Origin of the sequence: Nitrobacter sp. (assembly GCF_051535235.1) — a bacterium.
GTDB lineage: Bacteria > Pseudomonadota > Alphaproteobacteria > Rhizobiales > Xanthobacteraceae > Nitrobacter.
The window spans coordinates 1-57,671 of sequence record NZ_JBPPLZ010000009.1; the positions used below are offsets into that span (position 1 = coordinate 1).

43 protein-coding genes (1 of these 43 running past the window's edge) are annotated in these 57,671 nt (G+C 63.9%); 21 read left to right on the forward strand and 22 right to left on the reverse strand.

Annotation, left to right across the window (positions count from 1 at the left end; translation table 11 throughout):
* Window positions 1–123: 123 nt before the first annotated feature.
* Window positions 124–1,212 carry an HD-GYP domain-containing protein gene (locus ACS3WA_RS12435; protein ID WP_438278828.1) on the reverse strand — a complete coding sequence of 363 codons (1,089 nt, stop codon included), beginning with the start codon at window positions 1,210–1,212 and terminating at the stop codon, window positions 124–126.
* Window positions 1,213–1,516: 304 nt separating this feature from the next.
* Here ACS3WA_RS12435 and ACS3WA_RS12440 point away from each other — a divergent pair, with 304 nt between their 5' ends.
* From ACS3WA_RS12440 to ACS3WA_RS12450, 3 genes are all read left to right on the forward strand, one after another.
* The gene (locus ACS3WA_RS12440) at window positions 1,517–1,873 is read left to right on the forward strand and encodes a hypothetical protein (RefSeq protein WP_438278829.1); all 357 of its coding nucleotides are present in this window, start codon (window positions 1,517–1,519) and stop codon (window positions 1,871–1,873) included.
* A 184-nt stretch (window positions 1,874–2,057) separates the two neighbouring features.
* Entirely contained in the window at window positions 2,058–4,505 is a 2,448-nt protein-coding gene (locus ACS3WA_RS12445) for an adenylate/guanylate cyclase domain-containing protein (protein WP_438278830.1), read from the forward strand.
* Between the two features lie 134 nt (window positions 4,506–4,639).
* Window positions 4,640–5,542: an efflux RND transporter periplasmic adaptor subunit gene (locus ACS3WA_RS12450; RefSeq protein WP_438278831.1), complete on the forward strand. Its 903-nt coding sequence runs from the start codon at window positions 4,640–4,642 to the stop codon at window positions 5,540–5,542.
* 6 nt (window positions 5,543–5,548) lie between these two features.
* Here ACS3WA_RS12450 and ACS3WA_RS12455 read toward each other — a convergent pair whose 3' ends face one another.
* Window positions 5,549–6,427, reverse strand: a complete 879-nt coding sequence (locus ACS3WA_RS12455) for a caspase family protein (protein WP_438278832.1) — start codon at window positions 6,425–6,427, stop codon at window positions 5,549–5,551.
* A 397-nt stretch (window positions 6,428–6,824) separates the two neighbouring features.
* Between ACS3WA_RS12455 and ACS3WA_RS12460 the strand changes: the two genes are divergently transcribed.
* Both ACS3WA_RS12460 and ACS3WA_RS12465 read left to right on the forward strand, forming a co-directional pair.
* Window positions 6,825–8,561 carry a hypothetical protein gene (locus ACS3WA_RS12460; RefSeq protein ID WP_438278833.1) on the forward strand — a complete coding sequence of 579 codons (1,737 nt, stop codon included), beginning with the start codon at window positions 6,825–6,827 and terminating at the stop codon, window positions 8,559–8,561.
* Window positions 8,562–8,659: 98 nt separating this feature from the next.
* Window positions 8,660–9,271 carry a pyridoxamine 5'-phosphate oxidase family protein gene (locus tag ACS3WA_RS12465; protein WP_438278924.1) on the forward strand — a complete coding sequence of 204 codons (612 nt, stop codon included), beginning with the start codon at window positions 8,660–8,662 and terminating at the stop codon, window positions 9,269–9,271.
* 123 nt (window positions 9,272–9,394) lie between these two features.
* Here the strand turns inward: ACS3WA_RS12465 and ACS3WA_RS12470 are convergent, their stop codons facing one another.
* Window positions 9,395–11,308 carry an AsmA family protein gene (locus tag ACS3WA_RS12470; protein ID WP_438278834.1) on the reverse strand — a complete coding sequence of 638 codons (1,914 nt, stop codon included), beginning with the start codon at window positions 11,306–11,308 and terminating at the stop codon, window positions 9,395–9,397.
* A gap of 269 nt (window positions 11,309–11,577) precedes the next feature.
* On the opposite strand from ACS3WA_RS12470, the gene ACS3WA_RS12475 reads away from it, so the two are divergent.
* Window positions 11,578–12,252 (forward strand): Crp/Fnr family transcriptional regulator, encoded by a 675-nt coding sequence (locus ACS3WA_RS12475; protein WP_438278835.1) that lies wholly within the window; start codon window positions 11,578–11,580, stop codon window positions 12,250–12,252.
* Window positions 12,253–12,260: 8 nt separating this feature from the next.
* On the opposite strand, the gene ACS3WA_RS12480 is transcribed toward ACS3WA_RS12475, so the two are convergent.
* From ACS3WA_RS12480 to ACS3WA_RS12495, 4 genes are all read right to left on the reverse strand, one after another.
* Window positions 12,261–15,386, reverse strand: coding sequence for an efflux RND transporter permease subunit (locus ACS3WA_RS12480; RefSeq protein WP_438278836.1), 3,126 nt, complete (start codon window positions 15,384–15,386; stop codon window positions 12,261–12,263).
* Entirely contained in the window at window positions 15,386–16,258 is an 873-nt protein-coding gene (locus tag ACS3WA_RS12485) for an efflux RND transporter periplasmic adaptor subunit (RefSeq protein WP_438278837.1), read from the reverse strand. Before ACS3WA_RS12485 ends, ACS3WA_RS12480 begins: the two co-directional genes overlap by 1 nt.
* A 106-nt stretch (window positions 16,259–16,364) precedes the next feature.
* A complete protein-coding gene (locus ACS3WA_RS12490; protein ID WP_438278838.1) occupies window positions 16,365–17,903 on the reverse strand; it encodes a caspase family protein in 1,539 nt (512 codons plus the stop codon).
* A 198-nt stretch (window positions 17,904–18,101) separates the two neighbouring features.
* The gene (locus ACS3WA_RS12495) at window positions 18,102–18,740 is read right to left on the reverse strand and encodes an OmpA family protein (RefSeq protein WP_438278839.1); all 639 of its coding nucleotides are present in this window, start codon (window positions 18,738–18,740) and stop codon (window positions 18,102–18,104) included.
* 515 nt (window positions 18,741–19,255) lie between these two features.
* On the opposite strand from ACS3WA_RS12495, the gene ACS3WA_RS12500 reads away from it, so the two are divergent.
* From ACS3WA_RS12500 to ACS3WA_RS12515, 4 genes are all read left to right on the forward strand, one after another.
* Window positions 19,256–20,632 carry an MFS transporter gene (locus ACS3WA_RS12500; protein WP_438278925.1) on the forward strand — a complete coding sequence of 459 codons (1,377 nt, stop codon included), beginning with the start codon at window positions 19,256–19,258 and terminating at the stop codon, window positions 20,630–20,632.
* On the forward strand, window positions 20,629–21,435 hold the full coding sequence (gene otsB / locus ACS3WA_RS12505) for a trehalose-phosphatase (protein ID WP_438278840.1): 807 nt from the start codon (window positions 20,629–20,631) through the stop codon (window positions 21,433–21,435). The genes ACS3WA_RS12500 and otsB overlap by 4 nt, the downstream gene beginning before the upstream one ends.
* A complete protein-coding gene (locus tag ACS3WA_RS12510) occupies window positions 21,432–23,225 on the forward strand; it encodes a glycoside hydrolase family 15 protein (RefSeq protein ID WP_438278841.1) in 1,794 nt (597 codons plus the stop codon). The genes otsB and ACS3WA_RS12510 overlap by 4 nt, the downstream gene beginning before the upstream one ends.
* A 175-nt stretch (window positions 23,226–23,400) precedes the next feature.
* Window positions 23,401–24,873, forward strand: a complete 1,473-nt coding sequence (locus ACS3WA_RS12515; protein ID WP_438278842.1) for a trehalose-6-phosphate synthase — start codon at window positions 23,401–23,403, stop codon at window positions 24,871–24,873.
* 326 nt (window positions 24,874–25,199) lie between these two features.
* Here the strand turns inward: ACS3WA_RS12515 and ACS3WA_RS12520 are convergent, their stop codons facing one another.
* The 4 genes from ACS3WA_RS12520 to ACS3WA_RS12535 form a co-directional block, all read right to left on the reverse strand.
* The gene (locus ACS3WA_RS12520; protein ID WP_438278843.1) at window positions 25,200–26,129 is read right to left on the reverse strand and encodes a hypothetical protein; all 930 of its coding nucleotides are present in this window, start codon (window positions 26,127–26,129) and stop codon (window positions 25,200–25,202) included.
* A gap of 196 nt (window positions 26,130–26,325) precedes the next feature.
* Complete coding sequence (locus ACS3WA_RS12525) at window positions 26,326–27,414, reverse strand: lipocalin-like domain-containing protein (protein WP_438278844.1); 1,089 nt, start codon at window positions 27,412–27,414, stop codon at window positions 26,326–26,328.
* Window positions 27,404–29,863, reverse strand: coding sequence for an FtsX-like permease family protein (locus tag ACS3WA_RS12530; protein ID WP_438278845.1), 2,460 nt, complete (start codon window positions 29,861–29,863; stop codon window positions 27,404–27,406). Before ACS3WA_RS12530 ends, ACS3WA_RS12525 begins: the two co-directional genes overlap by 11 nt.
* The gene (locus ACS3WA_RS12535) at window positions 29,860–30,513 is read right to left on the reverse strand and encodes an ABC transporter ATP-binding protein (RefSeq protein WP_438278846.1); all 654 of its coding nucleotides are present in this window, start codon (window positions 30,511–30,513) and stop codon (window positions 29,860–29,862) included. Before ACS3WA_RS12535 ends, ACS3WA_RS12530 begins: the two co-directional genes overlap by 4 nt.
* Window positions 30,514–30,809: 296 nt before the next feature.
* Here ACS3WA_RS12535 and ACS3WA_RS12540 point away from each other — a divergent pair, with 296 nt between their 5' ends.
* Together ACS3WA_RS12540 and ACS3WA_RS12545 are read left to right on the forward strand one after the other, a co-directional pair.
* The gene (locus ACS3WA_RS12540) at window positions 30,810–31,097 is read left to right on the forward strand and encodes a hypothetical protein (protein ID WP_438278847.1); all 288 of its coding nucleotides are present in this window, start codon (window positions 30,810–30,812) and stop codon (window positions 31,095–31,097) included.
* Window positions 31,098–31,215: 118 nt separating this feature from the next.
* Window positions 31,216–32,409 (forward strand): hypothetical protein, encoded by a 1,194-nt coding sequence (locus ACS3WA_RS12545; RefSeq protein ID WP_438278848.1) that lies wholly within the window; start codon window positions 31,216–31,218, stop codon window positions 32,407–32,409.
* A 129-nt stretch (window positions 32,410–32,538) separates the two neighbouring features.
* Here ACS3WA_RS12545 and ACS3WA_RS12550 read toward each other — a convergent pair whose 3' ends face one another.
* The 5 genes from ACS3WA_RS12550 to ACS3WA_RS12570 are packed head-to-tail and all read right to left on the reverse strand — an operon-like array spanning window position 32,539 to window position 37,191.
* On the reverse strand, window positions 32,539–33,771 hold the full coding sequence (locus ACS3WA_RS12550; RefSeq protein ID WP_438278849.1) for an ABC transporter substrate-binding protein: 1,233 nt from the start codon (window positions 33,769–33,771) through the stop codon (window positions 32,539–32,541).
* Window positions 33,750–34,802 carry a branched-chain amino acid ABC transporter permease gene (locus tag ACS3WA_RS12555; protein WP_438278850.1) on the reverse strand — a complete coding sequence of 351 codons (1,053 nt, stop codon included), beginning with the start codon at window positions 34,800–34,802 and terminating at the stop codon, window positions 33,750–33,752. The genes ACS3WA_RS12550 and ACS3WA_RS12555 overlap by 22 nt, the downstream gene beginning before the upstream one ends.
* Window positions 34,802–35,680 (reverse strand): branched-chain amino acid ABC transporter permease, encoded by an 879-nt coding sequence (locus ACS3WA_RS12560; RefSeq protein WP_438278851.1) that lies wholly within the window; start codon window positions 35,678–35,680, stop codon window positions 34,802–34,804. Before ACS3WA_RS12560 ends, ACS3WA_RS12555 begins: the two co-directional genes overlap by 1 nt.
* Before the next feature lie 3 nt (window positions 35,681–35,683).
* Window positions 35,684–36,397 carry an ABC transporter ATP-binding protein gene (locus ACS3WA_RS12565; protein WP_438278852.1) on the reverse strand — a complete coding sequence of 238 codons (714 nt, stop codon included), beginning with the start codon at window positions 36,395–36,397 and terminating at the stop codon, window positions 35,684–35,686.
* Window positions 36,394–37,191, reverse strand: coding sequence for an ABC transporter ATP-binding protein (locus ACS3WA_RS12570; protein ID WP_438278853.1), 798 nt, complete (start codon window positions 37,189–37,191; stop codon window positions 36,394–36,396). Before ACS3WA_RS12570 ends, ACS3WA_RS12565 begins: the two co-directional genes overlap by 4 nt.
* Before the next feature lie 430 nt (window positions 37,192–37,621).
* On the opposite strand from ACS3WA_RS12570, the gene ACS3WA_RS12575 reads away from it, so the two are divergent.
* A complete protein-coding gene (locus tag ACS3WA_RS12575; protein WP_438278854.1) occupies window positions 37,622–39,715 on the forward strand; it encodes a 3-hydroxyacyl-CoA dehydrogenase NAD-binding domain-containing protein in 2,094 nt (697 codons plus the stop codon).
* Window positions 39,716–39,758: 43 nt separating this feature from the next.
* On the forward strand, window positions 39,759–40,946 hold the full coding sequence (locus ACS3WA_RS12580; protein ID WP_438278855.1) for an acetyl-CoA C-acyltransferase: 1,188 nt from the start codon (window positions 39,759–39,761) through the stop codon (window positions 40,944–40,946).
* 128 nt (window positions 40,947–41,074) lie between these two features.
* Here ACS3WA_RS12580 and ACS3WA_RS12585 read toward each other — a convergent pair whose 3' ends face one another.
* The gene (locus ACS3WA_RS12585; protein WP_438278856.1) at window positions 41,075–41,497 is read right to left on the reverse strand and encodes a hypothetical protein; all 423 of its coding nucleotides are present in this window, start codon (window positions 41,495–41,497) and stop codon (window positions 41,075–41,077) included.
* A 200-nt stretch (window positions 41,498–41,697) separates the two neighbouring features.
* Between ACS3WA_RS12585 and glpK the strand changes: the two genes are divergently transcribed.
* On the forward strand, window positions 41,698–43,209 hold the full coding sequence (glpK, locus tag ACS3WA_RS12590) for a glycerol kinase GlpK (protein ID WP_438278857.1): 1,512 nt from the start codon (window positions 41,698–41,700) through the stop codon (window positions 43,207–43,209).
* Between the two features lie 191 nt (window positions 43,210–43,400).
* Window positions 43,401–44,111 carry a carbonic anhydrase family protein gene (locus ACS3WA_RS12595; protein ID WP_438278858.1) on the forward strand — a complete coding sequence of 237 codons (711 nt, stop codon included), beginning with the start codon at window positions 43,401–43,403 and terminating at the stop codon, window positions 44,109–44,111.
* A 46-nt stretch (window positions 44,112–44,157) separates the two neighbouring features.
* On the opposite strand, the gene ACS3WA_RS12600 is transcribed toward ACS3WA_RS12595, so the two are convergent.
* The 5 genes from ACS3WA_RS12600 to ACS3WA_RS12620 form a co-directional block, all read right to left on the reverse strand.
* Window positions 44,158–44,583: a PAS domain-containing protein gene (locus tag ACS3WA_RS12600; protein WP_438278859.1), complete on the reverse strand. Its 426-nt coding sequence runs from the start codon at window positions 44,581–44,583 to the stop codon at window positions 44,158–44,160.
* A 14-nt stretch (window positions 44,584–44,597) separates the two neighbouring features.
* Window positions 44,598–48,491, reverse strand: coding sequence for a methionine synthase (gene metH / locus ACS3WA_RS12605; protein WP_438278860.1), 3,894 nt, complete (start codon window positions 48,489–48,491; stop codon window positions 44,598–44,600).
* Between the two features lie 117 nt (window positions 48,492–48,608).
* Window positions 48,609–49,523 carry a methylenetetrahydrofolate reductase [NAD(P)H] gene (gene metF, locus ACS3WA_RS12610; RefSeq protein ID WP_438278861.1) on the reverse strand — a complete coding sequence of 305 codons (915 nt, stop codon included), beginning with the start codon at window positions 49,521–49,523 and terminating at the stop codon, window positions 48,609–48,611.
* Window positions 49,524–49,854: 331 nt separating this feature from the next.
* Window positions 49,855–50,715 carry a prephenate dehydratase gene (locus tag ACS3WA_RS12615; RefSeq protein ID WP_438278862.1) on the reverse strand — a complete coding sequence of 287 codons (861 nt, stop codon included), beginning with the start codon at window positions 50,713–50,715 and terminating at the stop codon, window positions 49,855–49,857.
* A 42-nt stretch (window positions 50,716–50,757) separates the two neighbouring features.
* Window positions 50,758–51,513, reverse strand: coding sequence for a 3-deoxy-manno-octulosonate cytidylyltransferase (locus tag ACS3WA_RS12620; protein WP_438278863.1), 756 nt, complete (start codon window positions 51,511–51,513; stop codon window positions 50,758–50,760).
* Between the two features lie 221 nt (window positions 51,514–51,734).
* Here ACS3WA_RS12620 and ACS3WA_RS12625 point away from each other — a divergent pair, with 221 nt between their 5' ends.
* The 5 genes from ACS3WA_RS12625 to ACS3WA_RS12645 form a co-directional block, all read left to right on the forward strand.
* Entirely contained in the window at window positions 51,735–52,304 is a 570-nt protein-coding gene (locus ACS3WA_RS12625) for a c-type cytochrome (RefSeq protein ID WP_438278864.1), read from the forward strand.
* A 313-nt stretch (window positions 52,305–52,617) separates the two neighbouring features.
* A complete protein-coding gene (locus ACS3WA_RS12630; protein ID WP_438278865.1) occupies window positions 52,618–54,519 on the forward strand; it encodes an extracellular solute-binding protein in 1,902 nt (633 codons plus the stop codon).
* Window positions 54,520–54,533: 14 nt separating this feature from the next.
* Window positions 54,534–56,408 carry an extracellular solute-binding protein gene (locus ACS3WA_RS12635; protein ID WP_438278866.1) on the forward strand — a complete coding sequence of 625 codons (1,875 nt, stop codon included), beginning with the start codon at window positions 54,534–54,536 and terminating at the stop codon, window positions 56,406–56,408.
* 2 nt (window positions 56,409–56,410) lie between these two features.
* The gene (locus ACS3WA_RS12640) at window positions 56,411–57,520 is read left to right on the forward strand and encodes a microcin C ABC transporter permease YejB (RefSeq protein ID WP_438278867.1); all 1,110 of its coding nucleotides are present in this window, start codon (window positions 56,411–56,413) and stop codon (window positions 57,518–57,520) included.
* Window positions 57,520–57,671: the start of an ABC transporter permease gene (locus ACS3WA_RS12645; protein ID WP_438278868.1), read on the forward strand. It continues 1,027 nt past the right edge of the window; only the first 152 of its 1,179 coding nucleotides appear in the window; its start codon is at window positions 57,520–57,522; the stop codon falls past the right edge of the window. Before ACS3WA_RS12640 ends, ACS3WA_RS12645 begins: the two co-directional genes overlap by 1 nt.

Sequence of the window (57,671 nt, forward strand, 5' to 3'; positions counted from 1 at the left end):
TTTGCCTTCGGAGGGCAACGCTCTATCCAGCTGAGCTACGGGTGCCGAAGCATTCCGTTTAGCCGATCGACCGGGCGTGGGCAATGTCCTGCAGCCTGCCGATCCGGAAATTGCCGTCGCCGGTCAATAGCCCAGCGCCACCGGCCGGAACGCCTGCAGCAGGTGCTGGTCGAGCTTGTCGCCCATTTCTTCCATGACCGCGAAGGACTTGGCGTGCGTGAACGGGAGGCGATAGGCCCGTTGCTCGACCAGCGCCGCATGAATGTCCACGATCGTGGTCAGGCGCACGATGTCGCTGATCTGATCGCCGCGCAGGCCATCGGGATATCCCGAGCCGTCGAGAAATTCATGATGGTGCAGAACGACATCGAGCACCTCCGGCGGAAAGCCTCCCTGATTCAGCAAGGCTTCGTAGCCAAGGTGCACATGCCGGCGGATTTCGGTCTTCTCCTCGCTGGTGAGTTTGCCGGGCTTGTCGAGGATCGCGACGGGAATGAAAGCCTTGCCCACGTCGTGCAGCAATGCGGCACGCGCCAGCCGGCGCTGATCGTCCTCGCGAAGCCCGAGCTGTAGCGCGAAGGCCACGGCGAATCCCGTGACGAACAGACAATGACGATAAGTGTGGGTGTGATGACGGCCGACGGTGGCCAGCCATTGACGCAGCGATGTGGTTTTGATGGCTTTGACAATCTGATGCTCAGCCTCCAGCACGTCGCTGAATGCAAGCGGTACTCCGGCAGGAAGCTCTGTGAATATCTTCACCAGCACGGCATGAGCCGACGCGATGCCCTGGTTCAGCGCGGTGTCGTTTGCCGTTGCATCCTTGTCGTCAGGAAATGCGAGACGAATGCGTTGCAGAATGACTTGCGCGTCGAAAGGCCGCGAAATCGTGTCTGTCGCGCCAAGCGCCCATGCCTGCATCGAGCCATGGTGAAGCGCATCCGCGAGAACGAACAGCCGTGGCACCGATCGATAGGCCTCGATGCACAGTTTGTCGCGCACCCGCAGCACGCTTTCGGCCGAGCGCAGATTGATGTCGACGACGATGCCGGAAAACCGGCCGGCGGGAGCGTCCGGAATCCCGGAGGTGGGGCTGGTATCGACCTCGCCGACGCGCTGCAGGATCGCCCCGAGGTCGCCGCTTCGATCGCTCCGGTCGGATGCCAGGAGCAGGCGGCGCCTCGCGCGTGATCCGGTTGTGAGCGTCGTCATTGGTCCTCGTCGGCTGCAGTTCAACGCTGCACGAACTTTAGCCGATAAGTAGATTCGCGAAGATTAAGCGGTATTATTAACGCCGCCATAGCGGTCCGCCGATAATTCAACGGAAAACATTCCCCTCGTTAACTTCTGGGAGATCAGACATCCGGCGGAGCCGGCAGGGCAAGTTGCGACGATGATTTGCTAATCGCTGCAAGCTCGCGCGGAAATCTCGAGTGCAAATGTGTTAGGGATCGCTCATGGAAGCTGGCAGAATTCCGGATCACGGTTTACGTGTCAGCAAGCACAAGGCGGCATCATGAAACAACGGACATTGACCCTGGCATCGGCATGTGGCGTTGCGTTTCTGGCGGCGTGTATCTCGCCGGGATATGCGCAGCAATCGGCAACGTTCCCTTATTCGCCATCCTTTACGGCGACGCTGTCGAACAACAGGCCGCTGGCTTTCGGCATGGACGAGGCGACCGCAGCGACCGCGCTCGGCGTGCCCCTGAACTACATCAGCGGACGTCCGGGCAACGAGGTTTTTCTGGCGCTCCGGAGCTACGGCGGCAGCGGCTTCTTCGATCGCAGGGACCGGCTTTATCTGCAATTCCGCGGGGGTCGTCTCGCGGGCTGGAAGGGCGATTGGGGCCACAACTGGATGTGGCGATAACAACAAGCGCCGCGGGCGGGAAAAATGCGCAACCCATGTTTCCGGTTTGAACTGCCGCCCTCTCCGGGAATGTTTCCATTCCCGTGCAGACCATCTAAAATCAACGAATGTGTTGTAGCCCAAGCTGGCCTCTGGCGAATGCAATGACAAGCCGATCGACGGCGAAAGTCGTGCGGGGACATTGATGAGCGGGGGCGGGGATAACACTCGATACCGCCGCAGGGGCCTGTTCGCCAAATACGTCATGTCGCTCGTCGGGCTGGTCGTGTTCGTTCTCGCGGTCAACGGCGCGCTCGAGATCTGGATCAGCTACAACCAGACCAGGACCGCGCTTGTACGCGAGATGACGGAGAGAGCGGATACGACGGCGCATCGCATCGAACAGTCGATCACGGATCTGGAACGCCAGGTGAGTTGGGTTACGCGCGCCAGCGTCGTCACCGTCGAACAGCGGCGCGCAGACTACGCGGAATTGCTCAATCAGGTGCCGGCCGTCAGCCGCATCTTCCAGCTTGACGGGCAGGGGCATGAGCAGCTTCGCCTGTCGCGTCTCTCGGTCTCGTTCGGCAGCGGCGCTGATTTTTCCCGCGACGTGAGATTCACGCAGGCCGTCGCCAAGGGTATCTCCTACGGGCCGGTTTTCTTCCGTGAACAACAGCCCTTCATGTCGATCGCCGTCGCTCACGCCGGGCGTGACGCCGGCGCGTCGGTCGCGGAAATCGATCTTCGCTTTCTGTCCAAATATATCGACGAAGCGCAGGCCGGAAAAATCGGTTCGGCCTATGTCGTGGACTCGAACGGCATTCTGCTCGCCGGCTCCGACAAGGATATGCAGCCCGGCAAGGATCTGTCGGCGCTGCCGCAACTCGCAGCGTCGCTGAAATCCGGCAACACGTCGTCCGTGTCGGGCACGAACGACGAAGGCAATGCAGTGCTGACCGCGTCGAGCCAGGTCCCGAAGCTCCGCTGGTTCGTGCTGTTCGAACAACCCGCAAGTCAAGCGCTCGCGCCGATCCACGATCTTTTGATTCGCATCGGACTTTTGGTCGCCTTCGGTCTTGTGCTCGCGATTCTCGCCGGAATGCTGCTGGCGCGGCGCATGCTGGTCCCGATCCAGGCGCTCAACACCGGCGCGCAACGGCTCGGCGGCGGCGACTTCGAACACCGTATCGACGTCAGGACCGGCGACGAACTGGAGCAACTCGCCGGGCGGTTCAACAGCATGGCCGGACAGCTTCGCGAGACCTATTCCGATCTCGAACTCAAGGTCAGGGACCGCACGCGCGAACTCGCGCAGTCGGTGAGCGAACTCAAGGCGCTCGAAGAGTTCGGCCGCGCCGTCGCCTCCTCGCTCGATCTCAACGCCGTTCTCCGCACGGTCGCCGGACGCGCGTTCGCGATCACCAAAGCAGATGCCGTGCTGATCTACGGCTTCGATGCGGAAGCTCGCCGCTTTGATCTCATCGAGGTCAGCGGCATGGAGAAGCCGGCAGACGGCGACCATGGCGTCATCAGCGCCGACGATGGCCTGTTGGGTCAGGCCGCCGCGACCGGCCAGCCGATCGCAATTGAAGACTTCGCAACGTCGGAGGCAAATCCGCTTAAAGATGCCGCCGCGGCTGGTTTCCGTTCCGCGCTGGCGGTGCCGCTGGTCGACCAGCAAGGCGTTCTTGGCGCGCTGATCGTGCTGCGCCGGGGCACAGGCGCATTTTCGCCGGACCTGCTCGGGTTGATGCAGACGTTCGCTCATCAGTCGGTGCTGGCGATGCGCAACGCGCGGCTTTTCCACGAGGTCGATCAGAAAGGCAAGGAACTCGCGACCGCGCACGGCATCGTGCAGCAGCAGGCCGACAAGCTGCAGCAACAGACCTATCAACTGCTCAACTGGAACAAGTCGCTTGAGGAGCAGGTCGGCAAGCAACTCGGAGAGATCGAACGGATCAGGCGGCTCGAACGCTTCCTCGCACCGCAAGTCGCGCAGCTCGTCGCCTCGTCCGATGGGCAGAACTCGCTGCTGGACAGCCATCGCGGCGAAGTCACGGTCGTGTTCTGCGACCTGCGCGGCTTCACGGCCTTCACCGAAAGCTCGGAGCCGGAAGAGGCGATGAACGTGCTGCGGGAATATCATGCCGCGCTCGGCGAACTGATCTTCAAGTACGAAGGCACGCTGGACCGTTACGCCGGCGACGGCGTGATGATTCTGTTCAACGCGCCGATCCCGGTTCCGGATCACACGCCGCGCGCGGTGAGGATGGCGGTGGAAATGCGCGACAGCATCGGGGTGCTGTCGCAGAAATGGCGCAACCGAGGTCACAGCCTCGGCTTCAGCGTCGGGATCGCCGTCGGCTATGCGACGCTCGGTCAGGTCGGCTTCGAGCGCCGGCTCGAATATGCGGCGATCGGCAGCGTGACCAACCTCGCCTCGAGGCTATGCGACGAAGCCAAGGCAGGCCAGATCGTGGTCAATCAGCGCGCTTATGGCATGGTGGAGAATTTCGTGGAGGCGACGGCCCTGGCGCCGCTGGTCCTGAAGGGCTTTCACCATCCGGTCGCGGCCGTCGAGATCCATCGCTGGCAGGATCGCGCGAGCGGGGACTTCGCACCGCGCGCGGCGGCGGGTCGGTCAGTATGAATTTATTCGATTGTGTCGTGCGTTCGAACGCCCCGGATGTTGAATCGCCATGCCGGCTTGAATAGGCTTGCGCGGAGCGACACTGGCTGGTGCTGCGACGGCGTGGTGTTTTTTTTTTCGGAAAGAATCTTTCGATGCCGACCGAATCCTTTGACTCGCATCACGTCGCGACGCGGGTGATCGCTCTCGCCATCGTGCTCGGGACGGCGGTCGTCGCCTCTCAGGGATTCGCGGCCGGCGAGCAGGAGACCCCGAGCGGCGCGGCGGTCACGGTCCTGAAAGCCACGAGGTCCTGTTTCTCCGCCACTGTCGAGGTCAGCGGAATCCTGATCCCGAAGAATGAGGCGGCCGTGCGCCCGGAGCGGCCTGGGCTGAAGGTCACCGAGATATTGGCCGAGCCGGGACAGAGCGTCACCGCCGGGCAGACGCTCGCCCGCCTCAACCGTCCCGAGGGCGGTTCGACGCAGGTTCAGGCGCCGGTCGCGGGACTGGTCAGCAGCTCCACAGCCGAGATCGGCGCGATCGCGTCGGGCAAGGGCGAGGCATTGTTCAATATCGTCACCGGCAACGAGTTCGATCTGGTCGGCCAGGTGCCGATCACTGATCTGGCGAGCCTTGCGGTCGGTCAGACCGCCAGAGTGGTGGTGGTTGGCGCCGGCGACATGGATGGCAAAGTCCGGCTGGTCGCGCCGACGGTCGACCCGAACAGCCAGCTCGGGCAGGTCTTCATATCTGTCGATCCGAACAGGCACCTGCTGGTCAATGCGTCCGGCCGCGCGATCGTCAAGACCGGCGAAAGCTGCGGCATCGCGGTGCCGCTGACGGCGGTCCTGTACGGGAGCGCGGGCACCGTAGTTCAGGTGGTCCGGCGCCAGCGGGTCGAAACCCGGCGCGTCGAGGTTGGGTTGCTGTCGGGGGGGCGGGTCGAGATCCGCGAGGGATTATCGGATGGCGACGTGGTGGTGGCGCGCGCCGGCGCCCTGCTGCGCGAAGGCGATCCGGTCAGGCCGGTCACGGCCGACGCGAGCGCGAAGTAAGCCGCTTCAACCGCCGGCCTTGCGCGAGTCGGTTGTCGTTCGGGACCCGAACGGCACGTCCTGAGCCAGCGACGACGACACGGTCGGGACCTGCGTTCCGTCGCTTGCGCGCGACACCGCGATCCGCGTCTTGCTGAACACGGCTTCGGCATCCGGATTCGGCGTGTCCAGGCTCTTGAGCAATTCCGCCATCAGCAGGCTGTATTGCCCGCCCGACTCGTCGACCACCTGTCCCGGCGTGGCCGAGGACAGGATCAACGCATTGTCCGGCACATTGATCGGCGCAAGACCGTGAGAGTAGGAGCGGAAGCGCCGCTCATAGGGGTTGCGCCGCGATGCATCGATCACCGCGAGCTTGACCCTGGCGGAGCGTTCCTTCATCCCGCCGAGAACTGCTTCGACGGACAACCCGTCGCGCCGAACGTCGGCTTCCTTCCAGATCCGCGCATCGACCGGGATCATGTAGCTCTCGCGGCCGGACTGAATGCCGAAGCCGCTGAAGAACAGGAGCGCCGTCGTATCAGGACCGATCTTTGCTTCCAGGCGGCGGACCGCGCTGCGCATGTCATCCTTGTTGGCGTCCTCGACCATGATGACGTCGAAGCCGTCCCGCCGCAGGATCGTCGTCAGCGCCCGCGCATCGTTGATGGACTGCTTTAGCGGCTCGTTCGCATCCGGATAGTGTCCGTTGCCGATGACCAGCGCGACCCGCGGCGGCTTGATCGCGATGCTGCCGGTCGTGTCGGCGACAGTGAGAGCCTTCGCGACCTCCAGGCTGCGCTTGTTGAGCGCGGCATGGGCTCCGATCGCCAGCGATACCATCCCGACCAGGACGGCGGCCAGTGTGACCGACCGGGAGGAAAGGCGAAGCGGCCCGAATTTCATAACGGTCAATTCCTGGTCAATGCGCGACGGCGCTTCCAAGGTCGCGCCAACGCCGGATCGGTTTGAGGGGGTGCCTGAACTGTCGCGGAGAAATACGCTGGTTCTGCGGCACTGCAACATAAGGTCATACCCTGCGCGTCCTCCATGAGCAACACGAAACCTTTATTTATTGAAAACACAATTGGTTAAGCACCTCGCGCACCTCCGAAAACCGGATGGCTCATCACGAATTTCCGGAGAGAGGCGGAACCTCAGGGCAATCAACCTGCCGCGGCGGGGCGGTGCAATGCCGTGAGCTGGGTCACGTTTGTATTTTTTGCCTATCCGTGTAGCTTTTCAATGGCTTGGCTGAATCAGGCCGTCGATGCCGTCCACGCATGGGAGCGCAGAGAGAAATATGACTGCTCGCCATGTCGCCGGCGCCGTCTACCGCGCGCTGACGAACCGCAAGGACGGCCCGTCGCTGTACGACATCTGCGATCCCCTCCTGCTGTGGCATAGCGGCGGCGATCCTCATCTCGCCAAGTTCTACAGAACCGCGCTGGCCAATCCGGCTCTGCGCCCGCTTTTGCGGCGGGCGGGCCTGCCGGAACTGCGGGACGAGGGCCGGTTTCGGGACCTGCAGGACGCGCTGCGGCACGCGCGGGACGATGAATGCCCGGACTGGGCGGCCATCGGCCGGCCGGTGGCCGCATTGCTGGACACCGTGACGCTGCACCATCCCCTGCCCAAACCGGTGGCCGCTGCGGGACCGCCGCCAAGCCTTGCCGAGATCGAACGCATCATCCGGACCTGCGGCGCGCATCTGCTCCGGTCGTTTGATAAGAACGGCTTCATCCCGACCTATGCCGCGTTCAACCTGATCGGCGATCCCGATCTGCGCGGCCGGGATTTTCTCGCCGCCCTTACCGGCCTCGATGCGCGCGGCTACAAGAACTCGACGCTGCTGTTCAATCTGGCGCGGGTCTTCATCGCGCGGTCGCCGGCGCGCGAGGTGATCAATCCGCCGTGGCAGGGCATCGCCGAACCGATGTGGGAGCCGGTGCAGATCCGGCATCGCTCGGCCTATTACGACGCCTTCTTCATCGAGGCGCTGTCGAGTTTCGCCGAAACCAGCCTCGCCACGCGAGTGGAAACCGATGCGATCCGCCGCGCGAACGCCGCGATGGTCGATTTCTGCCTCAAGACCAGCCGCGAGGACGTGCTCTCGCGCGACGGCGAGCGCGTCAGCGTCATCACCGCCTTGGCGCCGAATCCCCATCCGCGCTTCAGCCGCTTCTTCGCGCAGATCAAGCAGGACCTCGGCTTCGGTATCTACGTTCCCGACTGCGACACCACCGCCTGCGCGTTCTCGGCCGCGACGCAAGCCGGCTCGACCGATCCGATCCTCGATCAGCCGCTGCTCGATTTCTACGCCGGCTATCAGGCAGGCGGCGGCGCCAACGAGCGTCTTGTGACTGTGCCGCTGAACGACAACATCGACTATGACGGCGGCATCGTGACCTGGATCGACAACCTCGCGGGCGACCGCCCTTACGGCAACGATCTTGACCCCACCCTCAACCTCGATGTTCTCGAGGTCAGCTTCCGCAATTGTTCGCGGTGGCGCGTTCTGGAAACGCCGCGACGCCTGCAGACGGTGCAGCGGATCATCGGCTTCCAGAGACGGCTGGTCGAGAGCGGCGCGTTCAGCGATCCCAGGTCCCATATCTACTATCTGCCCGAACTCTACTGCGCCTACTTCGGACGCTGCCATGCGGCATTCGCGGCGCTGCCCGCCGCCGCCCGCCGGGCGATCGATCCCGATGACAGCTTCGGCTATATCCGCGGCCGGGTTCTTGCGTATGTTCAGGACACGCTGATCGCAGGCGAGATGAACGCGTTCGATGCCGCGCTGGCGCTGATCGCGTTGGGCCATCTCGGCGCCGACGCGACCGCCTTCACGCCTGCGCTCAACTGCATCGTCGGCCAGGTCGGCGAAGGCGGCCGGCGCGGACCTTTCAAGGCCTACGAATGGAACAAGATGAAAACGCCGACGCGCATTGTGGTGGGCGGGCCGGAAGTGACATCGGCCTTCGTGCTGATGGGACTGGCGCTCGCCCGCACGGCGATGTCGGCAGCGGCAAAACGGTAGGTCTCGCAGTTCCACGCATGCGCATGTATAGGGATGGCGGTCCGGGCTGGGTCGTCAACGGCGGGAAAGTCCGTTTCAACGCAGGGAGCAGCATTGTGGTGACCGCCATCGAGACGATCGAGCAACTCGAGGCCATCTACGGCCAGCCCGGCGAGGCGGCGACCATCAAGGTGGCCTACAGAATCACGCCGTCCTATCGCGCGCTGATCGAAAGTTCGCCGTTCGCCATATTGGCGACCTGCGGCGAGGAGGGACTTGACTGCTCGCCGCGCGGCGACCTGCCGGGCTTCGTTCGCGTTCAGGACGACCTCACCTTGGTCATTCCGGACCGGCGCGGCAACAACCGCATCGATTCGCTGCGCAATCTCATACGCGATCCCCGGGCGGCGTTGCTGTTCCTGATTCCGGGATCGGGCACCACTCTGCGGGTCAACGGCCGGGCGCTGGTGTCGGCCGATCCCGGGCTGCTGTCGTCATTCGGGGTCGAAGGCAAGACGCCGCGCTCGGTCATCGTCATGACGGTGAAGGAGATCTACTTTCAGTGCGCGCGCGCCATCATCCGTTCGCATCTCTGGGATCCCGCCCGTCACGTCGACCTCAAGAGCTTGCCGACGCCCGGCGAAATCCTCGCGGAGATGAGCAAGAGCCGCGTCGGCGGCGAGGAATACGACAAGGCATGGCTGGAGCGCGCGCGGAAGACGATGTGGTGATGTTGCGAGTGAAATCTTGCAGTTAGAGCATGATCCCGAAAAGTGGAAACCGGTTTTCGGAAAAGATCATGCTCAAACAAAAAGATGAGCGACGAGTCCGGTTCAACGCAGTTGAAACAGACTCTAGCGGCCGAATAGCTGCTTCATGATCTCATCGACGGGTGGCTGCTTGTCGCGGGACGGAGCCGATGGCTCTTGCGACGGCCGGGCGGGGGAAGGCTGCCCGTCGGGGGCGGTTGCTGCGCCGAGGCCCTGCCGGATCAGGCTATCCAGAGTCTCCCCGAAATTGGGACCGGATTTGTTCGGGTCTCCCGCTCCGCTTTGGCCGAACAGTCCCTGTCCCAATTCCCGAAGCTTCGCATAGGCCGCGGCGGGATCGTTCAGAATGCCGGCCACGTCCGGATAGATGAGCGGCTCGCTCCACGGCCCCTGCACGATGACCGGAATGCCGAGGCCGACCGGATCGGTGTTGCCGCTCTGACCTTCGGTTGTCATGACGAGCTTCGGCTCGACCCGGAAAGCCAGCGTCTTCGAGCCGATATCGACGGTGCCTGCGGCGGTCATCCGCACCAGCGGCCCGGCCAGGAACAGGTCGTTCGTGACGGCCTGTCCTTTCGCGATGGTCGCGGTCGCGCGGAGTTGCGACAGGTCAGTGGCCTGGTCCGGACGCTCCTGCCATCCGGACAATGTGCCCGACGTCAGCGCGCGGATCATCTTCGCGATGTTGAGATTGCGGATCGCGCCGTCGCGGACGTCGATCGAAGCCGTCCCGGTCAGGCTCGAGAGGATCGCGCGCAGACTGACGCCGGTGCCGGTCACGTCGGCCGTGGCCCGCATCCTGCCGTCGACATTGTCGAAACCGGCAAGGCCCGACAGCAACGGCAGCGCGCGCACGCCGGTCACGTCGGTCTTCAGCGCGTAGGACGGATTGCTGCCTTTCGCATCGATCGACAGGACGCCATTGGCTTGCCCGTCATAGGCTCCGAGATTCGAAAATGTCGCCTTCAGGACTCCGCCGGCGATGGCGGCCTCGACCGAGGCCGGCGCGAAGCGTGCTTCGCCGATCGTCAGTTCGGCCGCCGAAATCGTCACCTGCGCGTCGACGTAATTGAGCCCGCTGACATCGATTGCCGTATCGCTCCATGGCTGCGCGCCGGCTTTCGGGGCGAGAGGCTGGGGCGGCGGCGCGCCAAGACCGAGCCGCTGAAAATCGAGATCGACCTTGACCAGCGGCTTGCCCGCGAGATCGACTGATGCCCAGCCATTGAACTTGCCGTCGTCGAGCGATCCAGACAGGCCGTTGACGAGAAGCGTGTCGCCGTTGATCCGGACCTCGGCCTTCGCTGTCAGCCGGTGCGCGGGCGAGCCGGAAACCTCCAGCGTCAACTCGGTCGGGATATTCCGGCGCCCGAGCGGACCGGCGGACGGCGTAGCGGCGAGGGTGAATGTCAGCGGCCGGTCGCCGGGACGCGCATCGCCGGTGATGTTGATTTTCCGGTCGGCGCCAAGCGTCACGCTCGCGTTGATGTCGCCGACGGTTTCTTCCGTTCCGATTTGCGGATCAAAGAAAACGATCGTGCCATTGGACACCGTCATCCGCTCGATCGGAAATGCCGCCTCGTTGTCCGGCGTATTTTCAGGGCGCGTTGGGCCGACCGGGAGACTGCTGCCGGCGCGTTCGCGCAGCATCGGTAGCCGCAGCGTCGGATGGTCTATCGCCAGGTCCGAAATTTTCGGAGCGCCCGACAGCAGGCTCGCCAATTCGAAACCGGCGCGGATTTCTCCGACGGCAAGCCGTCCGTCGCTCGCGGAACTCCCCGGCCGGTCGAGGATGACGTTGTGCAGCGTAAGGCTCGGCGACGGCCATACCCCGATTTCGGTCCGGCCCTTGATCGCAATCCGGTAGCCGGTCTCTCGCGCGATCCTGTCCTGAACCAGCGAGGTGACGAAGCCGGAATGGGCCCCCGTCACCACGAGCACGATCAGGATCGCAACGAGGCAGGTTGCAGCGGCGCCCGCGATTTTCAATGCTCTCATCTTGCCGTCCCGGAAAATGGGGCCTTGTTCGTGAGCCGTAAACTATAGTCCTCTGGATTCCAGCATTCGCAAGAAGGCTCGCTGAAACGGGACGCGAATGCTAGAACCGGCTGCCGGAATGTTCCGTGACTTATGACACATTCCATCGAGCGCGATCCGGCATATTGAAAGTCATGACGATGTGGCAAGCAGCGGCGAGATCATTTTCAAAAATTTAGCTGACGACAACCCGTCGGCGTCACGGCGGTCGGTCTCAAGGGTGAATTGCGATGAGCAAGCAGTCGGAATTCGCGGTCATTCTCAAGATGAATCCGCTGTTTTCGGATCTCGGTGCGGACGATCTGCAGCGCATGGCGGCGCTATGCCACACCGAGCAGCTCGATGTCGGCGAGGTCCTGTTCCAGAAGGGCGATGACGGCGATGCACTGTACGGCGTGCGCCGCGGCCAGATCCGCATCGAGACCGGCGCCTCGGACGGCGGCCGTCTGACCCTGAATTTCCAGGGGCCGGGAGACCTGTTCGGCGAAATCGCCGTGCTCGACGGGCAGTCCCGCACCGCCGACGCGGTGGCGGGCGAGCGGAGCGAACTGTTCGTCCTGCGCCGCGGCGATCTGCTGGCGTTCCTGGAGCGGGAGCCGAAGATCGCAATCCGCCTGATCGAACTGTTGTGCCAGCGCATCCGCTGGATCAGCGAGCGAATGGAGGAATCGGTGCTGCAGCCGCTGGCGGTGCGGATGGCGCGCCGGCTGTGTGCGCTCGCCGACGACTACGGGTCGGAGGTCCATATTTCGCAGGAGCAGCTCGGCGTTTACGTCGGCGCGGCGCGCGAGAGCATCAATCGCCAGCTCCAGCAATGGCGCAAGGATGGTATCCTCGATCTTCAACGCGGCCGCATCCTGCTCAAGAACATGAGCCGGCTGACCGACGTGGCACGAAATTCATAACCTGCCGCTTATTCGCCGCCGGGCAAGCGGACAATATTCGGCGGCCCGTGTTTTCCGGCGGACGGCTCGGGCGCCTCGGCGCCCGATGTCAACATCCGCTTGCCGTAGCGCCAGATAAAGGCGCCGACATCGTCCATCATCAGGAACATCGCGGGCACGAACACCAGCGACAGCAGCGTTGAGAACAGCAGGCCCCCGATCACCGCGAGCGCCATCGGCGAGCGGAATTCGCCGCCCGCGCCGAACGCCAGCGCGCTCGGCATCATGCCCGCGACCATCGCGATGGTGGTCATCACAATGGGGCGGGCGCGCTTCATGCCGGCGTCGATGATCGCCTCCTCGCGCGCACGGCCCTCTCGGATCGATTCGACGGCAAACTCTACCAGCATGATGGCGTTCTTGGTGACGATGCCCATCAGCATCAGGATGCCGATCCAGACCGGCGTCGTAAGCTGCTTGCCGGTGACCAGCAACGCCATGATCGCGCCGCCGATCGACAGCGGCAGCGAGAACAGGATGGTGATCGGCTGCAGGAAGGTGCCGAACAGCAGCACCAGCACGGCGTAGACCATCATCAGCCCCGCCGTGATCGCGGTTGCGAATCCGTCCGACAGCTCGTTCAGGCTTTCGGCGTCGCCTGAAGGGTTGACCGTCACGCCCTTCGGCAGGGTTTTCATGACCGGCAGTTCGTGGATCATCCTGGTTGCGTCGCCGAGCGCGGCGGTGCCGACGAGGTCGGCCGCGACCGTGGCCTGCCGCTGCCGGTCGTAGCGGTTGATGCTGGTCGGACCCTGATCCAGCCTGATATCGGCGACGACGGAGAGCGGGACGTGGCCGCGGCCGCCGCCGATCGGCACCTGCATCTGTTCCAGCATCTTCAGGTCGGCGCGGGCGCTGTCTTCCAGTTGCACGCGGATCGGAACCTGGCGGTCGCCGGCGTCGAACTTCGCCAGCGCCGGACCGACATCGCCGATGGTGGCGACGCGGATGGTTTGCGACAGTTGCTCGGTCGAGACGCCGAGACGGGCAGCGAGGTCAGCGCGCGGCTGGATGCGCAGTTCGGGACGGTCGAGCGAGGTCTCCGGCGTAATGTTGGCGAGCAGCGGAATGCGCTTCATCTGCGTCGCCAGTTCGTTGGCGACGTTGCCGACGATGCTGATGTCGGGGCCGGTCACCACCAGCGCCACCGCGCGAAGGCCGTTCTCATCGAGGAACCAGTAGCGGATGTCAGGGATGCTTTCGAGCTCCTGCCCGATCGAGAGTTCAAGCTCGCGCTGGGTCATGCCGCGATCGTGCTTGGGCGTGTAGTTGATGATCAAGGACGCGCGGCGCACCTCCTGGATGCCGGGCGGTACGCGACCGCCATCGACGAACACGCTCCTGACTTCGGGGCGCTTGCGCAGCCGCGCCACGATATTTTCCGTCACCTTCTCGGTGTAGGCGAGTTGCGAGCCCGGTGGCAGTTCCATCGCCAGCAGAGAGCGCGCGGTGTCCTGCGCGGGCAGAAAGCCCTGCGGCAGCAGCTTGATGCTGAGAATCGAGGCGGCGAAGACCGCAAGCCCGATCAGGACCGTCACATAATAGTGCCGCACCGACCAGGTGACGAGGCCGGCATAGCCGCGCAGCACGCGGCCGGGCGGCGAAGGCTCATGCGGATGATCCTTCATGAAATAGGCGGCGAGCACCGGCGTCACGAAACGCGCGGCCAGCAGCGAGAAGAACACCTGCACCGAAACGGTGATGCCGAACTGCTTGAAGAACTGTCCGGCGATGCCGGACATGAAACTCGCCGGCGCGAAGATCGCGATGATGGTGAGGCTGATCGCGATCACGGCGAGACCGATTTCGTCGGCGGCTTCCAGTGCCGCGCGGTAGGGCGATTTGCCCATGCGCATGTGGCGCACGATGTTCTCGATCTCGACGATGGCGTCGTCGACGAGAATGCCGGTCGACAACGTGATGGCGAGGAAGCTGACCAGGTTCAGCGAGAAGCCGAGAATGTCCATCGCCCAGAAGGCCGGGAAAATCGATAGCGGCAGCGAGATCGCGGCGATGATGGTGGCGCGGATGTCGCGCAGGAACAGGAAGACGATGATGACGGCGAGGATCGCGCCTTCGAACAGGGTCGAGATCGCGGCTTCGTAGTTGCCGTGCGTGAAATCCACCGAAGTGTCGATCAGTTTCAGATCGACGTCGGGATACTGCTCCTTCAGCGCGTCGATCCGCGTCTGCACAGCCTTCGCCACCACGACGTCGCTTGCGCCCTTGGAGCGCTTGATGCCGAGCGCGACCACGGGCTCGCCGTTGAAGCGGGCGAAGGTCCGGCGGTCGGCGATGGTGTCGGTTACCGTGCCGAGATCGTCGAGCCGCAGTTCTCCGCCGGTCGGGAGCGAGATCATCGTTCCCGCCAGTTCGCTGATGGTCTTGGCGCCTGCGAGGGTCCGGATGACCTGATCGTTCTGTCCGATCTCCGCCCGTCCTCCGGCGACGTCGACATTGGTGCCGCGCAGGCGCTGGTTGACGTCGACCGCCGTCAGACCCGCAGCCCGCAGGCGATCCGGATCGAGCGAGACCAGGATTTCGCGCTCGACGCCGCCGATGCGCTCGACCTGCGCGACGCCGCGCACGCCCTGCAGCGCGCGCTTGACCACGTCGTCGACGAAATACGACAGTTGCTCGGGCGTCTTGCCCGGCGAGATCGCGGCATAGGTGACGATCGGCAGTCCGATGACGTCGACGCGCTGGATCAGCGGTTCGTTGACGTTCTGCGGGAGATTGGCGCGGACACGCGTCACGGCGTCCTTGACGTCGTTCAGCGCCCGGTCGGTATTGGTTTCCAGCGCGAACTGGATCGTGGTCAGCGACAGGCCGTCGGTGATCGACGACGAAATATGCCGGACGCCCTCGACGCCCGAAACGCCGTCCTCGATGGTCTTGGTAACCTGCGCCTCGAGTTCGGCCGGCGCCGCGCCGAATTGCGAAACTGCGACTGAGATGACGGGAATATCCGCGCTGGGCAGCCGCGTGATCGCGAGCCTGGTGAAACTGACCCAGCCCAGCAATAGCAGAATGATCGAGAAGACGACGGACGGAAGCGGATGCCGGATCGACCAGGCGGAAACATTGAGGGTCATTAACGTGCTCGCGATCGATCGAGGTCGTCGGCGAACATGGCCTTGACCCGGTCGCCGTCATGCAGCGAGGTGCCGGCATCGGCCACGACGATGTCTCCGACTTTCAGACCCTCGAGGATTTCGATGGCGGTGTCGGACGTCAATCCGGCGCGAACGCGCCGCGTCTCCACGATATCTCCGTTCACCACCTGAACCGTCAGATGATCGATCGCGGAGCGGGGAATGGCCACGCCGCAACTGCGTCTGGCGTCGATGCTGGCGCGGGCGAACATTCCGATCCGCAAATTCCGGTCGGTGTTCAGCGACAGCCGGACATGACCCATCTGTGTCTTGCGGTCGATTTCGGGCGACACCAGGCGGACGCGTCCGACCAGGTCCGGTCCGTCCTGCCGGCTGATGCGCGCGCTCGCGCCCGGATTGAGCTTGAGCACATGGATCGAAGGCACCTCGGCATCCAGTTCGATCTCGTTGTTGACCGCGATCCGAAACATCGGCGGAGCCTGTGGCGATGCCGGCGCTCCGACGGCGGTGCGAACCTCGGTTACGAGACCGGCCGCCGGGGCGCGCAGGAGAACCGATCCCGATTTGCCGGGAGGCGGCGTCAGCCGGGCGAGTTCCTGATTCATCGCGACCGTGTCGCCTTCGCGCACCAGCACGTCGGTCACGCGCGATCCTTCCTGGTCCGGAAGGACCACCGCTTCCTGACGCGGAACGGCGAAGCCGGTCACGCGCACCAGGTCGGAAAAGCAGGCATTGGCCGCGCGGGCCACGGTCACGGGAATGCCGCTGTCGTCCGCGCCGCGCGACGGACTGACGACACCGATCGTCGCTGCCAGCGCGCAGAGCAACAGGCCGGTCGCGACTTCACGCATGCATCGCAAGCCCATATCCGCAATCCGAAAGTCGCCTCACCTTGCAGTTTCTTTCATGGCAAGCCGCGGGCCGCAACGGATGATGGTTCATGACCGAACCAAAGCATCAGCGCACGCCGTAACCGGCGAATTCCTTCTCGATGTCGGGGTCCATCGCCTTGGCATTGGCGATGTCCAGCTTCCCCTCGGCAACGGCGCCGCTGCGCTGCCTGGCGAGGCCTCTTCCGTAAAGCGACGACGTCAGTCTCGGGTTGATCTTGAGCGCGGCGTCGAAATCCGCGATCGCGTTCTTGTTCGCGCCGCTCTTGAGGTTGAGCAGGCCGCGGCTGTCCAGCGCGTCGACGAAACCCGGCCGCAGCCTGAGCGCCTCGTCGCAGTCGCGCCGCGCGCCTTGCAATTCGCCGATCACGGTCCGGGTCCAGCAGCGATTGTTGTAGGCCTCGGCGTCCTTCGGATTGAGCCGGATCACCGCATCGAAATCCTTGATGGCGGGCGCGTAGGCGCCTTTGCCGGCATAGACCTGCCCGCGCCGGTACAAAGCGTTGGCGTCCTTGGGATTGGCGGAGATTGTGGAGGTGAGCGACTTGATCGTCGGATCGTCGGCCAGGGCGAGCGCGGTCTTCGCGTTATCCTGTGCTGGCGCCGGTATTGGCGCTGCGGGCTCCGTGACATGAGCGGGTGGAGCGAGTGGCGGTTCAGCGGGCGGCGTCGCGTCCGCCGGCGGCCTTGAAGCAACGGCGGGCGGCGTCGGGGGAGCGGATGCGACTGGCGGTGGTGCCGGCGAAGGCGCGGCCGGCGGCGGCGCTGCGACGGGTTCAACTTCGGGGCGTGACGGCAATGGTGGCGCTGCGGCGACGCCGGGCGCGCCATGCTGGCCGGGAATGAAATAGAAATCCTCCGCCAGAGACGATGAAATCCAGGGCACCTGCTCGGCGCGTGAGGCTCGCGTCACGCCGACGCGGGTACGGTTCAGCGTTTCCTCGGCGGTCAGGTCGGGAACGCGAATCTCCTTCAGCAACTCGCCGACGAACAGGCTGTGATCGGTGCTGGTATCGCCGATCACCGAACTCAACGCCGCCGAATACATCACCAGCGTGCCGCTCGGGGCGATGACGGGCGCCAGACCTGCCGAGAAGCTGCGGAAGCGGCGCTCGAACGGATTGCGGCGCGATGCGTCGATCAGCGCAATCTTGACGCCGGCGCCGCGGTTGTTGATCTCGCCCAGGATGGTCTCCAGGCTGAAGCCGTCGCGGCGGACGTCCGCTTCGGTCCAGATCTGCGCATTCACCGGTATGAGAAAGCTCTGGCGTCCGGACTGGATGCCATATCCGCTGAAGAAGATCAGCGCGACGCTGCCGGGCTTGATGCGGCTGTAAAGACGTTGAAGCGCGTGGCGCATGGCTTCGCCGGTCAAATTCTCGCCGGTCTCGACGTCGAAGCCATCATGCTTGAGTTCGTCGGCAACGTCGCGGACATCGTTGATCGGCTCCTTGAGCGGTGCTTCGCTATCGGGATAGCTGGCGTTGCCGATCACGAGCGCGATTCGCGCGCTGCCTTTTTCCGTCGCGGCCGATGCAGCCGCCGGCGCCATCGCAGGCAGCATCGTCAGCATCAACACCGCCACGCCAGCAGATCGAAGGTTCATACGACGCCAGTCCACCCGTCAGATGCCGTTCCAGTCCGCGCCGGGGCGACCTTATATGAGGCCATCGGCGTTTTCAAACCGGCGGCTCGGCGCTCGTTAACCTCCGGTGAATATCGCTCGTGATGCGTGGATCGACCGCATTCGCGCCGCATGGCGCAGGCAGGCATAGGGCGGCTTGCGATGATGCGCCTTATGGCGTCATTTTTTCTCGGCCTGGTCCTTCGCCGCCATGTTGACAACCTCGACGCGGCGATTTTCCGCAGCGAACGGGTCGGCGGGATTCTTGTATCCCTCCTTTCCATATCCGGCGGAGAGCAGGTTTGCCGCGGGGATGTGATACGTCTCGATGAGGAAACGCTTCACGGCTTCTGCCCGGCGTTCGGAGAGATCGTGATTGTAGGCGTCGGATCCCTTGCCGTCGGTGTGGCCGCCGAGCATGATGACGGAACCCGCGAGTTCGTTGCTCGTCAGCGCCTTGCCGAGGCTGTGCAACTGCGGTTTGGCGCGGGCGGTCAGGGCCGCGGAATCGAAATCGAAATTGATGTCCAGATCGATCTTCGGGCGGTTGGCGGCGATTGCCGCCAGATGATCGCGGTCGTCCAGGGATAGCGAGCGGGTCTTGCCGCGCACGCTCTTGACGAAGTCCAGATCGCCTTGGGTCAGCGCGGGCTGTGCGGGCGCGCTCAGGCTTCGCGTCCGTGAGACCTTCAACCCGTCGATGATCTGCTGCGCGGAGAGGTCCCCGGCCAAGGCGCCCTGCGGTACGGTGATCACAGTCAGGCCGGCCACCAGCATGGCTGCTCGCAGTCCTTTTCCGGATGTCATCCGACGAGACATGATCTTCTCCTGTCTTTTCATGGCCGCCCCGCGACGAGAGCGGCTGCCGCACTCTGGGCCGGGATATCGGGCCAATACTGTGATTTGCATCACGCCGGTCTATACATCACGCCGATCCAGATGAATTGACTCAGCCCCGACCGCCTTGATTTGACGTCACCGGGCCCGGATTCGTTCAAGATTATTCAATGCGCCCCGGCGCATCAATGCCGGCGCGCGGGCGATGCTGCCCGCGTCGGCTGCCACGGAACCGGCGGCAGGTTTGCGCGTTGCTATCCTCCAGCCAAGGCCCGCACCCGAAGACCAGCAACCGAGAAAGGATGATCGCCGGCAAGCTGCTCGCTTTCCATTCGAGCCGCTCTTCAACCCGCGCTTATGCACGGGGCGAGCTTAAGCGCCGGCCGGCGCGAGTGAGTGCAATTTTGGCGACTATCCAGGCACAACCATCACCCCGATATGCGGACGGGATCGTCGAGACGGACATTCCGGCGCGGCTCGACAGCCTGCGCTGGAGCATGTTTCATACGCGGGTCGTCACCGCGCTGGGCATCACCTGGATTCTGGACGGGCTGGAGGTGACGCTCGCCGGGGCGCTGTCCGGCGCGCTCAAGGACAGCCCGGTGCTTCGCTTCACCAACCTCGACATCGGCCTCGCCGGCAGCGCCTATCTCGCAGGGGCCGTGCTCGGCGCGCTGGGTTTCGGCTGGCTGACGGACCGCATCGGGCGCAAGAAACTTTTTTTCGTCACGTTGGCTCTTTATCTGACCGCGACGGCGGCAACCGCGCTGTCATGGGATATCGGCAGCTTCGCGCTGTTCCGGTTTTTCACCGGCGCGGGCATCGGGGGCGAATACACAGCGATCAATTCCACGATTCAGGAACTGGTGCCGGCGCGTTATCGCGGATGGACGGATCTGACCATCAACGGCAGCTTCTGGATCGGTGCCGCGCTCGGTGCGGGCGGCGCGATCGTCCTGCTCGATCCGCAGGTGATCGATCCGGAACTGGGCTGGCGGCTTGCATTTCTGACCGGCGCGGTGCTGGGACTGGTGGTTTTTGTGATGCGACTATGGATTCCGGAAAGCCCGCGCTGGCTGATGATTCACGGACGGCCCGACCAGGCAATCCAGATCGTCGCCGACATCGAACGGATGACGGCTCGCCATCCGGATGCCGCCACCGGGACGGCATGGCCGACGATCAGGCTTCGCATGCGCGACCACACGCCGCTGCGCGAGGTGGCGCGGACCCTGTTCTCCGCATACCGGCAGCGGTCGCTGGTCGGCCTTGCCTTGATGATCGCGCAGGCGTTCTTCTACAATGCGATCTTCTTCACATACGCGCTGGTGCTGTCGACCTTCTTCGACATCCCGGCGAACCATATCGGCTGGTACGTCCTGCCGTTCGCGGTGGGCAACTTTCTCGGGCCGCTGTTGCTCGGCCGGCTGTTCGATACGGTCGGACGCCGCACGATGATTGCCTTCACCTACGGAATATCGGGCGTTCTGCTGGCGGTGTCCGGCTATCTTTTCGCAGCCGGCGTTCTGACCGCGCAGACCCAGACGATCGCGTGGATGGTGATATTCTTCTTTGCCTCGCCGGCCGCGAGCGCCGCCTACCTTACCGTGAGCGAGACTTTTCCGCTTGAAGTGCGGGCGCTGGCGATCGCGATGTTCTATGCCGTGGGGACGGCGATCGGCGGCATCGCCGGTCCTGTCGTGTTCGGGGCCTTGATCGATAGCGGTTCGCGTGACAGCGTATTCGCGGGGTATTGTCTGGGATCGGCATTGATGATCGCCGCCGCGTTGATCGGCTGGCGATACGGAATTGCCGCCGAGCGGCGCCCGCTCGAATCGGTGGCGTCGCCGCTTGCCGTTGTGGAGTCGCGATGAGTCAGGATTTGATGGAAACCTTGCCGAAGAAAACCGCCTTCATGGCCGATGACCGACCTCTTATGCCGCCGCTGCGTACATCCGCGCTGTTGCTCGATATCGATGGCACGCTGCTCGACCTCGCGCCGTCGCCGAACGAGGTTCAGGTGCCGCCGGGTCTCGCCAATTCGCTGTCGCGGCTATTGGAGCGGACGGACGGCGCGCTGGCGCTGGTCAGCGGGAGATCGCTCAGCGACATCGACCGCATATTCGCTCCGATGCTGTTTCCGGCAGTCGGCGGTCATGGCGCGGAGATGCGCATCTCCTCTCAAAGCGAAGCCGTGGCCGCTGGCGCACCCCCGATGAACCAGGACCTGATCCGGCGTTTCGCGGCCATCGCGGAATTGCACGCCGGCATCCTCGTGGAGAACAAGGGCTACTCGCTGGCGCTGCACTACAGAAAGGCTCCGGATGCCGAACGCTCGATCTACGATGCGGTTTCGGCGATACGCGCCGACCTGCCCAGCGCGCCGATCGAGGTGCTGCCCGGCAAGCTCGTATGCGAGATCAAGCATTCCGGTTTCACGAAGGCGACCGGTGTAACCGAATTGATGGTTCACGAGCCGTTCAAGGGACGGCGTCCGGTGTTCATCGGCGACGACGTGACCGATGAAACCGTGTTCGCAATCATGCCCGACCTGAAGGGTCTGTCGTTTTCGGTAGGCCGGCGGGCCAAGGGCGTCGACGGCCATTTTCAGTCGCCAAGCGATGTCAGGGCCTGGCTGGGCGGGCTCCTCGACGACGAACGGGCTGTCGCGGAATGATCGACCACGGTCTCGATCTCGCCGTCATCGGCAACTGCCGCACGGCCGCGCTTGTCGATCCCACCGCGCGTCTGGTGTGGTGGTGTTTCCCGCGATTCGATTCCGATCCGGTGTTCTCGCGCCTGCTCGCGGGAAATGAAGAAAAAGGCTTCAGCGATGTCGTGCTGGACGGCATGGCTGATTTCCAGTCGGACTATGTCCGCAACACCGCGATCGTGTCCGCGGTCCTGACAGACGGCCGCGGCAATGCGGTGCGGGTCACAGACTTTGCGCCGCGCTTCCGGCAATATGGCCGCATCTTCCGTCCGCCGCAGTTGTTTCGCATCATCGAGCCCGTCGCGGGCCTGCCCCGGATCACGATTCGCATCCGTCCGACGCATGCTTACGGCAAGCCGCTCAAGCGCCATTCGATGGGAAGCAATCACATCCGCTACTTCGCGGATGACGACACGGCGATTCGCGTAACCACGGATGCGCCGCTTGCCCTGATCGAAAACGAAACGCCGTTCGTTCTGACGCGGCCGATGCATCTCGTGTTCGGCAACGACGAGCCCTTTCCCGGCGATCTGGCGTCGACCGCCCAGCGCTTCGCCGAAGAGACCAGGACCTATTGGCAGGGCTGGGTGCGGCGTCTCTACATCTCCTACGAGTGGCAGGAAGCCATCATCCGCGCCGCCATCACGCTCAAGCTGTCAAACTTCGAGGAGACCGGCGGCATCATCGCCGCGCACACCACCTCGATTCCGGAGGCGCCCGGCTCCGGCCGCACCTGGGATTATCGCTATTGCTGGCTGCGCGATGCCTATTTCGTGGTGAAGGCGCTGAACCGCGTCGGCGCGACGCGGACCATGGAGGATTTCATCGGCTTCACGCTCTCGATCGCATCGAAGATCGACGATGACCTGAAGCCGGTCTACAGCGTGGTCCCGAATCTGCCGCTGGACGAATGGACCGCCGCCGATCTTCAGGGCTATCGCGGCGACGGGCCCGTGCGGGTCGGCAATGCCGCGGTCGACCAGAAACAGCATGACACCTATGGCAGCGCCATCCTGGCGGCGTTGCCGCTGTTCTTTGACCGTCGACTGCCGCGCCCCGGCGACGAAAGCCTGTTCTCCCTTCTCGAATCGCTCGGCCACAAGGCGGCGAGAGTCGCAATGACGAGCGATGCCGGCATCTGGGAATACCGCGGCCGCCAGCGCGTCCACACCCACTCCGCCGCGATGTGCTGGGCCGGAATCAATCGGCTCGCGGCCATCGCGGAACGGCTCGGTCTGCCGGAGCGCGCGGCGCACTGGAACGCGGTCGCCGATCCGTTGCATGCCGAACTGCTTGATCGCGCCTGGAATCCGAAGCGCGAGGCCTTCACCTCCGCGTTCGGATCCGACGATCTCGATGCGAGCGTGTTGCTGTTGCCCGAACTCGGCGTTTGCGAGGTCAACGATCCGCGTTTCGTGAAAACCGTCGCAGCCATGGAGCGCGAGCTGCTGCGTGAGAAGCATGTGATGCGCTACGCTGCAGAAGACGACTTCGGCGTTCCGGTGACTGCGTTCCTGATCTGCCGATTCTGGCTGATCGATGCATGGTGGGCGCTCGGACGTCGCGAGGAAGCGCGGGAGGCTTTCGTGGATGCGCTTGCGCATCGCAATCGTTTCGGACTCCTTTCGGAAGACGTGGATCCGAAAACCGGCGCGCTGTTCGGGAACTTTCCGCAGACCTATTCCATGGCGGGATTGATTCTCACCGGCATGAGATTGTCGCGCAACTGGGAAGATCGTTACTGGCGCAGTTGATGAAAAATACTTGTCGTAAAGAATGTTACGACAATGAATATTTTCTCTGCGAGGGGAACTTTCAGTATTGTTCTATCTTGCCCGAATTTGGCGTCAATTTGGTTGGAAGGAGGCGAGGAACCATATTGATGAACGGGCGTTTATCGACGGGCAAAAAAAATACGGAGGGACCCCTGTGAACCTCGTTGTCGTTTCAAATCGGGTGGCGCGTGCGCGGGCCAGTGAGCCCCTGACGGGCGGCCTTGCTGCGGCGCTGCTGCCGGTTGTTGAAAAATCGGGCGCAATCTGGGTGGGTTCCAGCGGCCGTGTGCGCGACGGGGTGCACAAGGATACATTTGCGGAGGTCGAGGCCCTGGGCGCGGGCGCGCTGGCGTTGCTCGATCTGCCGGCGGCGCATTACGGCGGATATTACGAAGGCTTCGCCAACTCGGCGCTGTGGCCCGCGCTTCATTCCCGATCCGATCTCATTCGCGCCTCGCAGGACGATTATCAGTCATACCGCGAGGTCAACGCCTTCATGGCGCGCGCCTTGATGCGCTTTCGCAAGCCGGATACCGCGTTCTGGATTCAGGATTATCACTTCCTGGCGCTTGGCGCCGAGTTGCGCGATCTCGGCGTCCGGAATCCGATCGGGTTCTTCCTGCATACGCCATGGCCCGCGCGCGCCATCGTCGGCGCCGTTCCGCACCATCGCGAACTGGTCGAGGCGATGCTGGCCTACGATCTGATCGGATTCCAGACCGACGACGACTGCGAGAATTTTCTCAGCTATCTGCAGTCCGAGCTTGGTCTCAAGATCGATGACGGCGTGGTGACGTCGCGCTACGGCAAGTCGCGGTGCGCGGTGTTTCCGATCGGAATCGACGTGGAGAAATTCGCGGTGCAGGCCGCCAAGGCCGCCACTCATCCCGACGTGTCGCGGCTGCGGCGCAGCCTGAACGGCGAGCAACTGGCGATCGGCGTCGACCGTCTGGATTACTCGAAGGGACTGGTGAACCGGGTCAAGGCATTCGACCGGATGCTGACCTCGCAGCCCGAGCTGAAGCGCACCGTCTCGCTGTTGCAGATCGCAACGCCCTCCCGCGGCACCATCGAAGCCTATGGAAACCTGCAGAGCGAACTGGCGAAGCTCGTCAGCGACGTCAACGGCCGCCACGGCGAGGCGGACTGGATGCCGATCCGTTATCTCAACCGCGGATTCAATCAGACGGTGCTTGCGGGCCTTTATCGCACCGCGCGCGTGGGCGTGGTGACGCCGCTGCATGACGGCATGAATCTCGTCGCCAAGGAATATGTCGCCGCGCAAAACCCTGCCGATCCGGGCGTGCTGGTCTTGTCCAAGTTCGCAGGCGCGGCGAATGAATTGCAGACGGCGCTGCTGGTCAACCCGCACGAAATCGACGGGATGTCGCGCGCCATTGCCACGGCGTTTTCGATGCCGCTGACCGAACGCCGGATGCGCTGGGAAGCCATGATGCGAAAGCTGCGCGCCGGCACCATTCAGCAGTGGTTTGCGGATTTCTCCGACGCGCTCCAGGATGCGCATGCCTCTAACAAGGAATCGGCAAGCGACCTGCCCGCCGTCGAGTCGCCGAAATCATGGCCGCTGCACGTCGTCGGCTGGCGGAGCGGCGCGCGCGTTCACTAAAGCCTTTTCTGCTTCTGATTGAATCAGAACGTGTCTGGACGCGTTTTTCTTCACGCGAACCAATACCCACTTCGCTTGAAAACGCTGTAGATATCCGGTCCCGGCATTTTGCAGTCGCCCTGTTGATTGTACCGCACCCAGTCTTACCGGAGCGGGATGGACCGGGATTGTTGGCGACGAAACCCAAGCCGCGCAATGCGAATCCCCGGCCATGCGACCGAAGGGTCGACGAACTCAGCATCGGCGACAATCATGACACGCACGTCGTCGCATGCGTCCGATCTATGAAGACCGTTATTGAAACCGCGCGGTGAAACCCGCGCGGTTCACTGCAGCGGCATCGGCGGACGCGGCGCGCTGTCGTCTCCCGGCTGGGGCGGAAGACGGGCGGGTGCGGGCGGGATGTAGGCTTCGCGTTGCGTCGATTCTTGCGGATATACCCGTCTTTCCGTCGCCGCCGGCGGCGAAGCATGGGACGCGGGAGGATTGTATGGAATTGCCGCCGCCTGAGGCGAGGTGCGTTGTCGCCGTGTCGCGGCAGGCTTCGCCAGGTGTTGTACCGGTTTGGCGCGCGCTTCGCGGTCTGCGGCCATCTCCCGGCGCAACTGCTGCTCGCTGGTTCGCAACTCTTCGACTGTCTGTTTCAGCGTGGCGATGTCGTTCGCCATGGCCTCGAGCTTTTGCGCGGTCTCGGCCGGAAGCGCGGCCGGGGCGGAGGAGGGCGCTTGCGCAGGGGTCGTTCCGACATCCGGGGCCGATGTTGACGGCCGGAGATCGTCCGCCGTGGCGGTTTGCGCGGGTTGTGCTTCGGGCGCCGGTTGGGCCTGCGGCGCGGCCGCCGCCTGAGCCGCCGTGTCCGGCTCCTGAGCTTCAGCCCCGGTTGCGTTTGCCGACGATGCGGGAGCCTCCATCAGAAGCTGCGGCATCAGTTGGGAAAGCCTCTGCTTCGCCTCTTCGCCATAGGAGTGCCAGGCCATTGCTCCGGCAACGCCGGCGCAAATGGCCAGCAGCACCTTCAGGATGACGCGACGAGGCCGCGGGGGCGAGATCGTTTTGAGGAGCGCCTCGGCATTGTCGTTCGATGGCGCGGCCTCGAACAGTGATTCGGCGACCGGCTGGGATGCCGGCGTCGACAAGGACGGCTCCTGAGTCTCAGGCCAGTCCTGCTTGATTCGCGGCGCCAACTCGCGAAGCTGAGCGACGATGGCATCGTGCGGGTCAGGCTGGGCAATTGCGGGTTTTGATCTGAACAACATCGGATGTCCGGGTTGGTTGTTGCGCCGGCGTCCGGCGATCAGCGTATCGAGAAGGAGGCTGTCTGCTTTGACCTCAGCAAGGCGGCAAGGTGAAAAGTATAAGGCAGAGTGGACCGATTATGGCAACCGCACGCGTCGTTGTCGCCCTCACAACCACGGGTGCGCGCATGAAGTCGCGTTTGCCGGGTGGCCTCGGTCAATAACCCGTCATTTCAAGATAGCCGACGCCACGATGGGTGCCGGTGAAGCTGATCGGGCCCTCCCAATAGGAAAAGCTCGTTCCCATCCAGCTTGCCGGATTCAGCGGGACGGTTTCGATCGCCAGCCCGTGATCGCGAACGGCGATGCGCCAGTGTGTCGGCAGCTTGCGGCCCGCGACCTCGGTTGTCGCCGTCGGCGTCATGGCGATGGAATTTGCGGACAGCATGACCGATCGCCCATCCGCTCCGATCCAGTTGCCCGTCAGATAAGGCTCGCTTCGGTTTTGCCGCAGGCGATACAGCATCAGCTTTTCGCCGCTCTCAAGGTGCATTGCGAACCAGTCCCAACCGGTCTGGTCGGAGGCCAGCGGTTGAGTGCTCCATTCGCGGTCCATCCAGGCCCGTCCGCTGACGTTCGCCGACTTGCCGTCGATCGTAAGGGTGCCGTTCGCCGTGAAAAACGGCTGGCTGTAGTAGTAGGACGCCTGGCCGCGCTCGGATTTCACGCTGTAGCCCGCATCGCCTTCGAGCACGAGCGGCCGCGTCGCATCGAGCCTCAGCGCGTAGCTGAAATCCACGCCTGATGCGTTAATCTGAAGCGGCGCTATCTCGACCGCCGACATCGGATCGAGCCCGCGCATCTGCCATGAATCGATCCATGCGCGAAACGGCTCCGCGTCCACGCCGGCCTGACCGACGCCACCGCGCGCAAAGGTTTCGCTGTAGCGGTGGGTGTCGGTGCGGGTAACGGCGGCATGTCCCATCCAGATCTGCTGGTTCGCCCAGCCTTCGCGCTGCGGCCCCGGCTGCATCGCCAGCCGGAACAAGGTCCACTGCGCGCCGTATGCGTTGCCTTTCGTGTCGCTGAGATTGGCGGTGAGGTACCACCACTCGATGCGGTAATCCGGGTGCGGACCGTGATCGGCCGGAAACACGAAGCGCCGGCCCGGCGTGATCGCGGCGAATCCGGACGCATCGACCCCAAGGCCTGCGAACCCCTGCGCCAACGCGGTCTTTCGTCCGAGTCCAAGCGCGGCCAGTCCCGCCGCAAATGCGCGTCGCGAGAGTCGTGCCCTAACGCTCATCGGCGAAGACCTTGATCAGCGCCGCCGGCGGCATGCGTATCAGCCTGATGACCGGCACCAGCATCGCCAGCAGGGACGCCAGCATCGCGACGCCGAGAAGCTCGGCCAGATGCAGCGGAAAGACATGGAGCGGCAGACGCCAGCCGAATGCCCTGACGTTGACCACCGCGATCAGGCACCACGCCACCAGCAGGCCCAGCGGCAGCGCCAGGAGCGCGGTGAAGAACGCAATGGATAGCGTCTTGAGAAGCTCGATGCCTGCCAACTGTCGCCTGGTCAGGCCGATCGCCCATAGCGGCGCGAGATACGGAAGACGGGAATTGCTCAGCGTCAAAAGGCTGGTCAGCAGGGCAACGCCGGCGACGCCGAGGGTGAACGTGTTCAGCGCGGCCGTGACCGTGAAGGTCCGGTTGAAGATTTGCGTCGATTCCGCTTTCAACGTGGATTGATCCGACAGCCGGCTCTCGTCGAGATGGAACGTCTTGCGCATGTCGTCGATCAGCGGTCCGATCTTGCCGGGGGTCACGCGCAGGCCGAAGCGGGTTCGCGGCAGGTTCGGAAACCGGCTTGTGAAGGCATCGATGTTGACGACGATCTGCCCTTTGGGATTGCCATAATCGGCGTAGATCGCCGCGATGCTCAGGGGCCATGTGCCGGTGGGGGGGCTGACATCGAGCCGGCCGCCCAGCCGCAGGTTCAATCTGCGCGCGAGTTGCTCGCTGACCAGAGCGCCGTGGCCCGACTTGACCTCGTCCCAGGCATCGGGCGCGGACTCCAGCAATGGCCAGTGGTCGCGATAGGTGGCGTGGTCGGCGAGACCGAGAACCTCCACAGGCCAGCCGCCGATCTCGATCTCGGCCCGGCCGCTCGGCAGGATCGCGGTGACCTCCGGCCGCGCGCGCAGGCGTGCCTGAATGTCGCGCGCCTGCGCGTCGTCGCGCGCGTTGACGTACACATCCGCGGCGAGCCGGCCGTCCAGCCATGTGGCGAAGGTCCTGCTGAAGCTTTCGACCATGGTCCCGACGCCGACATTGACCGCGAGCGCCAGCAGCAACGCCATCAGCGCCAGCGATAGTCCCGGCAACTGCTCGCGGCTGTCGGCCCAGAACCACATCGCCAGCGGCCCGCGCGAGCTTCGCTCGCCGATCCGCAGCACCAATGCGAGCAGCACGGGAAGCGCCAGCGCGGCGCCAAGCAGCAGCGCCGCCAGAACCGCGAATCCCGACACCAGCGAGTTGCCGACGATCAGCACGGCGATCGCCGCAACCAGCATCGCGAGGGCGGCGACGCCTTGCCAGTTGAGCCATCGCTGCTGCGTCTGCTGGCGGGCATAAGGTTGCGCCATCGCGAGAACCGGAGCGCGGATCGCTTTCAGGAGGCTCGTCGCAGCCGCCGCCAATGTCCCGGCAGCGCTCATCGCGAGTCCCGCAGCCCACCATTGCGGCCTGAGTGTCAATTCGCCGGGAATGCGGGCGCCGTACAAACCCTGCAGGCTGGAGGCGACATCGGGCAAAAGCGCTGCGGCGATCAGATAGCCGCAGACCAGCCCGATCAGGCCGGCCACGAGCGCCACCATCATCAGCTCGGCCAGCAGCGTGCTGTTCAACATCCGGGACGACACGCCGCAGGCCCGCAGGGTCCGGAGCATCGGCATGCGCTGCTCGAAGGCGAGACCGGTCGCCGAGTTGACGATGAAGAGCCCGACGAGAAACGACAGCAGGCCGAAGGCGCTCAGATTGAGATGAAAGCTGTCGGTGAGACGCTCCAGATCGGTTTCGGCGTCCGGCGCAACATATCTGAGCTTGTCGCCGGTGATGGCCTCGAGCGGGGCGCGGGGGCCGCGCGTCTGACCGATCAGCAGGCGCGAAAGCTGATCCGGCAGGTGAAGAATGCTTTGCGCCACTCCGACATCGACGACCACTACGCCCGGTGCGAGCTGCGCCTGAACCTTGAGAGGCGGCAGCAATGTGCCATCGTCCGTTCGAAGGATTGTGCCTTCAGCGCCGCCAAGATCTCTCAAGGTCTCCGGCGCGACCAGCGCCTCGCCCGGCGGTGCGATGAAGGTTTGCAGATCCGAGGTTCGGATCGAGGGAATCGATCCCGCCTCCGCCGGGAACGTGACCGGCTCGATTCCCAAAAGCCGCAATGACCTTCCCTCGACGCGGACACGGCCTTCGAGCACGGGGGAGACCGACCATCCCGCTCGGCGCAAATCGACGAAGAGTTTTTGGGAGAATGTGGAATCCTGTCCGACCAGCATCGCTGGTCTGGTGCCGCCGAAGACCGCCGCGGCCCGATCGTAGCTGGTGCGGGCCTGCTGGTTCAGCGCCTGGACGCCGCTCCACAACGCGGTCGCGGAGATCAGGCCGACCATCAGGGTCGCCAACTGCGTCGGATGCCGGCGCCAATGGCTGAGCAGAACAGCGAGGATCCATAAACCCTGCTTCACGCGATCAATCCAGCGCTGAGCAGGACCTGCCGGTCCAGCGTCGCGGCGATCCGCGCGCTGTGAGTGACCATCAGGAAGCCGCATCCGGTTTGTTTGATGAGATCGCGTGCGAGATCCATGACCTCATCGGCCGTTGCTTCATCAAGGTTGCCGGTCGGTTCGTCGGCGAGGAGCAGCGGCGGCCTGACCGCAAGCGCGCGACCGATTGCAACACGCTGCTGCTGGCCGCCGGAGAGTTGCTCGGGATAGCGTTTCAGCAAATCGCCGAGACCCAGCCGGTCGACAAGTTCGCTTTGCCAGCGACTGTCGTGACGCCCGGCGATACGCGCCTGAAAAGCCAGATTGTCGGCGACGGAGAGTGATGGGATCAGGTTGAACTGCTGAAAGACCAAGCCGAGCCGGTTCCGGCGAAGCGCAGCGCGGCCCCGGTCCGCCAGTGCCGTCACCTCGGTGTCGTCGAGACGGATGGAGCCGCCATCCGCCTGATCGAGGCCCGCGATCAGATGCAGCAAGGTGCTTTTGCCGCTTCCCGACTCGCCGGTCAGCGCGACGCTCTCGCCGGCGTCGACGCGCAGGCAGGCGCCGCGAAGAACGGCGATCCGCTCCTGCCCAGAACGGTAAGTTTTGGTCAGGTTTCGGATATCCAGCATCGGTGTTTTCGAGGCTGTCGGGACGCACATCTGGCTTTCTGTCTCCGCCTCGATCCGGCAGGTCGCTATCGGCTGTTCATATCGCCATGCCGATGCATACCGCGACAGCGATAACAAGTCTGCCGCGATCAAGTTCGAGTGTGGGTGGCGCCGGCCAGTTCGCCATCACCCCAGTTCAAAGCCAAAGAGCGCTGCCTGGCAGGCGGCGTGTGAGTGATGTCACAGCCCTTGCGCGTGTGAGGCGCCCATTGTCGGGCGTCGCATCGGGCGACACCACAAAAGGAAGGACCACCATCATGGCCAATATCGACCATAAACAAGGAACCTATTCGATTCCCGCCAATTCGAGTCAGCAGTACACCTTCTGGTGGGGACGGGATTCGAAAGCACCCAACGAGTTTTTCGACGTCTCGATCGCGCCTCACCTCGACAGAAATCATTCGACGATGGAACCCCTTCATCAAACGGACAGGGCGGTCTACTGGGATCACCGGGGAGGCGTCGGGGTCGTGCTGATCCTGACCTTGCAGAATCGCAACAATTTTCCGGTCACGTTCGAGGCCAATCACGTTCGCATCTACTGACATGGCGGGACATGGCCGGCCGCGTCGACCGCGCGGCCGGCTGTCGCAACCGTGCGCTCTATGGTTTTACGCGTGATCCCGGTGATGACATCTGCCGCGGGCTTGCTAAACAGGCCGAATGCCGAGCCAAGCGATTCGCCGCTGCAACCGGATCATTGTCTGCGCGCTACTGTTTGCGCCGCTGGCCGTCGTTCCCGCGAACGCGGCTCCCGCGGGGCTGCGTGGCGCGATGGCGCAGGCCGCGACTCCGGCGGCTATTGCGGACTATCACCGCAAGCTGAGGGCTTATCAGGAAGCGCGCGCGGCGTTCGAGGAAGAGGCCACCGCCTACTGGAACGCGATCGCCGACAAACGGCGCATTCGCAATGCCAGGCGGCGCGAGCGCCAGCCCGTCACGCTCGACGACTACGTGCTGACCCAGCCACCGCTCTATGCCGGGCCGTCGCGCCCGGTGAATCCGGAGCCGGAAGAGGAGCATCCGCCGCGTCAACGCAAATACATTCCCGTTGTTGCCGATTTTCTGAAGGCAGCCGCGGAGCAGTTCCAGTTCGTGCCGCAACGTCCCCGCACTGAAGCGGACTTCAAGCGCGCTTATGCGCAGGTCGCGCGCGCCTCCGGCCTGACGAAAGAGCAGGCGGTTCGGGTCTATTCGTTCGAGACCGGCGGCAACGGCAATCACGACATGCAATCGGGCCTCAGTTCGTCGCGGCCGGGATCGCGCGCGATCTCGACCGCGGTCGGCTACAACCAGTTACTCACCACCAACAGCGTCGAGTTGCTTGCCGAGCAGGGCCACGACATCCTGCGCGCGCTCGATGAAAGAGCGGCGCGGCTCTCCGGAGCGCAGCGGACGGCGGTGGAGCGCAAGATCGCGGCGGTCCGGCGGATGGTGGCCTATGCGCGCTCGGTGCCCGATACCTGGAGCGCGCATGCGAAGCTGGCCGATATGCCGAAAGGCTGGGCGATCCATGCGCTGGTGCTGGATGTCGACGTCGGCCCGCTGCTGCAAACCCACAAGCTCCTGACCTCCGTCGTCTTCGCGCGCAACAAGGGCTACACGCGTCCGCTGACCGCCGCCGAACTGGAAATGATGAATCTCACCGGCGACGGCACCGGTTTCGACATGGTGACGATGCCACGGGCGATGCGGAAACGGGTGCCGACCTCGAATTTTTTCCAGCGCCTGGGCTACGAGCGCAATCCGGTCGCGATCCGCAACAACACGGTGGCCAAACTGCTGGCCGTCACCGACGCCCGAATGGACAGCAACAGCGCCAAGCCGGGCGCGCGAGAACTCGCGGCAGCGTTCTGACCATAGCGTTTCCGAGCGAGGCATGTCCTCGGGCTTGACCCGAGGATGGAGCCGGTTCGCGTGAAGGAAAGCGTCAAAACAAAAACCTGGAGCCCGCTTCTGATTCCATCAGAAGCGAAAAGGCTCCGGCTAATCGCTCGTCGCAGCTTCGAGGGTGTCGCCGAAAAATACCCACCGTCCGTTCTTGAACTGCATCATCCGAAGCTGCTCGATCGGCGCGAAATCGGTGGCGCTGGTATTGACCTTGATGCCGGGCATCAGCGTGGACGGTGTGAAGTCGTTCAGGCTTGCCGCCTGTTTCATGATATTGGCGCGGGTCAGATCGTCGCCGCATTGCCTGAGCACCTGCTCCATCGTCTGCGACGCGGCGAAACCGTAGGCCAGGTGGGTGTCCGACATGTTGGCGCCGGGCATGTGTTCGTTCGCGAAGGCCATGAACGCCTTCATGCCCTCGTCGTCGGCCCATTGCGGATCGCTGGCATCCTTCAGATAGCCGGCGGAGAGCACGCCTTCGGACGCCTCCAGGCCGGCCGGCTTCATGACGGCGCCGATCGAAATCGAGACGTTGGTCAGAAGATGCATCGGCTTCCACCCGATCTCCGCGGCCTTCTTGATGGCTTGCGCGGCGAATTTCGGCGTGGAGATATTGACGAGGACATCGGCTCCCGAATCCTTCAGCTTGACGATATGGGAGTCGATCGACGGTTCGCTGTTCTCGTAGCTCTCCTCGGCGGTCACGATCCTGGACCAGCTGTCGCCGAAGATGTCCTTGAGGCCGCTCACGTAGTCCTTGCCGAAGTCGTCATTGGCATAAAACAAGGCAACCCTGGCGTCCGGTCTGGTCTTGAGAATGTATTTTGCGAAGATCCGCGCCTCGATGCGGTAGCTCGGTTGCCAGCCCATTGTCCACGGAAACTGCTTCGGGTCATTCCACTTGCTGGCGCCGCTCGCGACGAAGAGCTGGGGGACGTTCCTGCCGTTCATATATTTCTGTACGGCGGTCTGGGTCGCCGTCCCGAGCGCGTTGAAGATGAGCAGCACCTCGTCGCTTTCGACCAGCTTCCGCGCCTGCTCCACCGTCTTCGGCGGGCTGTAGCCATCGTCATAGCTGATGAAATTGATCTTGCGGCCGTTGATGCCGCCCTTGTCGTTGATCATCCTGAAATAGGCGGCCTCGGTCTTGCCGATGATGCCGTATGCGGACGCCGGCCCGCTATACGGCATGATGTTTCCGATCCTGATTTCGCTATCGGTCGCTCCGGTGTCGTATGCCTTCCGCGCGAGGGCGCTGCCGCTTGCGGCGGCGATGGCGACGGCCGCCGCCAGGAGCGCGGCGATTCTCAGTCGTTGCCTGACGGACATTGCTTTCTCCTCAGCCTTTTTTTGAGTCTTCCGATCACATTCCCCCACGCCTGCGCAACCTGTCTTGCACCGTCAGGCACAAGAAAAATGACGACCAGCAGCAGGACGCCGAACACGGCGCCTGACAGGCCCTTCGAGATGGATTCGGCGACGTTCGGAATGAATACGATAAAGGCGGCGCCCACCAGTGACCCCGGCAGCCAGCCGACGCCGCCGACGACCATGCCGAGGAACAGCGCGATGGCGAGCTGGATGGTGAAGCTGTCGGGCGCCACGTATTGCACGGCGATGGCGCCAAGTCCGCCCGCGATTCCGGTGATGCCGGCGCTGACGCCGAACGCCAGCGTCTTGTAAAGCGCGACGTTGATGCCCATGGCGGCGGCCGCGATTTCGTTGTCGCGGATCGCCATCATGGCGCGGCCCGAGCGCGAGCTCAGGAGATTGACGGAAGCGATGTAGATCGCGATCGTGATCGCAAGCGTGAAATAATAGAGCCAGGCGTCCTGCGAGACCGGCAGGCCGAACGGCGCATCCGGCTTGTCGACCACAAGCCCCTGAACGCCGCCGGTCCAGGGCTCGAGGGCGCCAAGTTTCAGAAGCTGAGGCGTCGCGACGGCGAGCGCGAACGTCGCCAGCGCGAGATAGACGCCGCTGAGACGCAATGCGGGCAGGCCGAACAGGAAACCTGCCGCGAAGCAGACGATGCCGGAAACCGGCAGCGTCAGCACGTAGTTCACGCCGGCGTGCTCGATCAGGATCGCCGATGTATAGGCGCCGAGCGCATAGAAGGCGCTGTGCCCGAGCGAAAACTGACCGCTGCCGCCAGTCAGGATGTTCAGCGCCAGAACGGCGATGCCGTAGATCAGAACCGTCGTGAGCTGAAAGACGATGAAGTTTTTCACGAACAATGGCGCGACGAGCAACAGCAGCAGAATGACGAGCGACGTTCCGGTGCCGAGCGTCAAGGTTCGTCCGGCACCGGCGTCGGACGGAGGCGCGTCGGAGATCGTTTTGCGGCTGGCGTCCACCATCATACCCGTTTGATCTCTTGACGGCCGAACAGGCCCGACGGTTTGACGACCAGAACGATGACGATCAACGCCAGCGCGATCGGCAGCTTCAGCTCGTTTCCGACGCCGGGAATGTAGGTTCCGACCAGGTTCTCGATAATGCCGACAAGGAATCCGCCGACGACGGCGCCGAGCGGGCTGGAGAGGCCGCCGAGCACGGCCGCGGCAAAGCCGTAGATCAGCACGCCGCCCATCATGTTCGGATCCAGGAACACCACCGGCGCGATCAGCATTCCGGCGACGGCGCCGATCGCGGCCGCCATTCCCCAGCCGAGCGCGATCATCCGGCCCGTATCGATGCCGACCAGCCGCGCCGATTCGGGCTGCATTGCCGCGGCCCGCATCGCAAGGCCTATCCGCGTGAAACGGAAGAACACGAACAGGACCGCCAGCACCAGCAGGATCACGCCGATCATGCCGGCCTGATGCGTGGAGACAAGCTGGCTGCCGAGGAATGGCGACGACCCGAACGGCGAGGGGAAAGGCTTGATGGTGAAGTCCCATATCAAGCCGGCGACGCTGTTGATGATCGCAAACAGCGCGAGGAAGCCTGCAAGGTTGGTCAGGATCGGCGCTTTCGCCAGCGGCCTGAACAACAGCCGCTCGATCACGACCCCGCCCGCAAACGACAGCATCAGCGTCAGCACGAACGCCGCCCAATAGGGCGCTCCCCAATGGATCATCTGCCAGGCCATGAACGTCGAGAACATGGCCATCTCGCCCTGGGCGAAGTTCAGTTGGCCGATCGCCTGGTAGATCATCACGAGCGCCAGCGCCATGCAGGCATAGATCGCGCCGGTGGCGATGCCCGCCAGTATCTGATTGCCCAGCAGCTCCATCTCTCAATATCCCAGATACGACTTGTGAACGTCTTCGTTGTTCGCGATGTCGGCGGCGCTGCCGGACATGACGATCCGTCCGGTCTCGATGACGTAGGCGGTATCGGCGAGCTCCAGCGCGAGCTGCGCGTTCTGCTCGACCACGAGGATGGTGACCTTGTCCTCGCGGTTGATCTTGCCGAGAATCCCGAACACGTCGCGCACCACAAGCGGCGCGAGGCCGAATGACGGTTCGTCGAGCAGAAGCAGGCGCGGACGCAGCATCAGCGCCCGGGCGACCGCGAGCATCTGCTGCTCGCCGCCCGACAGCGTTCCCGCCTGCTGCCTGCGGCGTTCCCTGAGAACAGGGAAGTGGCTGTACATTCGCTCGGTGTCATTGATGATGCCGCGCCGATCGGATCGCGAGATCGCACCGAGCCGCAAATTCTCCTCGACCGTCATGGTGGTGAAGGTGCCGCGTCCCTGCGGCACATGCGCGATGCCGAGGCGGACGATGCTCGCGGTCGACAGGCCTTCGAGCGGCCTGCCTTCGAACGCGATCGTTCCCGTCGTGCGCACCATGTTGCAGATCGCGCGCAGCACTGTGGTCTTGCCGGCGCCATTGGCGCCGAGCAGCGCCGTCACGCCGCCTTCGCTGAGACGGAATTCGAGGCCGCGCAGCGCCTGCGCCTCGCCGTACCAGGCTCGAAGACCTCTGACATCCAGCATCGCGGTCATCGGTCGCTGCGTCCGAGATAGGCCTCGATCACTTGCGGATCGGACTGAACCTGCGATGGCGTTCCCTCAGCGATCTTCCTGCCGAAATTGAGCGCGACCACGTGATCGGCGGTCGACATCACGAGTCCCATGTGATGTTCGACCAGCAGCACGGTCATTTCGCGCTCGTCGCGGATGCGGCGGATCAATTCGCCGAGCCCGTGAACCTCGTCGTGATTGAGGCCGCCGGCTGGTTCATCGAGCAACAGGATCTTCGGCTCCGCCGCCAGCGCGCGAGCCAGTTCGACCCGCTTCTGCGTTACGAACGGCAATTCCGCCGCCACGGCGTGCGCTACGGCGCGCAGACCCAGATATCCGAGAATCTCGTCGGCCTTGCGGTTCAGCGCGGTCTCGCGGCGGCGGACTCGGCCGAGCTTCAGCGAATCGCTGACGATGTTGCCGGTGCTGCGCGAATGCGTTCCGATCCGCACGTTGTCGATCACCGAGAGATCGGGAAACAGCGCAACGTTCTGGAACGTGCGGCTGATGCCGATCTCCGCGATGCGGTGCGGAGGCCGGGTGAGAATGCTCACGCCCTCCATCAGAATGTCGCCGGTGCTCGGCCGATAGAGTCGGCTGAGGCAGTTGAAGAGCGTGGTCTTGCCTGCGCCGTTCGGGCCGATCAGGCCGAGAATATGTCCCCGCTTTATGTCGAAAGAAACGCCGCTCAGTGCGACGATGCCGCCGAATGCGACACTGAGGTCGCGAACCGAGAGCAGAGGTTCATGGCTCCGTGCGAATCGATCCTCCGTCATCGGCGACCCGCACGGCGCGCAAGGCTCCGGCGGCGAACGGGCGGCTTTCGACGCGCTCCAGATATTCTGCCTGATCTCCTCGCCCACACGCGAAACCGCCTCCCGCTATCAGTTCTCTGGTCTCGGTCTTCGAATGTGGCGCTGCGATCCCGCACGGCCTTGAATTCATTACCATTGGCGCGCGCCGGGGTTCAATATCGTGACGCGAACGATCGTCCATAAGTGCCGGAAATGCACGTCTTGCAAAGACGGTTAAGGGCTTCCTTCCGCGCTCGGTCCGGCACTGCGTCCCCCGAAGGAAAGCCTCGGTGTTTTCCGATTGCCAAGCGGGCCGTCATTGGGATGAAATGAAGCAGCGCGTCAAGGCCCGCGAGCGTAGGGACAACGTATCCGCTCGCGAACTCATTCGGAAATCGCCGGGGAGAACGTCGTGAGCGAAGTGGTCGAACTTGAGCGTCACGGCGAGATCGCCGTCGTCACGGTCGACAATCCTCCGGTCAACGCATTAAGTGCGGCGGTTCGCCGCGGGGTTTTGCAAGTTGTGCAGACAGCGGTCGCCGATTCCGCGGTGAAGGCGATCGTGCTGAGATGCGCAGGGCGGACCTTCATCGCCGGCGCCGACATCACCGAATTCGGCAAGCCGCCTCAACCGCCGGCGCTCGCCGAGGTGATTGCGGCGCTTGACAACTCTCCGAAGCCGACCGTTGCCGCGATCCATGGCACTGCCCTCGGCGGCGGGCTCGAGGTTGCGCTTGGATGCCACTTCCGCGTCGCGGCCAAGGAGGCGAAGCTCGGCCTGCCCGAGGTGAAACTCGGCCTGCTGCCCGGCGCGGGCGGCACCCAGCGGCTGCCTCGCGCCGTGGGCCCTGAGCTTGCAGTCAGGATGATCGTCGGCGGCGAGCCGATTTCGGCCGCCGAGGCGCTTGAGCATGGGCTGATTGACGCGATCGTCGAAGAGCCCGCGGCTGGCGGCGAAGCATTTGCGCGCAAGGTGCTGGCGGAGCAGCGTCCGCTGCGGCGGCTGCGCGATGAGGACAGCAAAATTGAGGCGGCGAAGGCGGACCGGTCGATCTTCACCGACGCGGTGGAGAAGATGACCAGACGCGCGCGGGGCCTGGAGGCACCGTTCGCGGCCGCCGAGGCCGTCGGTCTTTCGCTCGACACGCCGTTCGACGAGGCGCTGGAGAAAGAGCGCGCGCTTTTTCTCAGGTTGATGAACGGCGACCAGTCGAAGGCGCAGCGCCATGCGTTCTTCGCCGAACGCGAGGCTGCAAAGGTCGCCGGCGTTCCCGAAGGGGCCGGACCGCGCAAGGTCGAGCGCATCGCCGTCATCGGCGCCGGAACCATGGGCGGCGGCATCGCGATGTCCTTCGTCAGCGCCGGCATTCCGGTCACCTTGATCGAGACGGCCGACGAGCCGTTGCAGCGTGGCCTCGCCATCATGCGCAGGAATTTCGAGACGAGTGCTGCGCGCGGCGGCATCGCGGCGGACGAGCCCGCGAGGCGCATGGATCTCGTCACCGGCGCGGTCGGCCTCGAACATATCAGGGATGCCGATCTCGTCATCGAGGCGGTGTTCGAGACCATGGCGGTGAAGAAGGAGGTGTTCGCTGCACTCGACACGCACGCCAAACCGGGAACTGTGCTGGCCTCCAACACCTCCTATCTCGACATCGATGAGATCGCCGCCGTCACGGCGCGGCCGCATGACGTGCTCGGCATGCATTTCTTTTCGCCGGCCAACGTCATGCGGCTGTGCGAGATCGTCCGGGGTGCGAAGACCGCGCCGGACGTGTTGATGACGGCGGTGGCGGTCGCCAGGCGCGTCGGCAAGGTGCCGGTGGTCGTCGGCGTCTGCGACGGCTTCGTGGGTAACCGCATGCTCGCCGCCCGCATTGCCGAGTCGGACAAGCTGCTGTTCGAGGGGGCGCTGCCGCAGCAGGTCGATGCCGTCGTCACCCGCTTCGGGATGCCGATGGGGCCGTTCGCGATGCTCGATCTCGCCGGGCTCGATATCGGCTGGCGCTCGCGCAAGGATCGCGGCATCACGTCGGACATTGCCGACGCGCTGTGCGAAGCCGGCCGATTCGGACAGAAGACCGGAAAAGGCTATTACAGGTATGAAAGCGGCTCGCGCGCGCCGCTGCCGGATCCCGAGGTTGAAAGGCTGATCCTCGATACCTGCGCGCGGCTCGGCGTGACGCGGCGCGACATCGGCGACGACGAGATTCTGGAGCGCATGAATTTCCCGATGGTCAACGAGGGCGCGCGCATACTCCAGGAGGGCGTCGCAGCGCGTCCGGGCGACATCGATGTGGTCTGGCTTTACGGTTACGGCTGGCCGGTCTATCGCGGCGGCCCGATGTATGATGCCGACCGGATCGGCTTGAAATACATCGCCGACCGTCTGGCGTTTTATGCCAGCGCCACCAATGATCCTTCGCTCGAGCCCGCGCCGCTGCTCAGGCGCCTCGCGGCCGAAGGCAGGACCTTCGCGTCGCTGGCCGAGAGCAAGACGCCGTGACGATAATCGCGATAAGAGCCCACAAGGTTGACAGGAGATTGCCGTGACCGAAGCCGTGATTGTTTCCACCGCCCGCACGCCGATCGGCAAGGCCTATCGCGGCGCGCTCAACGCCACGGAAGGGGCGACCCTGCTCGGACATGCGATCGGCGAGGCCGTTGCCCGCGCCAGGCTCGATCCGAAAGAGATCGAGGACGTGGTGATGGGCGTGGCCCTGCAGCAGGGCGCGACCGGCGGCAACGTCGCCCGCAAGGCGCTGCTTCGCGCCGGACTTCCCGTGAGCGTGGCCGGCGCCACCATCGATCGCCAATGCGCCTCCGGCCTTCAGGCGATCGCGCTGGCCGCCCGTTCGGTCCTGTTCGACGGCGTGGGGATCGCGGTCGGCGGCGGCGGCGAGTCGATCAGCCTGGTGCAGAACGAACACGCCAACACCTTTCATTTCGAGGATCCGGCGCTGCTCGAGATCAAGGGTGAGGTCTACATGCCGATGATCGACACCGCCGAAGTGGTGGCGAAGCGCTATGGCATCCCGCGCGAGGCGCAGGACGAATACGCGCTGGAAAGCCAGCGCCGCACAGCTTCCGCGCAGCAGGCCGGCAGGTTCAAGGACGAACTGGCGCCGATCCCGACCAGGATGGCGGTCGCCGACAAGGAGACCAGGCAGGTCTCGTTCAGGGATGTGACGCTGTCGCAGGACGAAGGTCCGCGCCCGGACACCACGGCGCAAGGTCTGGCCAACCTCAAAGCGGTGCGCGGCGAGGGCTTCACGATCACGGCCGGCAATGCCAGCCAGTTGTCGGACGGAGCCAGCGCCGCCGTGATCATGAGCGACAAGGAAGCCGCCAAGCGCAATCTAAAGCCGCTCGGTATCTTCCGCGGCTTCGTCGCCGCCGGCTGCGAGCCCGATGAAATGGGCATCGGTCCGGTGTTCGCGGTGCCGCGCCTGCTCAAGCGCCATGGCCTCACCGTCGATGACATCGACCTGTGGGAACTGAACGAAGCCTTCGCGGTGCAGGTGATCTATTGCCGCGACAGGCTCGGCATCGATCCGGAGAAACTCAATGTCGACGGCGGAGCGATTTCGGTCGGCCATCCCTACGGCATGTCGGGCGCGCGCCTTGCCGGTCACGCGCTGATCGAGGGACGGCGCCGCAAGGCGAAGTATGCCGTCGTCACCATGTGCGTCGGCGGCGGCATGGGCGCGGCCGGGTTGTTCGAGGTGGTGCAGTAAATCGCGGAAACGCAGATTTTGAATCCCCAGAAGGATGGAAGAACTTCCGGATCGCCGCTGGGGCGGTCCGGAACGACGGTTGATCTTTCGGGGGCTCGCATTGCGCAGGTAGCGCGGCGTGCCGGGCCTTACTCCGCCTCGATCTTTGTAATGGTTTTGGGATCGCCGCTATCGCTGACCGAGTACTTCACCTTGTCGCCGGCATGCACGGTCTCGGATAATTTGATATCGATCTTGAACTGCTCGGTCGGGCCGTCGGCTTTCGCCTCTGTTTTCGTCGCCTCGGCTTTCGGTGCCTCTGCTTTTTCTCCCTCTGCTTTTGCGCCGTCCGGAGCTTTCGCGGCATCCGGAGTCTTCGCTGCATCCTTCGCGGCATCAGGCTCCGCTCGAATCGCGATCGTGCCGTTGAGCCGGTCGACGACCGTCACCAGTCCTTTATGGGTCCCCGGCGGCGGCGGCGTTTCCTTGATTGCGGGTGTTTTTTGAGCGTGGGCCGTCGCACCGATGAAGGTGAGCGCGAAGCCAGCCAGTATGATCTTTGCCAGTCTCATCGAAGATCTTTCGGTTGTTGAACGGTGATGGGCAACGGGCGCACGATGTGTCCCGTCGCCATGGTCGGATCGAACGTCCCCGCATCTTACCCTGTCGGGAGCAGGAGCGTGAATCAAAATGGCGGCACCCAGCTTGACCGCTGAGGCGCAATCCGCTTGCTTGGCCGATCATTCCGCATGTCACTTCCGGGGAAACCCTCATGGCCACCCATGTTCTCGCCATCGATCAGGGCACCACCTCCTCGCGCGCGATCGTGTTTCGCGGCGATATCTCTATCGCCGCGATAGCCCAGCAGGAATTCCCGCAGCACTTCCCCGCCTCGGGCTGGGTCGAGCACGAGCCGGAGGATATCTGGACCTCGACGGTTGCGACCTGCCGCGAGGCGATCAAGAAGGCCGGCGTCACGCCGAAGGACATCGCCGCCATCGGCATCACCAACCAGCGCGAGACCACAGTGGTCTGGGACCGCGCCACCGGACAGGCGGTGCATCGCGCCATCGTCTGGCAGGACCGTCGCACCGCCGATGTCTGCGCGCGGCTGAAGGCCGAGGGCCATGAGTCCGCGATTGCGGCGAAAACCGGTTTGATCATCGATCCCTATTTCTCCGGCACCAAGGTCGCGTGGATTCTCGATCATGTTCCGGGCGCGCGCGCACGCGCGATGCGCGGCGAACTGATGTTCGGCACCGTGGACTGCTACCTCCTGTGGCGGCTGACCGGCGGCAAGGTCCACGCGACAGATGCCACTAACGCCTCGCGCACGCTGCTGTTCAACATTCACACCGGGCAGTGGGATGACGAGCTTCTGCACATCCTGCGGGTGCCGCGCGCGATGCTGCCGGAGGTGAAGGACTCGTCCGCGCAGTTCGGCGACAGCGTCACCGGGCTGTTCGGCGCGCCGATCCCGATTCGAGGCATCGCCGGCGACCAGCAGGCCGCCGTGGTGGGACAGGCATGCTTCGCACCCGGCATGATCAAGTCGACTTACGGCACCGGCTGTTTTGCGCTGCTCAATACCGGCGCCACGCCGGTCGCCTCGAAGAACAAGCTGCTGACGACGATCGCCTATCAGTTGAACGGCCAGCGCACCTACGCGCTGGAAGGCTCGATCTTCGTCGCGGGCTCGGCGGTGCAGTGGCTGCGCGACGGGCTCGGTCTGATCAAGCAGGCATCCGAGACAGGACCCTTGGCCGACAGGTCCGACGCCACGCAATCGGTCTATCTCGTGCCGGCCTTTGTCGGCATGGGCGCGCCTTACTGGAATCCGAACGTGCGCGGCGCGCTGTTCGGCCTGACGCGCAACACCGGGCCGGCCGAACTCGCCCACGCGGCACTGGAAAGCGTCTGCTACCAGACCTTTGATTTGTGGGCGGCGATGCGTGCCGACTGGCCGGACGCCGATGCCGCGCATACCGTCCTGCGCGTCGACGGCGGCATGACCGCGTCGGACTGGACCATGCAGCGCCTCGCCGATCTGCTCGATGCGCCGGTCGACCGGCCCGTCATTCAGGAGACCACGGCGCTCGGCGCGGCGTATCTCGCGGGGCTATCGGTCGGGGTTTTCCCGGAGCCTTCGAAATTCGCCGACAACTGGCGGCTCGAGCGCCGCTTCAAGCCGGCCATGAGCGCGGCGACGCGCACCCGAAAACTCAAGGGATGGGCGGCGGCGGTGCGCGGCGTGCTGGCGAGCGATGAAAGCGAGGCTCGGTAAACCTCACGGATCGCGCCGCGCTGATGTCCAAACTGCCGACCTCATGGGGTCTGCGACGGGGAATCGACGCAGTTCGAACGACCGTTTGGACGCATCGTTAAGCAAGCCGCGCTACGATCAGGCCTTTGTTGTCGCACGCCATACCGGGCGCGTCGTGCCGACAAGGTGCCGGTCCCGGAAGGAGATTATCGATGTTGAACCGCCGCTTGTTCTGCCAGTGTGCTTCGCTTGCCCTGTTTGCCGGCGCTTCAGTGGGAAGCGCGCGCGCCGAAACCGCGGACTGCGCGGTGTTCACGCCGGATCGGCAGCAGCACATCAGTCCCGACGAGGCGATCGCGCGGCTCAAGGCCGGTAACGATCGTTTCGTCACCGGCGCGACGGTCAACTGCGATCTGATGACACAGGTTCGTGAAACCGCGAAGACGCAGGCTCCGTTTGCAGCTATCGTCGGATGTATCGATTCGCGGGTGCCGCCCGAACTGGTGTTCGACCAGCGCATCGGCGATGTGTTCTGCGCCCGCATCGCCGGTAATTTCATCAACGATGACATCATCGGCAGTCTGGAGTTCGCCACCCAGGTCTCCGGCGCGCGCGCCATCGTGGTGCTCGGACATTCCAGTTGCGGTGCGATCAAGGGCGCGATCGACGGCGTCAAGCTCGGTCATCTGACCGGCGCGCTCGCCCATATCCGGCCTGCGGTCTCGGCCACCAAGGCCGACGGCAAGCCTTCGTCGAAAAACGACGCCTTCGTTCAGGCGGTGGCCGAGACCAATTCGCGCATGGCCGTGGCGGCGCTCACAAAGCGGAGCCCGATCCTGAAGGCGCTGGCGGCGAAAGGCGAATTGCGGGTCGCGGCGGCCATGCATGATCTCGCCACCGGGCGAGTGAGCTGGCTGAGTTGACGGACGCGGATGTTACAGCGTTGTCGAGATCGGAAAGCGAAGGGCTCTAGCGCGGATCTGACGCGGCGCACTTGCGGCGCAGTTCGCGGATTTCCTCGAAGCGGGCGGTGACGTCGCGCAGCACCGACACCAGCCCGGTGATGCGGCCGGCGGCGTCTTTCACCGGCACGATGGTGAATTCGAGCGAGATACGCCGGCCATCCTTGTGAAGCGCGGGAACGGCAAGCACGTCGCCGCCGCTGTAACGGCTTTGCCCCGTCCGCATCACCTCGTGGTATCCGGCCCAGTGCCGGGCACGCAGGCTTTCCGGAATGATGAGGTCGAGCGATCGGCCGGTCGCCTCATCGGCGCAATGGCCGAAGATCCTGACCGCGCCGGGATTCCAGAACGTGATCGTGCCATCGCGATCGGTGGCGATCACCGCGTCCGCCGACGAATGCAGCAGTGCGGCGGCGATCGCGGAGGTGTCCATCAGCTATCTCGCGATCATCCCGCCCGCGCCGCGGTCTTGCGAAGCTGCAAATGGACCGCGCACTGGCAGCCCGGCGGATGATCGGCGACGTCGGCGGATGCGTCGTTGGCGGGCGGTGGCACCGGCGTCGTGGCGGGCTTTCCGGACTGGCCGGGAATGTAGTTCAAAATCGATGCCAGCCAGCGTTCGATCTCGGCGACCTCCATCCCCTTGCGCGCGGCATAGTCCTCGACCTGATCGCGCTCGATCTTGCCGACACCGAAATACTGACTCTCGGGGTGGCTGTAATAGAGACCGGAGACCGAGGACCCCGGCCACATCGCAAAGCTCTCGGTCAGTTCGACGCCAGTGGCGCGCGTCGCGTCCAGCAGGCGGAACAGTGTCGCCTTCTCGGTGTGATCGGGCTGCGCCGGATAGCCGGGCGCGGGGCGGATGCCTTTATATTCTTCCCTGATCAGCTGATCGTTGGTCAGCGCCTCGTCCGGCGCGTAACCCCAGAATTCCGTGCGCACGCGCTGATGCATCCGTTCGGCGAAGGCTTCGGCGAGGCGGTCGGCCAGCGCCTTCACCAGGATGGACGAGTAGTCGTCATTGGCGTTCTTGAAGCGCGCGGCGATTTCATCCTCGCCGAGCCCGGCGGTGACGGCGAAGCCGCCGATATAGTCGGCGATGCCGGTCTCCTTCGGCGCGATGAAGTCCGCCAGCGCGGCGTTGTGGCGGCCCTCGCGTTTCTCGAGCTGCTGGCGCAGCGTGTGATAGGTCGCGATCTGCGTGGTGCGAGTCTCGTCGCTGTAGACGGCGATATCGTCGCCGATGCGGTTGGCGGGCCAGAGGCCGATCACGCCGGAGGCCTTGAACCATTTCTCCTTGACGATTCGATCCAGCATTTTTCGGGCGTCGTCGTAGAGGGCGCGCGCGGTTTCGCCCACCGTCTTGTCGTCGAGGATCGCAGGGTACCGTCCGGCCAGCTCCCAGACCTGGAAGAACGGCGTCCAGTCGATCACGTCAACCAGTTCTTCCAGCGGATAGTCGGTGAATGCCTTGGTGCCGAGGAAGGTCGGCTTGACGGGACGGTAGGTGCTCCAGTCGATCGGCACCGCATTGGCGCGGGCGGCCGCGAGCGGCAGCCGTTTCTTGTCCTGCTGGGCGCGGAAATGGGCCGCGGAAATCTTCTCGTATTCGGCGCGCACCCCTGCGGCATAAGCTTCGCGCCGCTCGGGCGACATCAGCGAGGCGACCACGCCGACGGCGCGGCTGGCGTCGTTGACGTGCACCACCGGCCCGTTGCGATAGTTCGGGTCGATCTTCACCGCGGTGTGGACGCGGCTGGTGGTCGCGCCGCCGATCAACAGCGGCAGGTCAAGGCCCTGCCGCTCCAGCTCGGCTGCGAAATAGCCCATCTCGTCCAGCGATGGCGTGATCAGGCCGGAGAGGCCGACGATGTCGGCCTTCTCGACCTTCGCCGTCTCGATGATCTTGGCGGCCGGCACCATCACGCCGAGGTCGATCACCTCGTAGTTGTTGCACTGGAGCACGATGCCGACGATGTTCTTGCCGATGTCGTGGACGTCGCCCTTGACGGTGGCGAGCACGATCTTGCCGGCGGACGTGCTGCTCGCGCCGTCGATGCCGGCGGCCTGGTTGCGCGCCTTCTCTTCCTCCATGAACGGCATCAGGTAGGCGACCGCCTGCTTCATGACGCGCGCCGACTTCACCACCTGCGGCAAAAACATCTTGCCGTCGCCGAACAGATCGCCGACCACGTTCATGCCGGCCATCAAGGGGCCTTCGATCACCGACAGCGGGCGATCGGCCGACTTCCGCGCTTCCTCGGTGTCCTGTTCGATATATTCGGTGATACCGTTGACCAGCGCATGGCTCAGCCGTTTCTCCACCGGCCATTCGCGCCATGAGAGATCGGCTTCCTTCGCCTGCTTGCCCTGACCACGGAATTTTTCCGCGAGATTGAGCAGGCGCTCCGACGCGCCGGGATCGCGGTTGAGGATGACGTCCTCGCAGACCTGCCGCAGTTCAGGATCGATGTCGTCATAGATAATCATCTGCCCGGCGTTGACGATGCCCATGTCCATGCCCGCCTTGATGGCGTGATACAGGAACACCGAATGCATCGCCTCGCGCACCGGCTCGTTGCCGCGGAACGAGAACGACAGGTTGGAGACGCCGCCGGAAATATGGGCGTGCGGCAGATTCTGGCGGATCCAGCGCGTCGCCTCGATGAAATCGACGCCGTAGTTGTTGTGCTCCTCCAGACCCGTCGCGATGGCGAAGATGTTCGGATCGAAGATGATGTCTTCCGGCGGGAAGCCGACCTTCTCCGTCAGAATGTCGTAAGCGCGTTTGCAGATCTCCATTTTGCGCTGGCAGGTGTCGGCCTGTCCGGTTTCGTCGAATGCCATCACCACCACAGCCGCGCCGTGGCGGCGCGCGATCCGCGCTTCGTGCAGGAACTTCTCCTCGCCCTCTTTCAGCGAGATCGAGTTCACCACCGGCTTGCCCTGAATGCACTTCAGCCCGGCCTCGATCACCGAGAACTTTGATGAGTCGACCATCACCGGCACGCGGGCGATGTCGGGTTCGGACGCGATCAGGTTGAGGAAGGTGACCATCGCCGCTTCCGAGTCCAGAAGCCCCTCGTCCATGTTGACGTCGATAATCTGCGCGCCGTTCTCGACCTGGCTGCGCGCGACGTCGAGCGCGGCGGTGTAGTCGCCGGCTTTGACGAGGTTACGGAATTTGGCCGAACCGGTGACGTTGGTGCGCTCGCCGACATTGACGAAAGGAATGTCCGCCGTCAGCGAGAACGGCTCCAGCCCCGACAGCCGCAGCCGCGGTGCGATGACCGGCACGACGCGCGGCTTGTGCGGCGCGACGGCGGCAGCGATTGCCGCGATATGATCGGGCGTGGTGCCGCAGCAGCCGCCCACGATGTTGACGAGGCCGGCAGCTGCGAACTCGCCGATCAGCCGCGCCATGTAGTCGGGGCTTTCGTCGTACTCGCCGAACTCGTTGGGCAGACCCGCGTTCGGATAGGCGCAAACCAGCGTGTCGGCGACGCGGCCGATCTCGGCGACATGCGCGCGGAGGTCTTCGGCGCCGAGCGCGCAGTTGAAGCCGATGGTGATTGGTTTCGCGTGGCGCACTGAGTGCCAGAATGCTTCCGGCAACTGGCCCGACAAGAGCCGCCCGGACTTGTCGGTGATGGTGCCGGAGACCATCACTGGAATGTCGATGCCGCGCTCTTCGCAGATTTCGGCGATGGCGTAGAGCGCGGCCTTGGCGTTCAGCGTGTCGAAGATGGTTTCGACCAGCAGCAGGTCGGCACCGCCGTCGAGCAGGCCGTTGATCTGCTCGCCATAGGCCTTGCGCAGGTCGTCGAAGGTGACGGCGCGGTAGCCGGGATTGGCGACATCCGGCGAGATCGACGCGGTGCGGTTGGTCGGGCCGATCGCGCCGGCGACGAAACGCGGCCTGCCGTCCTCGGCGCTGACGCGGGCAGCGGCGGCGCGCGCAAGCTTCGCGCCCTCCCGGTTGAGTTCGTAGGCGAGGTCCGACATCTCATAGTCGGCCTGCGCGATCGAAGTGGATGAAAACGTGTTGGTCGCGACGATGTCCGCGCCCGCGCGCAGGTATTGCGCGTGGATGTCCTCGATCGCCTTCGACTGCGTGAGGATAAGGAGGTCGTTGTTGCCGCGCACGTCGCGGTGAAAATCCTTGAAGCGCTCGCCTCGAAAAGCAGCTTCGTCGAATTTCTGCGCCTGGATCATGGTGCCCATGGCGCCGTCGAGCACAAGAATGCGCTCGCGTGCGAGTGCGCGGAGTTTGTCGGCTACTGAGGTTGCTTTGTCGATCACGAGATCACCTGATTGCAATTCGTCATGGCCGGGCATAGCCGTTCGAAGAACGACGTCGCTCGCCTATGGTCTCGGCCATCCACGTCTTTTCAAAGATATCGACTGCCAAGACGTGGATGCCCGGCACAAGGCCGGGCATGACTGAACATAAAATTATGCCGCCTTCCGCGCGGCGTCCGGGCGGATGCCGAGCAGATGGCAGATCGCGAAGACGAGATCGGCGCGGTTCATGGTGTAGAAGTGGAACGTATCGACGCCGCGCTTGGCGAGTTTCTGCACCTGTCCCGCCGCCACGGTCGCCGCGACCAGCTTGCGCGTTTCGGCGTCGTCGTCGAGGCCCTCGAACTTTTCAGCGAGCCAGGACGGCACGGTGGTGCCGGCTTTTGTCACGAAGTTTCTCGCCTGTCTGAAGTTATGCATGGGCATAATGCCGGGCACGATCGGAATGTCGATGCCGCGGGCGCGGACGCGATCGAGGTAGCGAAAATAGAGGTCGTTATCGAAAAAAACCTGGGTGATGGCGCGAGTCGCGCCGGCATCGACCTTGGCCTTGAGGACATCGATGTCGGCATCGATGTCGGGACTTTCCGGATGCTTCTCGGGATAGGCCGAGACGGAGACCTCAATGTCGCCGTGCCGCCGCTTGATGCCGGCGACGAGATCGGCCGAACTGCGGTAACCCTCGGGATGGGTGCTGTAGGCGGTGCCGACGCCGCCCGGCGGGTCTCCCCGCAGCGCAACGATATGGCGGACTCCGATGTCGCGATAGCGGCTGACGATCTCATCGATTTCTCCGCGCGCTGCGCCGACGCAGGTGAGGTGTGCGGCCGGCCGCAGTTCGGTTTCGGACAGGATGCGCGCGATCGTCGAATGGGTGCGTTCGCGGGTCGACCCGCCGGCGCCGTAGGTGACGGAGACAAAGCTCGGGTCCAGCGGCGCGAGGCGGGTGATGGTGTCCCACAGATTGCGCTCCATCTCCTCGGTCTTGGGCGGAAAGAACTCGAACGAGATCGCGGGGTGTTTTTGCGCGGCAATGCCGTCATGCACCGGGGCAGAAGGATCGTTCATAGCTGGTCAAACTCCACCGCGTCGGCCTCAAGTTTGCCGGGCGGACGGTTTCGGAAAAACGCCCTCGCGCATCGACGACCGACGGTTCAATAAAGGCATTCCAGATAGAATAGCCCAGAAACCAGGTCTGATGTGGTGGGAAATAGCCCAATAATCCTGATATATGGGGATAAATAGGCCTAAGTACCAGTCGAGTGGGCAACAAGATTATTCAGTAATAAGTTGTTTTATTGCGATAATTTTCACAGACGACATTGGGAATTGCTAAGCTAACCTAAAGATCGCAGTCGCCCTTCCCATCATCGAAATGCAAGCGCCACGCGATCTGCGATCAGTCCGCCTGTTCGCGGAAGGTCGCGCGGAACGGGTGCCCCGGATAAACCCCGACGATGCGGAATTCCTTGGAAAAGAATTTCAGCTCCTCCAGCGCGAAAACGAGGCTGCGATCGTCCGGGTGGCCATCGACGTCGGCATAGAATTGCGTTGCGAAGAAATTGCCGTCGACCATGTAACTTTCGAGTTTTGTCATGTTGACGCCGTTGGTGGCGAAGCCGCCCATGGCTTTGTAGAGCGCGGCCGGCAGGTTGCGCACCCGGAAGACAAAACTGGTGACGAGCGGTCCGGATCCCTGCTCGGCCCAGCGGGCCTCGCGCGCCAGCACCACGAAACGCGTGGTATTATGGGCTTCGTCCTCGACATCCTCGGCGAGAATATCGAGATCGTGGATTTGCGCGGCGAGGCGCGAGGCGATCGCGGCGCAACTCGGGTCGCCGCGTTCGGCGACAATGCGGGCGGCGCCTGCGGTATCGCCCGACACGATCGGCCGGATGCCGAGCTTGCGAATGATGCGACGGCATTGCCCCAGCGCGTGAACGTGACTTTCGACGGTCTTGATGTCCGAAAGCGCTGCGCCGCGCGGCGCCATCAATTGATGGCGGACCGGCAGGAAGTATTCGCCGACGATGAAGAGTCCCGACTGCGGCAGCAGATGATGAATGTCGGCGACGCGACCGGCCACCGAGTTCTCGATCGGGATCATGCCGAGGGCGGCTTCGCCCGATGCGATCGCGGCGAACGCGTCCTCGAAAGTCGCGCATGGCAACGGCTCGGCGTCGGGATAGGCATCGGCTATGGCGATGTGCGAATTCGCGCCAGGCTCGCCCTGGAATGCGATTTTCATGGTCTTGGTCATCAGGGTCTTCTATCAGCCGCTCTGGTTTTGGCGATAGCGTTTTTAGCGGGCAGTTTGGCCGGAAGCAGCGAGCAGCCGACGAGCGGTTTCGAGGTCGGCGGGAGTGTCGACGCCACGCGGCACGTCATCCACGATCATGATGTCGATCCGCATCCCGCCTTCCAGCGCCCGCAACTGCTCGAGCCGTTCCTGTTGCTCCAGAGGCGAGGGCGGCAGTTCGACGAAGCGTTGCAGGGCTTTGCGGCGATAGGCGTAAAGCCCGATGTGATGGTAGCGCGGACCTTCGCCGTGAGGCGCTGTGGCGCGGGTGAAATAGAGCGCGCGCAGCCGGCGCCGCGCGACCTGCGATCCCACGGCCTTGACGACGTTCGGATTGGCGGCTTCCTCGTCGGTGTGGATTTCCGCGGCCAGCGTCGCGATATCGACCGCGGGATCGGCCAGAGGCTGGAGCACGTCGCGGATAATGTCGGGGCGGATGGTCGGGAAATCGCCCTGCAGGTTGACGATCGTCTCGATACGGCCTTCGGGATCAAGCTTGCCGAGCGCCTCGAACACGCGGTCGGACCCGGACGGGTGGTCGGCGCGGGTCATGATCGCTTCGCCGCCATGGGCCGTCACGGCGGCCGCGATCTCGGGAGTGTCGGTGGCGACCGCGACGCGGCCGATGCCGGCGGTCTCGGCCCGCCGCAGGACATGGACGACCATCGGCAGGCCGCCGATATCCAGCAAGGGTTTTCCGGGCAGCCGGGTCGCGGCCATACGGGCTGGAATCAGCACCAGAGTGCGGCTCTCGGTCATCGGTCGGGAGTTCCACGGCCCGAAGTGAGGGATCGGGAATTGGCAGGACTTTCAAAGGCCGCGGCGTTTATACGGGTTGTCAGGACACCGGCAAACCGTTATCTCGTCCCGCCGGCTCCCGCGATCTGGCCCAGCGGTTCCGGCGGCATTCCGCGGCGTCGGCCGGCCCGACAGCCGACTTCAAAGACTCGGAGCCTGACCACGGACCTGGAGTGGCCAACATGGACTCCTTCGATATCAATAAATTTCTCGGCGTGTTGCTGGGCACCTGCATCTTCGTGCTGGTGATGAATTTCGTCGCCCAGGCTATTTTCGCGCCAGTCGTGCCGGCGAAGCCGGGTTTCAAGATTGACGTCAAGGAAGAGCCGGCCGCGGCTGCCGGCGGCGCCAAGCAAGCGGACAATGCGGCCAAGCCCGCTGCCGAGCCCTCGATCGCGAAGCTGCTGCAGACGGCGTCGGCCGAGAACGGCGCCGCTGCGGCCAAGAAGTGCGCCGCCTGCCATACTTTCGAGAAGGGTGGACCGAATCGCGTGGGTCCCAACCTTTACGGCATCGTCGGGGAGCCGCGCGGCCAGGGCCGCGGGTTCAATTTCTCGGAGGCCATGAAAGCCAAGGGCGGCACCTGGACCTTCGAGGAGTTGAACAAGTTCCTCGCCAACCCGAAGGGATACATCCCTGGCACGGCCATGGGATTCGCCGGCGTGCCGAAGGACAGCGAGCGGGCCGACATCATTGCCTATCTGAACAAGAACTCCGACAAGCCGGAGCCGCTGCCGGCTGCCTCCAAGTAGCACCGGACGATAGCCTCCCGAGCGGCAAAGGCGTTCGGGCTTGCACGTGGAGGGCGAGAAGACAGGCGTCGACCAAAATTATGGTGCGCCGGGCTCTGATGCGATCGGAAGCGGAAGGCTTCCGAGGTTTTAAACGAATGTGAGCCGCGAGGATTTCTCGGCTGTCATATCGTGGACGAGCCTTCAATTATCCGTACCTTTCGCCGCACAAGTGCGGGAGGTGGGGTGGCGTCATCCCGAAAAACCGACATAATCGGCCGAAACAGTGCGTCGCGCCGTAGCGTTGGCGCGTCAACCCGCAGGAATTTTGCATTTGGCTTTCACCCGACGACGTCTTCTTCATGGCGGAGCCCTGATCGCAGCCGCGCCCGCGATCCAGGTCCTGACCGGCGCTTCGGCGTTTGAGACAGCCCGCGCGCAGACCGGGCCGACCGACCTCAAATGGCGGCACGGGGTTTCGCTGTTCGGCGACGTGAAATATCCGGAAGGTTTCAAGCATTTCGACTATGTCAATCCGGACGCTCCCGTGGGCGGCACGGTGCGACAGATCGCGCTCGGCACCTTTGACAATTTCAATCCGGTCGTGTCGGGCGTGAAGGGCTCGATCGCCGGAGCGGTCGGGCTGATCTATGAATCGCTGACAATCCCCTCGCTGGACGAGGTTGCGACGGAGTACGGCGCGTTGGCCGAGTCGGTCGCTTATCCCGACGACTATTCCTTCGTCATCTACCGGCTGCGCAAGGAAGCGAGGTGGCACGACGGCAAGCCGGTGACGCCGGACGACGTGGTCTTCTCGCTCAATGCGTTCAAGACGCACCATCCGCAATATGCCGCTTACTACCGCCATGTGGTGAAAGCCGAAAAGACCAACGAGCGTGACGTCACCTTCACCTTCGACGCGCCCGGAAACCGCGAACTGCCGCAGATCGTCGGGCAACTGATGGTGCTTCCGAAACACTGGTGGGAAGGCGTCGACGCCGCCGGCAAGAAGCGCGACATTTCCGCGACCATGCTGGAACCGCCGCTCGGCAGCGCGGCCTACAGGATCAAGGATTTCGAGGCGGCGCGTTCGGTCACGCTGGAGCGGGTCAAGGATTACTGGGGCTTGAACACCGGCTTCAATGTGGGCCGCAACAATTTCGACGAGTTGCGCTACGAGTATTTCCGCGACAGCACCGTTGCGCTCGAAGCTTTCAGGGGCGGCCAGATCGACTGGCGCATGGAGAACGTGGCCAAGAACTGGGCCACCGCTTATGACTTTCCGGCGGTGAAGGAAGGGCGCGTCATCCTGGAGGAATTCCCCAATCGCAGCTCGGGCGTGATGCAGGCATTTGCTCCCAACCTTCGCCGCGACAAGTTCAAGGACGCGCGGGTGCGGCGGGCGCTGAATTTCGCCTTCGATTTCGAGACCATGAATGAGCAACTTTTCTTCGGTCAGTACAAGCGCATCGCAAGCTATTTCGAGGGTACCGAACTGGCATCGAGCGGCCTGCCCGAGGGCCGGGAGCTTGAAATCCTCGAAACCGTCCGCGCTGAAGTCCCCCCGTCCGTGTTCACGACGCCTTACAGCAATCCGGTCGGCGGAAGTTCCGAGGCGGTTCGCAACAACCTGCGCGAGGGCATGAAACTCCTGAAAGAGGCGGGTTACGAAGTGCGCGGCGGCAGGCAGGTCGACGGCAAGACCGGCGCGCCGTTCGAAATCGAACTGCTGTCGGAAGATCCGAGTTTCGAGCGGGTCCTGCTGTCCTACAAGCCTTCGCTGGAGCGCATGGGTCTTACCGTCAGCATCCGAACCATCGATTCGACACAGTACGAGAACCGGCTGCGGAACTGGGACTTCGACATGGTGGTCGCGTCGTGGGGCGAATCCCTGTCGCCGGGCAACGAACAGCGCGAGTTCTGGGGCTCGCGTGCGGCGGACATGCCCGGCTCGCGCAACGTTGTCGGCATCAAGAATCCCGCCATCGACAAGCTGATCGAGCGCGTGATCTTCGCCAAAGATCGCGCCGATCTGGTTGCCGCGACCCACGCGCTCGACCGCGTGCTGCTGCATCATAATTATGTCGTGCCGCAGTGGACCTATTCGAAAGTGCGCACGGCGCGATGGGATCGCTTCGGCCGGCCGGCCGAAATGCCGAAGTACGGTCTTGCGGCTTTCCCGGCGTTGTGGTGGTACGACGCCGACAAGGCGGCCAAGATCGGCAATCGATCTTGAGGAGTTGTCTGCGGATGAGCGAGCCCAGCCGGCGGCAGGTGATCGGTCTCGGGATCGGTGTGGCAGCCACGGCGTGGCTTCGGCCGGCGGATGCAATCGGCGCGGAGACCGACCCCCAAGGTGAATCGCATGGCATGTCGGCGTTCGGCGACCTCAAGTATCCGGCCGACTTCCACCACTTCGACTACGTCAATGTCGATGCGCCGAAGGGCGGACTGTTCTCGACCATTCCGTCGAGCCGCGCCTTCAACCAGTCGTTCCAGACCTTCAACTCGCTCAACGCTTTCATCCTGAAGGGCGACGGCGCGAAAGGCATGGAGATGACGTTCACGTCGCTGATGGCTCGCGCCGGCGACGAACCCGATGCGATGTACGGTCTTGCTGCCAGGTCGGTGCGCATCTCGGCCGACGGGCTGACCTATCAATTCAAGATGCGGCCGGAGGCGCGGTTTCATGACGGGCAGAAACTGACCGCGCACGACGCAGCGTTTTCACTGACGATCCTCAAGACCAAGGGCCATCCCCTGATCACCCAGCAGATGCGCGACATGGTGAGCGCGGAAGCGGCCGACGACGCGACGCTGGTCGTGACCTTCGCGGCCAAGCGCGGACGCGACGTGCCGCCGTTCGTCGCCGGCCTGCCGATTTTTTCGAAAGTTTATTACACCGCGCATCCGTTCGAGGAATCGACGCTCGACGTCCCGCTCGGCAGCGGGCCGTACAAGGTCGGTCGGTTCGAGCCCAATCGCTTCATCGAATTCGATCGCGTCAAGGACTGGTGGGGCGCCGACCTTCCGGTTTGCCGCGGCAGCTACAATTTCGATACTGTGCGGTTCGACTTCTACCGCGACCGCGACGTGGCGTTCGAGGGTTTTTCCGGCCGCAGCTACCTGTACCGCGAGGAGTTTACGTCGCGCATCTGGAATACGCGCTACGATTTCCCCGCGCTGATTGATGGCCGCGTCAAGCGCGAGCAATTGCCGGACGAGACGCCGTCCGGCGCGCAAGGCTGGTTCATCAACACCCGACGCGACAAGTTCAAGGACCCGCGCGTGCGCGAGGCGCTGGACTGCGCCTTCGATTTCGAATGGACCAACAAGACCATCATGTATGGCGCTTACGTTCGTACGGTGTCGCCGTTCCAGAATTCCGATTTGATGGCGACCGGCCTGCCGTCGCCGGAAGAGGTAGTGCTGCTGGAGCCGTTCCGCGGCAAGGTGCCGGACGAGGTGTTCGGCATGCCGTTCGTGCCGCCGGTGTCGGACGGCTCCGGACAGGATCGCAAGCTGTTGCGAAAGGCGGTGCAACTGCTCAACGACGCGGGCTTTCCCATCAAGGATGGCAAGCGTATGACGCCGCAGGGCGAGGTGTTCCGCGTCGAGTTCCTGCTCGAAGAGCCGGCGTTCCAGGCCCATCATATGCCGTACATAAAGAACCTCGGAACGCTCGGCATCGAGGCGACGCTGCGGCTCGTCGATCCCGTGCAGGCGAGGGCACGGCGCGACGACTTCGATTTCGACATGGTGATCGAGCGTTTCGGCTTCTCGACCGTTCCGGGTGATTCGCTGCGGCCATTCTTTTCGTCGCGGGCGGCAGGGACCAAGGGATCATACAATCTCGCCGGCATTTCCGATCCCGCGGTCGACTCGCTGATGGAACAGGTGATCGCCGCCGACACCCGTGCAAAACTCGTGTTCGCCGCGCGCGCGCTGGACCGCGTCATTCGCGCCGGCCGTTACTGGGTGCCGCAATGGTATTCAAACGCGCACCGGCTGGCCTATTGGGATGTATTCGGACATCCGCCAAGTCTGCCGAAATATCTCGGCGTGATGGCGCCTGACATCTGGTGGTCGACGCAGGCCGGTGCGGCGTCGCGGCAGGCGAAATAGGCATGAGTGCATATATCGCCCGCCGCATCCTTTTGATGATTCCCACATTGCTGGGCATCCTGTTCGTGTCGTTCGTCGTTGTGCAGTTCGCACCCGGCGGTCCGGTCGAGCGGGTGATCGCGCAACTGAGCGGTTCGGATACCGGCGGCATGTCGCGCATTTCCGGATCGTCCGGCGGCGATTTCGGCGCGCGCGGTCAGGTCGGGGCGTCGTCCGACGCCGTCAACTCGAAATACCGCGGCGCCCAGGGGCTCGATCCCGCCTTCATCAAAAGTCTCGAAAAGCAGTTCGGCTTCGACAAGCCGGCGCCCGAACGCTTTCTGCTGATGCTGTGGAATTTCTCCCGCTTCGATTTCGGCAAGAGCTACTTCCGCGACACCACCGTGATCCAGCTCATCAAGGAAAAGCTGCCGGTCTCGATGTCGCTAGGCATCTGGATGACGCTTCTGACCTACCTGATTTCGATACCGCTCGGAATCCGCAAAGCCGTGAGGGACGGATCGCGCTTCGACACATGGACTTCGGGGGTCATCATCGTCGGCTTTGCGATACCCGGCTTTCTGTTCGCGATCCTGCTCATCATTCTGTTCGCCGGCGGATCGTTCTTCAGCATCTTTCCCTTGCGCGGACTGACATCGGACGGCTGGAGCCAGTTTCCCTGGTACTGGAAGATCCTCGACTATTTCTGGCACCTGACGCTGCCCATCGTTTCGATGGCGCTCGGCGCCTTCGCCACCATGACGCTGCTGACCAAGAACTCGTTCCTCGACGAGATCCGCAAGCAATATGTGATGACGGCGCGCGCCAAGGGCTGCAGCGAGCGGCAGGTGCTTTACAATCACGTCTTCCGCAACGCCATGCTGATCGTCATCGCGGGATTTCCCGGCGCGTTCGTTAACGCTTTCTTTTCGGGTTCGCTTTTGATCGAAACCATCTTCTCGCTCGACGGACTCGGCCTGCTCGGTTTTGAGAGCGTGCTCAATCGCGACTATCCCGTGGTGTTCGGCACGCTGTTCATCTTTTCGCTGGTCGGGCTTGTGATCAACCTGATCTCCGATCTCACCTACATGTGGATCGATCCGCGAATCGACTTCGAGGCGCGGGAAGTCTGATGTCGGTGATGCCGCCAAAGCCCGTCGAAGCCGAGGCCGTCTCGCCGCTCGGCGAAGCCGTGCCGCCGGGCAGCCATCGGCTCCGCCTCTCGCCGCTCAACCGTCGCCGCTGGCAGAATTTCAAATCGAACCGGCGCGGCTACTGGTCGCT

What these genes read in the sequence shown, in the direction of transcription:
- ACS3WA_RS12435 (WP_438278828.1), bottom strand. Translation starts at nt 1,212, where the DNA reads ATGACGACGCTCACAACCGGATCACGCGCGAGGCGCCGCCTGCTCCTG.
- ACS3WA_RS12440 (WP_438278829.1), top strand. Translation starts at nt 1,517, where the DNA reads ATGAAACAACGGACATTGACCCTGGCATCGGCATGTGGCGTTGCGTTT.
- ACS3WA_RS12445 (WP_438278830.1), top strand. Translation starts at nt 2,058, where the DNA reads ATGAGCGGGGGCGGGGATAACACTCGATACCGCCGCAGGGGCCTGTTC.
- ACS3WA_RS12450 (WP_438278831.1), top strand. Translation starts at nt 4,640, where the DNA reads ATGCCGACCGAATCCTTTGACTCGCATCACGTCGCGACGCGGGTGATC.
- ACS3WA_RS12455 (WP_438278832.1), bottom strand. Translation starts at nt 6,427, where the DNA reads ATGAAATTCGGGCCGCTTCGCCTTTCCTCCCGGTCGGTCACACTGGCC.
- ACS3WA_RS12460 (WP_438278833.1), top strand. Translation starts at nt 6,825, where the DNA reads ATGACTGCTCGCCATGTCGCCGGCGCCGTCTACCGCGCGCTGACGAAC.
- ACS3WA_RS12470 (WP_438278834.1), bottom strand. Translation starts at nt 11,308, where the DNA reads ATGAGAGCATTGAAAATCGCGGGCGCCGCTGCAACCTGCCTCGTTGCG.
- ACS3WA_RS12475 (WP_438278835.1), top strand. Translation starts at nt 11,578, where the DNA reads ATGAGCAAGCAGTCGGAATTCGCGGTCATTCTCAAGATGAATCCGCTG.
- ACS3WA_RS12480 (WP_438278836.1), bottom strand. Translation starts at nt 15,386, where the DNA reads ATGACCCTCAATGTTTCCGCCTGGTCGATCCGGCATCCGCTTCCGTCC.
- ACS3WA_RS12485 (WP_438278837.1), bottom strand. Translation starts at nt 16,258, where the DNA reads ATGCGTGAAGTCGCGACCGGCCTGTTGCTCTGCGCGCTGGCAGCGACG.
- ACS3WA_RS12490 (WP_438278838.1), bottom strand. Translation starts at nt 17,903, where the DNA reads ATGAACCTTCGATCTGCTGGCGTGGCGGTGTTGATGCTGACGATGCTG.
- ACS3WA_RS12495 (WP_438278839.1), bottom strand. Translation starts at nt 18,740, where the DNA reads ATGTCTCGTCGGATGACATCCGGAAAAGGACTGCGAGCAGCCATGCTG.
- ACS3WA_RS12500 (WP_438278925.1), top strand. Translation starts at nt 19,256, where the DNA reads ATGTTTCATACGCGGGTCGTCACCGCGCTGGGCATCACCTGGATTCTG.
- otsB (WP_438278840.1), top strand. Translation starts at nt 20,629, where the DNA reads ATGAGTCAGGATTTGATGGAAACCTTGCCGAAGAAAACCGCCTTCATG.
- ACS3WA_RS12510 (WP_438278841.1), top strand. Translation starts at nt 21,432, where the DNA reads ATGATCGACCACGGTCTCGATCTCGCCGTCATCGGCAACTGCCGCACG.
- ACS3WA_RS12520 (WP_438278843.1), bottom strand. Translation starts at nt 26,129, where the DNA reads ATGTTGTTCAGATCAAAACCCGCAATTGCCCAGCCTGACCCGCACGAT.
- ACS3WA_RS12525 (WP_438278844.1), bottom strand. Translation starts at nt 27,414, where the DNA reads ATGAGCGTTAGGGCACGACTCTCGCGACGCGCATTTGCGGCGGGACTG.
- ACS3WA_RS12535 (WP_438278846.1), bottom strand. Translation starts at nt 30,513, where the DNA reads ATGCTGGATATCCGAAACCTGACCAAAACTTACCGTTCTGGGCAGGAG.
- ACS3WA_RS12540 (WP_438278847.1), top strand. Translation starts at nt 30,810, where the DNA reads ATGGCCAATATCGACCATAAACAAGGAACCTATTCGATTCCCGCCAAT.
- ACS3WA_RS12545 (WP_438278848.1), top strand. Translation starts at nt 31,216, where the DNA reads ATGCCGAGCCAAGCGATTCGCCGCTGCAACCGGATCATTGTCTGCGCG.
- ACS3WA_RS12550 (WP_438278849.1), bottom strand. Translation starts at nt 33,771, where the DNA reads ATGTCCGTCAGGCAACGACTGAGAATCGCCGCGCTCCTGGCGGCGGCC.
- ACS3WA_RS12555 (WP_438278850.1), bottom strand. Translation starts at nt 34,802, where the DNA reads ATGGTGGACGCCAGCCGCAAAACGATCTCCGACGCGCCTCCGTCCGAC.
- ACS3WA_RS12560 (WP_438278851.1), bottom strand. Translation starts at nt 35,680, where the DNA reads ATGGAGCTGCTGGGCAATCAGATACTGGCGGGCATCGCCACCGGCGCG.
- ACS3WA_RS12565 (WP_438278852.1), bottom strand. Translation starts at nt 36,397, where the DNA reads ATGACCGCGATGCTGGATGTCAGAGGTCTTCGAGCCTGGTACGGCGAG.
- ACS3WA_RS12570 (WP_438278853.1), bottom strand. Translation starts at nt 37,191, where the DNA reads ATGACGGAGGATCGATTCGCACGGAGCCATGAACCTCTGCTCTCGGTT.
- ACS3WA_RS12585 (WP_438278856.1), bottom strand. Translation starts at nt 41,497, where the DNA reads ATGAGACTGGCAAAGATCATACTGGCTGGCTTCGCGCTCACCTTCATC.
- glpK (WP_438278857.1), top strand. Translation starts at nt 41,698, where the DNA reads ATGGCCACCCATGTTCTCGCCATCGATCAGGGCACCACCTCCTCGCGC.
- ACS3WA_RS12595 (WP_438278858.1), top strand. Translation starts at nt 43,401, where the DNA reads ATGTTGAACCGCCGCTTGTTCTGCCAGTGTGCTTCGCTTGCCCTGTTT.
- ACS3WA_RS12600 (WP_438278859.1), bottom strand. Translation starts at nt 44,583, where the DNA reads ATGGACACCTCCGCGATCGCCGCCGCACTGCTGCATTCGTCGGCGGAC.
- metH (WP_438278860.1), bottom strand. Translation starts at nt 48,491, where the DNA reads ATGCCCGGCCATGACGAATTGCAATCAGGTGATCTCGTGATCGACAAA.
- metF (WP_438278861.1), bottom strand. Translation starts at nt 49,523, where the DNA reads ATGAACGATCCTTCTGCCCCGGTGCATGACGGCATTGCCGCGCAAAAA.
- ACS3WA_RS12615 (WP_438278862.1), bottom strand. Translation starts at nt 50,715, where the DNA reads ATGACCAAGACCATGAAAATCGCATTCCAGGGCGAGCCTGGCGCGAAT.
- ACS3WA_RS12620 (WP_438278863.1), bottom strand. Translation starts at nt 51,513, where the DNA reads ATGACCGAGAGCCGCACTCTGGTGCTGATTCCAGCCCGTATGGCCGCG.
- ACS3WA_RS12625 (WP_438278864.1), top strand. Translation starts at nt 51,735, where the DNA reads ATGGACTCCTTCGATATCAATAAATTTCTCGGCGTGTTGCTGGGCACC.
- ACS3WA_RS12635 (WP_438278866.1), top strand. Translation starts at nt 54,534, where the DNA reads ATGAGCGAGCCCAGCCGGCGGCAGGTGATCGGTCTCGGGATCGGTGTG.
- ACS3WA_RS12640 (WP_438278867.1), top strand. Translation starts at nt 56,411, where the DNA reads ATGAGTGCATATATCGCCCGCCGCATCCTTTTGATGATTCCCACATTG.